The organism is Bradyrhizobium sp. U87765 SZCCT0048 (assembly GCF_018131225.1).
In the GTDB taxonomy this organism is placed as follows: Bacteria; Pseudomonadota; Alphaproteobacteria; order Rhizobiales; family Xanthobacteraceae; genus Bradyrhizobium_A.
Window position 1 is genome coordinate 675108 of sequence record NZ_JAFCMM010000005.1, and the last position, 55241, is coordinate 730348.

Below are 55241 nucleotides of genomic sequence, written 5' to 3' on the forward strand. Positions count from 1 at the left end.
CGCTTGATCTGCCGCAAACCCCGGCCATGATCCGCCGGATGGCGGGGTTTGAGCTGCGTCAAGGCTGCGGTCCCGCGGACCACTAGGCTTGCCGGGACCGGCATCGTCAGCCGGTGCGAATGGCGAGCGGGAGATCACGGCGATGAAGGCCCATCACATCATGACGCGGAAAGTCATTTCGGTGGCGCCGGACGCGACCACCGAGCACGCCGCGCGGCTGATGATCGAAAATCACATCAGCGGCCTGCCGGTCATCGACGCAGGCGGGCACCTCGTTGGGATCGTTACCGAGCGCGATTTCCTGCGCCGGCGCGAGATCGGCACGCAGGGGCGCCGGCCGCGCTGGCTGTCCTTCGTGCTCGACCCCGGCCGCGAGGCGGTGAACTATGTCCGCACCACCGGCCGGCGGGTCGAAGACGTCATGACGCCGGACGTGGTGTCGGTGGACGAGGACATGGCGCTCGAGGAGATCGTCGCATTGATGGAGCGCCGCCGCGTCAAGCGCGTGCCGGTGCTGCGTGCCGGCAAGGTGGTCGGCATCATCAGCCGCCAGAACTTCGTCCGCGCGGTGGCCAGCCTCGCGCGCGAGGTGCCAGATCCCACCGCCGACGACGAGCACATCCGCCGGCGCATCGTCGCGGCGATCGACAAGGGCGAGTGGGCGCCCATCGGCATCAGCGTGATGGTGTGCGACGGCGTCGTCGACCTCTACGGCGCCATTACCGACGAGAATGTCCGCCGCGCGATCGTGGTCGCGGCCGAAAACGTCTCCGGGGTGAAGGAGGTGCGCGACCACATGTACTGGGTCGACCCGATGTCGGGCCTCTGTCTGATCGAGCCGGATGCCATTGCGCCGCCGCAGGAGCCTGCGGCGCGTCGCACGTGACGGCGACCGGTCATCGGCCGCGTGCGCGAGCCCGCGTCGCGGACGGGCGCTCGCCGAACGCATTGCGGTAGTCGCGGGCGAAGTGCCCGAGATTGGAGAAGCCGCAGCGAAAGGCCGCGCCGCTTACCGATGTGCCTTCGATCAGCAGCATTTCGCGCGCCTTGCGCAGCCGCAGCGTCTTGACGAAAGCCATCGGCGAATAGCCGCGCGCTGTCTGGAAGGCGCGGAACAGCGTGCGTGCGGCGATCCCGGTGGCGGCGGCGAGATCGTCGATGCTCAGCGGGTGATCCCAGTTGGCCTCGATGTAGTCCTCCACGCGCAGCACCTGCGCGGCGCTCGCGCCCGGCGCTTCCTGCTGCAGCAGGTCGCTGAAGCGATGCCGGCCGGTGCACAGCAGGCCGACAATCAACGCCTGTTCGATTTCGGCGAGCGCCAGCGGCGGCAACTGCGCGCCGTCGCCGTCGAGCTGCCGCGCCAGGAACAGCATGAGATCGCGCAGCCCGTCGACTGCAGCGGCGCTGCTGAAGGCCGCGGCATCGAACTCGATGCCGCCATGGGGCGGCGCGCCGAGCAACGATGTCAGCTTGCGCGTCAGCGCGTTGCGGTCGATGCGCAGCACCAGGTGCTCGAAGTCCTCGCCGTACTCCAGCGTGGCCGGCCGGTCCGGCGAGGTGATGCAGTACTGGCGGGCATCGATGTCGACCGTGCGACCGCCGCTGGTGGTGCGGGCATGGCCGGTGAGACCGATCTGGACGCGGGCGAAGTCGGCGCCGTCGAACCGCACCTCCGCCGGCGCCGTGCAGGCGCTGAAGCCGATCGCGACGCTGCCGAGGCGCACGAAGTTGCCGCGGGTGCGCAACCGCGTGGGGTCATGCACCGTCAGCGAGCGGGCGCCATAGATGCTGACGAGCGCATGCCGGAACTCGTCGGGATCGGAGGTTCGCACGGTCGGGAAACGATGCAGTGGATCGCGGGGGACGGTCAGCATGGTCTTGCCTTCGATGGACATGCGTCGAATCAATCATAGTAAGGTTATCATATAAAGACAGCGCTTCTCCGGGCGGGCTGCCGGTTCCATCAACGCCTGGTCGCGGTGGCGCGGAACGCCACGACCAGCGGTTGTTCGAGTTTGCCCGCCATCTCTCCGAGCATGGCGTAGGCGCGCTCGCGCGCAACCGGAGGCTTGTAGCGGCGGCGTTCGATCAGTGCGGCGAACACGTCGGCGATGGTGATGATCCGCGTCAGGTCGGGGATCTGCGGCGCAGTGAGGCGATCGGGATAGCCGCTGCCGTCGAGGTATTCGTGATGATGCAGCACAGCCTCGGCGACGTCCGCCGGCAGATCGCGCGTGCCGCGGATGCAGTCGAACCCGATCGAGGGGTGCTGCTCGATGATGCGCCGCTCGTCGGCATCGAGCCGCCCGGCCTTGTCGAGGATGTCGAGGGAAATGCCGATCTTCCCGATGTCGTGCAGCGTGGCGGCGAGACCGAGATTGTGCAGGTCGCGGCCGGCGAGGCCGAGGCTGAGGCCAAAATCCACCGCCACGCCGGCCACGAGCAGGCAATGCTGGAACGTGCCTTCGTGGTGACGGCGGACCTCGTCGAGCCATGCGCCAAGGCCGTTGGCGGCGACACTGGCGATGATCGTGTCGGTCGCGGCGTCGGCCTGTTCGAGATCGAGCCGGCGGTGCGGCGCCGCCATCTGGTCGAACACCGCGCGCAGCGCCGCGGCGCAGCCGTCGACGGCCCGTGCCGCGGCGTGCATGCGCGGCAGGCGCGCCCGCAGGCTCTCGGCCGTCACCGGCCGAAACAGCACGTCGGTCGCGCCGAGGGCGCGCGCCTGTACCACGCGCGAGTGGTCGGTGCGGCTGAGAACGAACAGTCTGCACGGCGCGTCGTGGAGATGCGCCATCCGCTCCCGGAGCCAAGCGATGGTGGCAACGTCGCGCATGTCGGCGGCGACGATGATCGCGTCGCAATTCGGCGGCGGGGCATCGGCACCGGCGATCGCCAGCGCAACGATCTCGCCGTCGTCGCGCAATAGGGTGGAGAGCGCGTCGGCGCGTTCGACGGTGTCGGTCAGCAGGCAGATGCGACGGCGCGGGGTCGATGACGTGATCACGGTTAAAATCCTCCGCTGGAGAAGGCGTGTTTGATTCAAACTAGCGGCATTCCGTTGGCACTTTCTTCCGCGATCGCCGCGTAGACGCAGCTCGCCGACAAGCTTCTCTTAACGGCTGGGATGGCCGCGAAGCACGAAGGACGCGGATGACAATCGCCCTGCGATTCGTGCGTCTTCCAGCCGAAATGCGCCACGCGCGCTCAAAAGGCGACGTTGTCGTCAGGATGTGATCAATGGTGGCGGTTGGTGGACGTCGAAAGCGCTGCGGAAGAACAGCGTGATTAAGATTGTGGAAGCATTGCCGTGAGAGTTTGGCAGCGTTGATTCACTCAACCTCGTGCCATCGTCATGACGGGAATGTTCTGATGTTTCGCCGGCTTTCGGTCAGCCTTCGCATCTACTGCATCATCGGCCTCAGCTTCTGCTGCCTGATGGGCCTCGCGGTGATGCAGGCCAGTACTCTCTCCCGGGCGCTCAAGGAGCAGCGCCAGAGCGAACTGAGCCATCTGGCGCAACTCGCGCTCGGCTTCGCCCAGGAAGAGCACGACAAGGTGCGTCAGGGCCAAGCGACAGACGAGGCCGCGCGCGCCAGCGCCGCGGCGCGGATTGCGAAGCTGCGCTACGGCAAGGGCGACTATTTCTGGATCAACGATTTCGGACCGCGGATGATCATGCATCCGGAGAAGACCGAGCTCAACGGCAAGGACCTCGGCGGCATCAAGGATCCCAACGGCAAGCATCTCTTCGTCGCGTTCGTCGACGAGGTCAAGAAGAACGGCGCGGGCTTCGTCGATTACCAATGGCCGAAGCCGGGCAAGGATGCGCCGCAGCCCAAGCTGTCCTACGTCGTCGGCTTCCAGCCCTGGAACTGGATCATCGGCACCGGCGTCTATATCGACGACCTCGACGCGCAGGTGTGGCAGAGCATTCGCGAGGTGGCGATCGTCGCCGGCATCGTCATGGCGCTGCTCGGCGTGGTGACGATCCTGATCGCGCGCAAAATCTCCTCGGCGATGGTGTCGATGACGTCGGCGCTGACGCGTCTCGGCGAGGGCGATTTCGCCATCGCCCTGCCGGGACTGTCGCGCCGCGACGAACTCGGCGACATGGCGCGTTCGATCGACCAGTTCCGGCTGCGCGCCGCCGAGAAGGCGCGCGCCGAAGCCGTGCTGGAGGAGGAACGGCGGCAGGCGGCGGAGGAATTCAAGCGCCGGGCGTTGCAGGACATGGCTGATACCGTGGAGCGCGAGACCACCAATGCGGTGGCGCAGGTCTCCGCCGGCACCGAGCGCATGGCGGCGAACGCCGTCCACATGACCGGCACGGCGGTGCAGCTCGGCAAGAACAGCGCCAGCGTCGCGGCGGCCGCCGAGCAAGCCCTGGCGAACGCGCAGACGGTCGCCGCGGCGTCGTCGCAGCTCAGCGCCTCGATCGCCGAGATCGCCAGCCAGGTCAATTCATCGAAGGCGCTGACCGCGGAGGCGGTGTCGGCGTCGGAGCAGGCCCAGACGATTATCGGCCGACTGTCGCAGGCGGCGGACCGGGTCGGCACCGTGACCAAGCTGATCAGCGAGATCGCCAGCCAGACCAACCTGCTGGCGCTCAACGCCACCATCGAGGCGGCGCGCGCCGGCGAGGCCGGCCGCGGTTTTGCGGTCGTCGCCTCCGAGGTCAAGTCGCTGGCACAGCAGACGGCGAACGCCACCGGCGAAATCTCGCAGCAGATCGCCGAGATCCAGGACGCGACGCGGGAGTCGGTCGCCTCGATCACCGCCATCGGCAAGGCGATCGGTCATGTCGAGAGCGTCTCCTCGGCGATCGCATCCGCGATCGAGGAGCAGAATGCGGTCACCCGCGAGATCGCCCGCACGGTCGACGAGACCTCCGGCGCGGCACGCGAAGTCGCGAGCCAGATCGCGACGGTGTCCCAGGAAGCGGTCGAGACCGGGCGTCGCGCGTCGGACATCCAGAACGGCTCCACGGAAATTGCAGGCAAGGTCGACGACCTGCGCACCATCCTGGTGCGCGTGATCCGCACCTCGACCACGGACGTCGATCGCCGGACCGAGCCTCGCATCGCCATCGGGCATGCCGGGCGGGTGATCAGGGATGGTCGTGTCGTGCCGGTGCGGGTGCGCGAGTTGTCGGCCGCGGGAGCGACGCTCGAGGGACTGGCTGGCTGCCAGGTCGGTGCGTCGCTGATGCTGGAGATCGATCGCTTTGGCGGTCCGTTCGGGGCGAGCGTGGCGCGGATCGACGGCGGCGATACGTTTGTTCGTTTCTCGGCAGCGGATGCCGGCCGCGTGCGACACCTGCTGGCATCCGAACAGGCGGCCTGAGGCTGCGGCGCGCCGGGGACGCTGTCGCCGGCCTCAGCCGCAATTGTAGTGCGGACCGATCGGGGTGTAGGTCCAGCACGGGCCGAAGCCGCCGCCGTTCCAGCGGCCGCGGTAATAGCCGGGATAGCCGTACCAGCGATTGAAGGGATCGCGCTCGCGCGCCACGCGCCGCTCCCACTCGATCCGTTCCGGCGAGCGCACGCCGGGCAGGAAGCCGTAGCCCTGCCAGCGTGTCGTCTTGTGCCGCCTGTGCCGCGCGGCGGCGTCCGCCGTCGTCACCAGCAGGGCGGTCAGCGCCACGGCGCAGACGGCCAGGGCGATTCGTGGTCCGGTGCGGGAAAGCATGATGGAGGATCCGTTCATCGCAGCCTGTTGCGGCTGCTGAAGTCGATCATGTCGCGGCCGGACCTGGAGAAAGGCCCGTAGACGCCATAGGCGATTTCGCCGGCGGCAAGCACCAGCATCACCAGGGCGAGGGCGACGAAAAAGGAACGGTCTTCCATGCACGGCTCGTGACTGGACAGGCCTGCGCCTGCCATTCGGGTGCGCCGAACCTATCGTGCCCGTCGCCGCCGGGCAAATCCTTCGGAGCATCGCGGCAGCGGTGAAACGGCGCGGCGTCCTGCATGGTGGCGGGCAATGTCAGGACACGATCACGCATTCGTCAGTGGACGGCTGGCGCATCGGCGCTGCCACAGATTGCCGAAACTCGACCTGCGTCGGCCGCGCGGAGATCGAGTCGGGCTCGACGGCAAACCGACCGGAACGAGGCGCCGCGCGGCAAGGGCCGGCATGGCGGTGGGGCCATGGGGGGATGGGGGGAGGCCGCAGATTCTAGCTGGTGAGGCAGCCGGTTGCCGCTATCATCCGTTCAGCCGGCCGGGCGCGGCCGGAGGGAGACCGACCCATGACCTTCGCTTCCCTGGCTGAACTCGACAGGCGGATCGCCATCGTTCGCGACAACATCCGGCAACTGGTGGAGCAGGCCGCGGCCGTCTCCGGCGGCAACAACGAGGCGCTGGTCGCCGACCGCATCGCCCAGCAGACCGAGGAGCTCGAGCGCCTGACAAAGGCACGGGACGAGTTGCTGGCGCAGAAGCCGTGATCGCGCGCGCGCAGGTCTACCTCGCGGGCCCCGGGGTGTTCCGCCGCGATGTCGTCGAGTTCGCCGCCATGGTCAAGCAGGTCTGCCGCGCGCATGGCCTTTCGCCGCTGTGGCCGATGGACAACGAGATCGAGGCCGAGGCCGACAAGGCGCGCCAGGCCGACCATATCCGCCGCGCCAACGAGGACATGGTGCGCCGCGCCGACGCCGTGGTGGCGGAGATCTCGCCGTTTCGCGGCCCCAACATGGACCCGGGCACCGCCTACGAGATCGGCTTCGCGGTGGCGCTCGGCAAGCCGGTGTTCGCCTGGACTGCCGATCCGCGCACCTTGCTGGAGCGCACCGTCGACGGCGCGGCACAGGAGCATGCCGGCGTGGTCTATGACGGCGCGATGATGGCGATCGAGGATTTCGGCCTCGGCGAGAACCTGATGATCGCCACCGCCGTGCGTCACGTGTTCGCGTCGTTGCGTGAGGCGGTGGCGGCCTGCGCCGATCATCTCGGCGGCGTGCGGCGCTGAAGCCGACGATGTGGAGAGCGAGTCACCGCGCGAGGTCGTGCGCTGCCTGCCGCGGTTCGCCGCGCTGCGCCGTGCTCCAGCGCCAGGTCCGCCCGTAACGGGTGAGCGGCTCCTCGACCAGCCTGGTCATGCCCCAGCCGACGAGCACGCAGACCGGCAGCGCGGCGATGGTCACCGCCCACTGCGCCGGGGTGCCGAGGCCCGGCGTGGCGCCGAGCAGGAGGCCGTGCATCAGGCCGAGGATCGGCAGATGCGTCAGGTACAGGCAGTAGCCGTTGTTGCCGAAGAACTGCAGCGTCTTCGAGCGGAAGCGTGCGGCTTCCGGCGTGCCGAGCACGATGCACAGCAGGAAGGCGGCGCAGCCGGCGCCGATCAGCAGCGCGCCGAAGGTGTCGTAGACGCGGGTGTCGACGATGCGCAGCGCCAGCGCGGCGACGATCAGCACCAGCGGCGCGACGCGGATCGCCGGGACGAAGCGCGGCCAGTCGATCGTCCGGGTGGTGATGGCGATCGCCGCCAGCACGCCGCAGGCCAGGATGTCGGCGCGGCCCGGCAGCAGCACCAGCGCCGCCATCGGCGAGTGGCCGCCGAAGGCGATCGTCCCGCGCAGCACCAGCGCACCGAGCGTCGCGACGGTGAGGATGCGCACGATCCAGCGCCGCGGCGCGAACACGATCAGCGCCGGCACCAGCAGATAGAAGTGCTCCTCGACCGCGAGCGTCCAGGTCGGGGCCAGCCAGTGGGCGCCGATGCTGTCGGTCGCCACCATGAAGATGTTCTGCACGAACGTCAGGTAGCCCCACAGCGGGATCGCGTCCGACGCCTCGGTCCATGGATAGGGCAGCGCGCGGTACAGCAGCGTGACGGCGAGCAGGGTGAGAACGTAGGCGGGGACGATGCGGCAGGCGCGGCGGACATAGAACACGGCGAAGAAGTTGGCATGGGCGCGGCGCTCGAGGATCAGCTTGCCGATCAGGAAGCCGCTCAGCACGAAGAAGATGTCGACCGCCAGCCAGCCGACCATGATCGCGCGCAGGCCGTGCTCCACCTCGCCGAAATAGTGCGACAGGATCACCATGATGGTGGCGAGGCCGCGCAGGCCGTCGAGCGCGGGGATGCGGCGGGCCTCCGGATGCTCCGCCGCCACGGCCGTGGCGGGCGGTGTGGTGGTGCGGCCCGCGGGCAGGGCGGTCGCGATGTCGGTCATGGGAACGCTCTCCTGCCAGGAATCGGCCAGGGATCTTCTCGCCCCCTGAAAATTCAGCGGCGATGGTCTCACATTGCCCGTCAACAAATGGTTCGCGCGGGCGGAAGGCTGTTCGCGGAGAGGTATTTGGATGCTGCTTTGTCTGATGTGTCGCGGCCGGCGGGGCGCCGGGTGGCGTCCCCTGCCGGCGCCGCGGCAGGTGTCGGTCGGGGCTTTCGCGAGGCTGCCTGCGGCAATGTGCGGAAGGCCGCGGCCGGCGGCTGTTAGGGCCTATTTCACCAATTGCCGATAGCAGGGGTATTATTTTGCGGTGCTTCCCTGGCGCCGCGCGCCCCCAGTCGCCCAGGAAAGGTGCACGATGCTCGGCAATTTGCGGATCTCTTCCAAGCTCATGATCATGGTGTGCCTCGCGGTGCTCGGCATCGGCGCGGTGGCCGCGGTCGGACTGTCGACGCTCAAGAGCAATCTGCTGGAGGATCGCAAGGCCAAGCTGCAGGATCTCGTGCGCGTGACCCAGCAGGCGCTCGACTTCGACCGCGAGACGGCGAAGAAGGCGGGACTGTCCGAGGCGGAGATGCTGGAGCGCAGCAAGACGCTGCTGCGCAGCCTGCGGTTCGGCAAGGACAACGACTACTTTTACGCCCTCGACATGAGCGGCAACGTGGTCGCCCACCCCAATCCCAAGGTCGAGGGCAAGAACCTGATGAACACCCCCGATCCGGATGGCGTCTATTTCACCCGCGAACAGGTCGAGCTGGTGAGCAAGGGACCGGGATCGGGCTTCAGCACCTTCCGCTTCCCCAAGGTCGGTGCCACCGAGCCGCAGCCGAAGATCGTCTACGCCCTGGGCTACAAGCCCTATAACTGGTCGATGGGAGCCGGCATCTATCTCGACGACGTCAATGCCATCTTCTGGTCGCAGGTCGAATGGATCGGCGGCCTGTCCGTGGTGGCGCTGCTGCTGGTGGTCGGCATGTCCGTGCTGCTGGGACGCAGCATCGTCAATCCCATCACCGGCATGACCGCGGCGATGCGCAAGCTCGCCGGCGGCGACGCACAGACCACGATCCCGGCCCTCGAACGCGGCGACGAGGTCGGCGCGATGGCGCAGTCGGTGCAGGTGTTCAAGGACAACATGCAGGAGACCGCGCGGCTGCGCGCCGAGCAGGATGCGCTGAAGCAGAAGTCGGAAGACGAGAAGAGGCACTTCCTCGGCCGCCTCGCCGATGACTTCGAGACCGGCGTGCGCGCCTCGCTCGACACCCTCGGCCAGTCCGCCAGCGGCATGCGCTCGATGTCGCAGACGATGTCGGCGACCGCCGAGGAGGCGAGCCGTCAGGCGTCGACGGTGGCGACCGCCGCCGGTCAGGCGACGTCCAATGTCCAGACGGTCGCGGTCGCGACCGAGGAGCTGTCGTCGTCGGTCGGCGAGATCGGCCGCCAGGTGACGCAGTCGACCGAGATCGCCGCCAAGGCGGTGCAGGAAGCCAACCGCACCAACGCCACCGTGCAGGGGCTGTCGTCGGCGGCGCAGAAGATCGGCGACGTCGTCAAGCTGATCAGCGACATCGCCAGCCAGACCAACCTGCTGGCGCTCAACGCCACCATCGAGGCGGCACGAGCGGGCGAAGCCGGCCGCGGCTTCGCGGTCGTCGCCAACGAGGTGAAGTCGCTCGCGAGCCAGACCGCCAAGGCCACCGAGGAGATTTCCGCCCAGGTCGCCGCCATGCAGCAGGCCACCGGCGAGGCGGTCGCGGCGATCGGCAGCATCAGCGGCACCATCGCCTCCATCAACGAAATCGCCACCACCATCGCCTCGGCGGTGGAGGAACAGGGCGCCGCCACCCAGGAGATCGCCCGCAACGTGCAGCAGGCGGCCGAGGGCACCGGGCAGGTGTCGCAGACCATCGTCGGCGTCAACCAGGCGGCCGGCGAGACCGGCACGGCCGCCAATCAAGTGCTGCTGTCCGCCGAAGAACTCAGCCGTCAGTCGGCGGCGCTGCGCGCCGACGTCGATCGCTTCCTCGCCAACATCCGCGCGGCATGACCGGCGCCGGCTGAGTCGAGCCCGACGAGAGCGCATTTTGTCGCAGCGCCGCAACCGGCCTCCATCGCGGAGGAACGGTTGTGGCGCTGCCGCTTTTTCGGGGAGAGTGTGGCGCGGCTGCTTTTAAAATTCTTTTTTATTTTCAGACCATTGACGTTTGTAAGGTTCGCGTCATGGTTGTGTTTCCATTTGTTGCCAGCGAGTCACAGACAAATCGACGCGCCTGTGTAGTGTGCTGTTGCACTTCCCCCAGGAACCTTCACATGACGCATTACATCAAGACCTGCCTGCTGGCCGCAGCCGTTGTTGCCGGCGGCATCTGTTCGGCCAACGCCGCCGATCTCGCGGCGCGCACCTACACCAAGGCGCCGCCGGCGTATCAGTCCGTCTACGACTGGTCCGGCTTCTATATCGGCGCCGACGCCGGCTACGGCTGGGGCCGCGACCGCCACACCGACCTGATCCCCGGCGGCGGCTTCTGGACCGACGGCTCCAACGGCGGCACGCAGAGCATCAAGCCGAGCGGCGCGGTCTACGGCGGCCAGGTCGGCTACAACTGGCAGGTCTCGAACTGGGTGCTCGGCCTCGAGGCGCAGTTCAACGGCGCCAGCCTCAAGCGCACCGACGCCAGCATCTTCTTCCCGGCGACCGACAGCCTGCGCTCCAAGGTGGACTTCTACACCACCGTGACCGGCCGCATCGGTTACGCGGTGAACAACTGGCTGCCTTACGTCAAGGGCGGCTACGCCGGCGCGCAGCTCAAGACCGCCAACTTCGACACCCTCGGCAACAGCCTGACCCACAGCGACTGGCAGAGCGGTTTCGTGGTCGGCGCCGGCCTCGAATACGCCTTCGCCGGCAACTGGGTCGTCGGCGTCGAGTACAACTACATGGACTTCGGCAAGCAGACGTTCACGGCCAACGACGTGCCTGCGGCGCTCGCCACCACCGAGTCCTTCAAGGATCACCTGACCATCTCCACGGTCACCGGACGCCTCAGCTACAAGTTCGGTGGCCCGGTCGTCGCCCGCTACTGACGATCGCATCCCACGACCCACTCGAAAGCCCGGCCTTCGCGCCGGGCTTTTTCTTTTGTGGATCTGCGTTCCCATTCCGCGCGCGCGTGACGTTGCTCGACGTCGTGGTTGCGATGCGGCAGGCTGGTGCTGCGGTGTGTCGATGTCGCGGGACATGCGGCGTACGCGCGCACCGGCGTGGGCGTGGCGCGCTGTGGTTCGACAGCCCCGGGGCAAACGTCTATCCTCCATCGCAAGCAAGAACGGCCGGGCGATCATCGACCCGGTCCCATATGGAGGAGACGCAATGACCGGGTTCGCCTTGGATCGACGACGTTTGCTCTCTGGCGCAGCGACATCGCTCGCCGCCGCGGCCACGATGTCCGCGGACCAGTTGTTCGGCCTTGCAAAGGCGTTCGCGCAGAGCGCGCCATGGAAGCCGGAGAGCGGCGCCACCATCAACATGCTGCGCTGGAAACGCTTCGTCGAGGCGGAGGACGTCGCCTTCATGAAGATCGTCGACGCCTTCAGCAAGGCGACGGGCGTCAAGATCAACATCTCCAACGAGTCCTATGACGACATCCAGCCCAAGGCGTCGGTGGCGGCCAACACCGGGCAGGGGCTCGACATGGTGTGGGGGCTATACTCGCTGCCGTTTCTGTTTCCGGAGAAGTGCACCGACGTCACCGATGTCGCCGACTATCTCGGCAAGGCCTGCGGCGGCTGGGCGCCGTCCGGCGAGGCCTATGGCAAGATGGGCGACAAGTGGATCGGCATTCCGGTCGCCGCCACCGGCGGCCTCGTCAACTACCGCATCGCTGCCGTGGAGAAGGCCGGCTTCAGGGCGATCCCGAACGATCTCGTCGGCTTTCGCGAGCTGTGCCGCGCACTGCAGATGAACGGCACGCCCGCCGGGATGGCGATCGGCCACGCCTCGGGCGATGCCAATGGCTGGCTGCACTGGGCGTTGTGGGCCAATGGCGGCGCCACCGTCGACAAGGCCAACAGGATCGTCGTCAACTCGCCGGAGACGGCGAAGGCGCTGGAGTATGTGAAGTCGCTGTACGAGACGTTCATTCCCGGTACGTCATCGTGGAACGACAGCTCCAACAACAAGGCGTTCCTCGCCGGACAGCTCTATCTCACCACCAACGGCATCTCCATTTACGTCACCGCCAAGAAGGAGAACCCGGCGATGGCGGCGGACATCAACCACGCCCATCTGCCGGTCGGGCTCGACGGCAAGCGGCGCGAGCTGCATCTCGGCTTCCCGATCCTGATCTTCAACTTCACGAAGTACCCGCAGGCCTGCAAGGCGTTCACCGCCTTCCTGCTGGAGCCGGCGCAGTTCAATCCCTGGATCGAGGCGGCGCAGGGCTATCTGTCCCACTTCCTGCTCGGCTACGACAAGAACCCGATCTGGACCGCCGATCCCAAAACCACGCCCTACCGCGACGTCGCGCAGTCGGCCTCGACGCCGGCGGGCATCGGCACCATGAACGAGGCGGCCGCGGCCGCGATCGCCGACTTCATCGTCGTCGACATGTTCGCCAACTATTGCACCGGCGCGGAGGATACGAAAACGGCGATGGCCTCCGCCGAACGCAAGCTCAAGCGGATGTACCGCAGCTGAGCGTACCGGGCGCGGCGACTTGACGATGCACAAGCGGCTGGCCGGCGCCTCACGGCGCTGCGCCAGTTGGCGCTTGCCAAATGCCGGGCCGCACCCGATCATGCGCCGACGTGCCGCGTTCGGTTGTCATCGAACGGCCATCGCGGCGTGCTCCATCCGGGATCGTCCGTTCGTCACCAGCCGGCGACCGGCGCCGGTGGAGCGGGGATGCGCCGCCTCGGCGATGACTGGCCTGACGAAGATGACTGGCCTGACGAAGCGTGTGGCGCGGTGCCAACAATGAACGGTTTTGGGGAGAGACGGATCGTGGCAGGGCAGGGATTTTTCCCGGGATGGAAAGTTGTGGCCGGCTCAGGCGTCGGCATCGCGTTCGGTTCGGCGCCGTTCTTCGCCGCGGGCTTCCCCCTGCTGGCGGCGGCGATGGCCCAGAATTTCGGCTGGACCCAGCCACAGGTGGCGAAGGCCGCCACCATCTTCCTGCTGCTGCAGACCATCACCTATCCGATCTGCGGCTGGCCGCTCGATCGTTTCGGCTCGCGGCGCTTTGCGGTCGCAAGCATCCTCATGTTCGCAGCGGCGCTGCTGCTGCTGAGCCAGGTCGGCTCGCTGACACAGTTCTATCTCGCCTTCGCGCTGATCGGCCTCGTCAGCGCAGGCACCAACGTGCTGTCCTATGCCCGCGCGCTGGCGCTGTGGTTCAGCCGCAAGCGCGGCCTCGCGCTCGGCTTCGCCGCCAGCGCCCAGGCCGTCGGCGGCTTCCTCATTCCCATCGTCGGCCAGCAGATCATCGCCACGCACGGCTGGCCGGCGGCGCTGCTGGCGCTTGCGGCCGTCGAGATCGTGGTCTGCCTGCCGCTGGTGGCCTGGCTGGTCAAGGACAGTCCGGTGCCCTATGGCCTGCATCCCGACGGCGTCGCGCCGACGGCCCATGCCGGCGCCGCCGCGCCTGCCGCTGATGGTGATCCCGGCCTCACGGTCGGCGCCATCATTCGCACCACCACCTTCTGGAAGATGGCGGTTGCCTTCGCCCTCATCGGCATGTCGTTCTACGCCATCGCGCCGAATGTCGTTTACATCCTGACCAAGACCGCCGGCATGAGCCATGGGGAGATCGCCAGGATCCAGGCCGTGGTCGGCATCTCGGTGCTGTTCGGGCGCATCGGCTTCGGCCATCTGCTCGATCGCGTCCATGCACCGCTCATCGGCGTCATGACGGTGGTGATGTCGGCGTGCTGCGCGCTGGTCTACGCCACCCAGACATCGCCGGTCATCATCCTGCTCGCGGCGGTCATGTCCGGATTTGCGCTCGGCGGTGAAACCGACCTGTTGCCCTATCTCGCCAGCCGCTACTTCGGCACGCGCTCGGTGTCGCGTATCTTCGGCTGGTTCCTGTTTGCCTTCTTCCTCGGGGCGACGGCGGGTCCCATGGCGTTCGCCTGGGCCTCCGCAGCCTGCGACAGCGTCGTGATCCCGCTGGTGATCCTCGCCGCATTGCAGGTTGTTCCTGCGGCGCTGTTCCTGTCCCTCGGCCGCTATCCCGCGGCCGAGCCGGAGCCGGCGCTCGTGGTCGCGACCGCGGACAGCAAGGCGGCGTGACATCACCACAGGCCGTGCGGCCCTTGCGGCCGCCGGCCGTCCATGGCAATACGCCGGCCATGAACGACCGCATCACCGCTTGCGCGCCGCTGGCGCGCTTCACCTGGTGGCGCTCCGTCTAACGGAGCGGCACGTCGTCATGTCCTGATCCCCTCAGATCCTTTCGACCCTCGCCGCCGTGTTCGGGCAGGCGAGATCATGTCTCATGCGATGTTCGGCGCGGCGGCTTCCCAACAGGAGGCCTTCATGTCCATCGCACCGTCCACCATGTCATCCACCGCCGACGATACCCGGCCGGTCATCCTCACCGGCGATCGTCCGACGGGGCCGCTGCATCTCGGCCATCTCGCGGGCTCGCTGACCAATCGCGTCCGGCTGCAGGCAAGCCATCGCCAGTTCCTGCTTCTTGCCGATACCCAGGCCTTGACCGACAACGCGCGCGATCCCGCCAGGGTCAGCCGCAACGTGCTGGAGGTCGCGCTCGACTATCTCGCCGTCGGCATCGATCCGGCTGACAGCACCATCTGCCTGCAGTCGGGGCTGCCGGCGCTCGCCGAGCTGACGCTGCTCTACCTCAACTTCGTCACCGTGGCGCGGCTCGAGCGCAATCCCACCATCAAGGACGAGATCCAGGCGCGCGGCTTCGGCCGCGACATCCCGGCCGGCTTCCTGTGCTATCCGGTGGCGCAGGCCGCCGACATCACCGCGTTCAAGGCAAGCGTGGTGCCGGTCGGCGCCGATCAGGCGCCGTTGATCGAGCAGACCAACGAAATCGTGCGCCGGCTCAACCACCAGATCGGCCGGCCGTTGCTGGTCGAGGCCGCCGCGCTGATCCCCGATGTCGGCCGGCTGCCCGGCGTCGACGGCCAGGCGAAGATGAGCAAGTCGCAGGGCAACGCCATCGCGCTGTCGGCCTCGCCGGACGAGATCCGCGACGCGGTGCGTCGCATGTACACCGATCCCGGCCACCTGCGCGCCAGCGATCCCGGACAGGTCGAGGGCAATGTCGTGTTCACCTATCTCGACGCCTTCGACGACGATCGCGCCGGCGTCGACGAACTCAAGGCGCGCTATCGCCGTGGCGGGCTCGGCGATGTCGCGGTCAAGCGCCGGCTGGAGGATTTGCTGCAGGCGCGGCTCGCGCCGATCCGCGCGCGGCGCGCCGATCTCGCAGGCGATATGTCCTTCGTGCGCGAGGTGGTGCGCGAGGGAACGCGGATCGCTCGCGGCCGCACCCAGGCGACGCTCGACGGGCTGCGCGACGCGCTGGGGCTGCCGGCGCTGGCGTGAGCGTGCGAAAGGTCGCAGCGATGCGCGGGCCGGAACGTTGATCGCACGGCGTGGTTGACCCTGCACGGAGTAATCAACAGGAGGATCCGTCATGGCGAATGCAGTACGAGAAACCGGAACCCTGATCGGCAGCGACAAGGTCGAGGGAACCTCGGTCTATGGTCCGGACAACGACAAGATCGGAACGATCGAGCGCGTGATGATCGACAAGGCCAGCGGCAAGGTGTCCTACGCGGTGCTGTCGTTCGGCGGCTTTCTCGGCATCGGCAGTGATCACTATCCGCTGCCTTGGCCGTCGCTGAAATACGACACTGAACTCGGCGGTTATCGCACCATGATCCCCGTCGACAAGCTGGAAGGCGCGCCGCACTACGCGTCGGACGCGGACTGGAACTGGAACGACGAGGCGCGGGCGCGCAGCGTCAACGCCTATTACGGCGTCCCCCTGGTGTAGCGGCACTGTCCCCCCGCGTTACACCCCTGTCACCGGGCGCGATCGGCTCCGCGCCCGGTGACGGCTGTCATGACCGGCGAGGTCACGGCCTCTTTCCCTGAAACGGCCTCTTTCCCCTGAAGGCTCAGCCCTTGCCGTGAAACTTGTCCACCATCGCCTGGAACGTCCTGACATTGTCGGCGCCGGCATAGTCGGCAATGCGCTTGTAGGCGCCGTCCATCTTTGCACGGAACGGCGCGAGGTCCGGCCGCGTCACCTGCATGCCGGCGGCCTCCAGTTTCCTGATCTGGTCGGCCTCGGCGTCGGCGATCAGCTTGCGCATGAGGTCGCCGGCGCTTGTGCTCTCCTCGCGGAAGATGTCCTGCTGCTGCGGGCTCAGCTTCTTCCAGCTGTTGGCGCCGACGGTGTGGATCATGTTGTTGTAGACATGCTGGGTGAGCGCCAGATGCTTCTGCACTTCGTTGTACTTGTTGAAGAAGATCACGGCGACCGGGTTCTCCTCGCCGTCGACCACCTTCTGCGACAGCGCAAGATACAGCTCGGGGAAGGCGATCGCCTGCACGGTGGCGCCGAGGCCCTGCATCGCCGCCTGGATCTGCAGCTCCGGCGGCGTGCGGATCTTGAGGCCCTTCATGTCGTCGGGCGCGTTGATCGGCCGCACGCTGTTGGTGACGTTGCGAAAGCCATACTCCCAGTTGCGCAGCAGCACGAACCCCTGCTTCTCCGCCAGGGGCGCCAGCCACGCCATCGCCGGGCCGTCGAGGATCGGGAAGGCGTCGTCGCGACCATTGAAGATGAACGGCAGTTCGATGGCAGCGAACGCCTTGTCGTACTTGTCGAGCTGTCCCTGTGTCGGCAGGCCCATATCGATGGTGCCAAGCTTGATCTGCTGGGCTTGCTCCGGCGGACCGCCAAGCTGGTTGTTGGGAAAGATCGCGATGCGGATGGCGCCGTCGGTGCGCTTCTCGACATTGGCGGCGAACTGCTTGGCAGCGATGTTGGCCGGATGGTTCTCGTCGGCGAAGTGCGCAAAGCGCATGGTGACAGTGGCGGCGCGGAGCACCGCCGGGGCGGCGAGCGTGAAGCCCGCGGCGGCGCCGAGGGTCAGGACATGACGGCGATCGAGCGTAGGCATGGCGTTCTCCCTTGAAGCGTTGGTGTTTTAAGCGTTGTCGGTCGTGTCGTTGTCGAACGGCGGCCGCTAGAGCGTTTTCGAGCGAAGTGGGCACCGGTTCGCGTGAAGAAAACGCGTCAAAACAAAAAACTAGAGCGCGTTTGCGATTCCATCAAAAGCAAACGCGCTCTAGCCGTGGAAGCCGAACCAGGCCGGCAGGAACAGCGTAAACCAGGGCACGAAGGCGACGATCAGCAGGCCTGCGATCAGCACCACGAGATAGGGCAGCATGGCGCGCGATGCCGCCTCGATGTTGCAACGCATGACCGCGCAGCAGACATAGAATCCGACGCCGGCGAATGGCATGAAGCCGCCGATGCCCATGGCGATGATCAGGACCAGCGCGTAGTGAAGCTCGCTGATGCCGAGCTTGCCGGCGATCGGCAGCAGCAGCGGCGCGAGCACGTTGAGCGAGGGCAGGCCCTCCAGCAACACGCCGACCACGATCAGCAGCACCACCGAGCCCAGCATGAACACCGTGGTGCTGCCGCCGACCGATTGCAGCAGGGCAACGAGCCGCTGCGGCAGGTAAGCCACCGTCAGCGTCCACGAGAAGCTCGACGCCGCGGCGAAGATGAACAGCAGCACGCCGGTCAGCGCCGCGGTGTCGGCGACGATGCGCAGGAAGCGCCGCAGCGTCATCTCGCGATAGACCAGCGCCGACAGCGCGACGCCGTAGACGACGGCGAGGGCGGCGATCTCGGTCGGCGTCGCGATCCCCGCGAGAATGCCGATCAGCAGCGTACCCGGCATCAGCAGCGGCAGCACCGCATCAAGGCTGGCTCGGCCGATGGCGGCGGCGGGCGCGCGCGGCAGCCGCGGCGCGCCGGAGGCGCGGGCGCGCAGCCAGATCATCACCATCAGGCACAGCGCCATCACCGCCGCCGGCACGAGGCCGCCGACGAACATCGCGCCGACCGAGACGTTGGTGATCGAGCCGACGATCAGCATGGCGATGCTCGGCGGCACGGTCTCGCCCATCACCGCCGAGGCGGCGAGCACCGCGGCGCCCTCGGGCGCGCCATGGTGCTCGCGGAGCTGGTCGCGCATCACCGTGCCGACCGCGGCGACGTCGGCGGGCTTGGAGCCGGACAGGCCGGACACCGCATACATGCTGGCGACGGTGACCTGCAGCAGGCCGCCCTGCATGTGGCCGACGAGGAGGCGGATGAAGCGCACCAGGCGTTCGCTGATGCCGCCGCGCTCCATCACGAGGCCGGTGAGGATGAAGAACGGCACCGCCAGCAGGATGAAGTTGCCGGTGCCGTTGACCATGGTCTGCGGCAGCACCACCATGGTCGCGGTGCCGGTGCCCCACAGGTAGGTCGCCGTCGCCAGCAGCAGCACGAAGCCGACGGGAACGCCGGCGAGAATGGCGGCGAAGAACAGCGCCAGCGCCACCATGATGGCGGCGTCGTCGCCAAGCAGTGGCAGCCAGACGTCGCGCGTCAGCGCTGCCAGCGCCAGCACGCCGAGGAAGGCGGCGCCGACCCACAGCGCCAGCGCGCCGTGGTCGCGGCGCAGGTTGAGGAGCGCATGCAGCGCCAGCAGCGCCATGCCGAGCGGCAGCGGTGCGCCGATCAGCGCCGCCGGCCATTGCAGGATCGGCGTCAGCTCGCTCCAGCTCGACGCCAGGAATTCGATCGAGGCGATGCCGGTGAGGCCGCACACGAACAGCACGACGATGTCGGCGAGCGCGAGCAGCACGCGGCTGCCGGCCGGCGGCAGATGGTCGAGCACGACGCGCACACTGGCATGGTCGTGGCGGCGGTAGGCAACCGCGCCGCCGACGAAGGCGAGCACCGACAGCGCGAAACGCGCGAGTTCGTCCGCCCACAGGAAAGAATGATGGAAACCGGCGCGGGCTACGACATTGGCGAGCACCAGCGCGAGTTCGCCGAGCAGCGCCGCGACCACCAGTGCCTCGGCGGCGGTGTCGATGGCGCGGATCGCGGCCGGTGCGCGCGGCGGCGCCGTGGCATCGGTCGGATGGGAAGTAACGAGATCGTCGGCGCGGTCAGCGTGCGACACGGCGCGACAAACCGTTCGAGCGGTCAGGGTCTCGCGTCCGGTCCGTCATTGCGCAACCTCCCGTTAGCGGCGGGTCGATGGTCGCCCGCGCGGCTTGCTGGCTTTGGCCGTCGTTTTGGCAGTCGTCTTTGCAGTGCTCTTTGCAGTGCTCTTGGCTGTCGTCCTGGTTGTCGTCCTGGCCCTGATGGCCGTGCCGTTCCCGTCGGCGCCGCTGCGGTCGCGGCGGCCGGCCTGGAACAGGTCGGGATTGAGCTCGCGCGTCGCGGCGATGTCGGCGAGCAGGCCGTCGAGATGATCGTCAATCGCGGCGACCGCGCCGTCGGGATCGCGGGCGTCGATCGCGGCCATGATCACCTCGTGCTCGGCGATGGCGCGGGCCATGCGGCCGGGCTGTGGCAGGGTGAGACGGCGGTAGCGGTCGACATGGACCTTGACCTGCTGGATCAGCGTCCAGATGCCGGGATAGCCGGCGACCTCGGCGATGGTGGCGTGGAACAGCTCGTCGGCGCGGTGGAAGGCGTCGCGGTCGTCAGCGGCGTCGGCCTCGCGCTGGCGCTGCAGGATTGCTTGGAGCGCCAGCACCTGGCTCGGCGTCGCCTGCGCCGCGGCGAGGCGCGTCGTGGTGCCTTCGAGCGCGCGGCGCACCACGATGGCCTCGGGCAGTTCGGCGACGGGAATGCGCGAGACGAAGATGCCGGATTGCGGATAGATTTCGAGCAGGCCCTCGTCCGCGAGCTTGAGGACGGCTTCCCGCACCGGCGTGCGGCTGCAGCCATAGGCCCGCGCGATCTCGTTTTCGGACACGGCGGTGTCGGGCAGGCGCTGCAGCGACACCAGTTGCTGGCGAAGGTCGGCATAGATCGCCGCCGACAGGCCGCCGCGCCGGCTGCGCGGTTTCGCCGGACCGGCATGGCTGCCGTCGACGAGCAAGGGCACGGGCTTGACGGGCTGCGCGCCGCCGCGCCGCGCCGGTGCGGCGGCCGGTTTGGCCTTGGGGAGCGCCGCCTTGCGGGCCGCGCGAGGGGAGGCAGCTGGCCGTTTCATGATTAGTATATTAGTATAAGAATAATAGCGCCCGGCCAACCGGAAACGCCGGCCGTCCCCCGCATCCTCGCGCCGCCGTCGCCGGCAATGCCGCGTCAGGCATGAAAAGGCTGAAGCCATGACCGACTATCGCAAGCTGTTCGATCTTTCGGGCAAGACGGCCGTGGTGCTGGGTGCGGCGTCGGGCATCGGCAAGGCATCGGCCGAGGCGCTCGCCGGGCTCGGCGCGCGGGTGCTGTGCGCCGACCGCAGCCGGGACGGCGCCGAGACCACCGCGGCCGCGATCCGCGCCGCCGGTGGCGATGCATCGTCCGCGGCGTGCGATGCCGCCGATCGCGCCAGCGTCATGGCGCTGAAGGATGCGGCGCTGGCGCAGTTCGCCGCCGTCGACATCGCGGTGACGACGCCCGGCCTCAACATCCGCAAGACCCTCCTCGACTATACCGAGGACGATCTCGACCGCGTGCTGAACCTCAATGTCAAAGGCACGGTGTACTTCTTCCAGGCGTTCGGCGCGGCGATGACGGCGCAGCGGCGCGGCAGCCTGATCGCGTGCTCGTCGGTGCGCGCCGTGACCATCGAGCCGGGGCTTGCGGTCTACGGCGCCAGCAAGGCGGCGATCGGCCTGCTGGTGAAGGGATTTGCGTCGGAGGTCGGTCCGTTCGGCGTACGCGTCAATGCGGTGGCGCCGAGCATTGTCGAGACGGCGCTGACCGCGCCGTTCCAGCAGCGCCCGGACATCCACAAGCTCTATGCGGCGCACACGGTGTTCAATCGCTGGAGCGATGCCGGCGAGGTCGCGACGGCGGTGGCGTATCTGGCGTCGGATGCGGCGAGCTACGTCAGCGGCAGCACGCTGTTCGTGGACGGAGGCTGGACCGGCGTCGACGGCCCGCCAACGGGGCTCACCGCGCTCGCGCGGCCGGCCTGAGCGGCATGGTGAAGGTGAAGCGGGTCTCCGCGGCGGTCGAGGCGACATCGATGCGTCCGCCATGGGCGCGGGCGATCTCCGAGGCGATGTAGAGCCCGAGGCCAAGACCCGGCTTCTGGCCCTCGGCGCTGCCGCGGGTGAATGGCAGAAACAGGCGGGGCCGCGCATGCGGCGGGATCGGCGGGCCGCCATTGGCGACGGACAGGGTCAGTGCGGTGTCGGAGGCCGTGGCGGCGACCTCGACCGGCGCGGCCGGATCGCCATAATTCAGGGCGTTGCCGAGCAGGTTCGACAGCAACTGCGCGATGCGGCCGGGATCGACCTCGATCGGGTGCGGCAGCGCGATGTCGGCTGCGATGACACGCTCGGGATGCGCGGTGCGCAGTTCGGCCAGCACCTGGTCCAGCACCGGCTCGAGCTGTGTCGGCCGGCGCGCCAGCACGAGGCCGCCGCCGAGCCGGCTGCGGGCCATGTCCATGACATCGTCGATCAGGTCGGACATGCGCTCGATGCAGTTTTCCATCATCCCGAACACGTTGGCGTCGGGGCGCTTGCGCAGCAGCTGCAGGCCGGCGGCGAGCGAGGCCAGCGGGTTGCGCAGGTCGTGGCCGAGCACGGCGACGAATTGCTCGCGCAGCTCGGAGAGTCGACGCTCGTCCGTCAGTCGCGCCTCGGTGGACGTGACGCGGACATGGGCATCGATGTGGAAGGCGATCATCTCGGCAAACAGCTTGAACATGCCGGCGACCGCCGGCGTGGTGACCTGCGCCGGGCGCGGGTCGATGGCGCACAGCGTGCCGAACATGGTGCCGTCGGCGAGCACGATCGGCGCCGAGACATAGCTCTGAAAGCCGTACATCGCCGGAGCCGGATGGGCGTGATAGACGCTGTCGCGCGCGACCTCGTCGATCATCACCGGCGCGAGGCGCAGGCGCACTTCGCGGCAGATGGTGGTTTCGATCCGGAGTTCGTCGCCGGCGTGCATGCCGAAGGCGATCTGGTCACGCACCGCGCAGCATACCCAGCGGGTATCGGTGACGCGGGCGACGGCAGCAAAGCCCATGCCGGTGGTGTTGCAGATGACGTCGAGGATGCCGGGAATCGTGGGCATCCGACTGATGGTGTCGATGTCGGTCTGAAAGTCCTGCGCCGCCGGATGTGGGCGGCTATCCTGGCCGAGCGCCGCTGGTTCGAAGACTTGCCGGCCTTCGAAGGCTTGTCGGTCCAGGATATTCTGGTCCAGGACCTGATCCAAAACGTGCCGGTTCAACGCAGTTCCCCTCATTCCTGCAAGTTTGGCGGCCCGGGCGAGACGGGCCCGGACCGCTGCAACATGTCATGACCGATACTGCAACGCGTGCAGGCGCACCCGCCTGCTCAGTGATAACGTTGACGCAGATAGGCAAGGCCCTGGACGACGAGCCTGTTGGCGTCGTCCTGGCCACTCCAGAACAGCTTGTCGACGTACTTGGTCACCTCGTCGCGGCGTTCCTCGGCCTCGGTGGCGCTGTACAGCATCCCGTAGGTGTCGACGATGCGGGCGACGGCGGTTTCGACAACGTGATCCATTCCAGAAGTCCCTCCGGTTACATCGTCGTCAACGCGCGACCGGCGCACTGGTTCCGATGTTCCCGGAGAGATCGGTCGGCGATGCGCCATGGAACGATTCGCCATGGAACATGGCGCGAACGGATTGTTGCGCCTCGGCGGCGGTCAGGTCTTTCGGTAGGACACGCCCATGCCGGCGCGCACGTCGCTCTGGATGCCATAGGGCGCGATCGGATAGCGCAGGCCGTTGTTGGCGAGCGCGGTCATGCCGGCGATCGCCTTGTGCAGATGCGCCGGCGACAGGGCCATTAGCATCTCCTCATCCGGCACGCCGCCGTAGCGGCGCTCGGCATAGCACGGCAGCGACAGGCTGGGCTCGCCGGTGGCGAGCGCGCGGCCCCACGAATCCGCGCACGCCGTCTCGCCGACCACGCCCCATTCGAACTTCTTGTAGCCGGCATACTGCAGGCCGTTGATCAGGATGATCATCTGGCCGGGCGTGGCGTAGACGAGGCAGATGTCCGGCGGATCGAGCCGGCCGCTGGCGAGCGGGCTGACCACCAGCGCTTCATAACGACCATGCGGCACGACGCACAGCGCCTCCTGACGGGCGCGGGCATCCTCGGCGGTGGCGTGCCAGACGCCGACATAGGGCGCGCCGGACAGCCAGGCGTCGTCCTGGGGGCCAAGGCCGATCACCGCGCGGCACTGCGCGCCGACGAGATCATCGGCGGTGATGCCAACGGTCCACCCGAGGCGCGCGGCCATGCTGACGATCTGGTCGGTGGTATGAACGGCGTTCGGGCGGCGCAGCTTGGGGATCGCCGCCATGTCGTCGGCGCTGGCGAACAGCTTCATGCCGATCACCGTGGTTTTGAGCCGTAGCAGCGCATTGAGCTCGGCGATCATCGCCGGATAGTCGAACGTCGTTTGGTCGAGGCTCTGGTGCGGCATTGGCGTCGTCTCCCCGTGGCCGCATGCTGCTGGCCTTGATGCGAGGGTAGGGAGCGACCGCCACAGGGTCAAGCACAGGCCATTGTTCGTGCCGACGCTCGTCGCCCGCATGCCATCTGCCGAAAAATAGCACGTGCAAATGCCGCGCGCGTGACGACAATGCGTGGCCCTCGCTGGAGATCTCCCGTGACTGTCATGACTCTGCTCGCCTTCGCGCTCGTCGCCTTCATCGGTATCGTCACGCCCGGGCCGACGGTGCTGCTCGCGCTCAGCAACGGCTCGCGCTTCGGCGTGCGTCGCGCGGCCCCCGGCATGGCCGGCGCGATGCTGTCGGACATCGTCCTGACCTGCGCGGTGGCGCTCGGGCTCGGCGCGCTGCTCGCCGCCTCCGAGACGCTGTTCGCGATCGTGAAGTGGATCGGGGTGGGTTATCTCGCCTTCCTCGGGGTCGGGCTGTTGCGCTCGAAGGGCGCGTTCGACGCCGCTGCGGCCGGCGCCGCCGACGACACCGGCACGTCGCGCGCGATCTTTCTCAAGAGCTTTCTGGTCGCGGTGACCAATCCCAAGGGCTACCTGTTCTTCACTGCGTTCCTGCCGCAGTTCATCACGCCGGACCTGCCGCAGGCGCCGCAATACGCGATGCTGGCGGCGGTGTTCACGACCATCGATTGTGTGGTGATGTTCGGCTACGCGCTGCTCGGCGCCAAGGCCGTGCAGGTGCTCAGGCGCTCGGGCGCGCTGTGGCTCGACCGCATCTGCGGCGGCGCGCTGCTGATGCTCGCCGGCACGCTGGCGCTGTATCGTCGTGCGGCGAACTAATCTTCGATCAGCCGCCCGACAGGCCGGTCATCCGGAAGCAGGCTTCCACCGCCCGCGCCATCAGCGCCTGCCGCGGCACGGCCTTGCGGCCGGCGGTGAGCAGCGCGTCGTCGACCATGGCGTGGACGCCGCTGAACAGGAACACCGCCGTGGTGCGGGGATCGTCGATCTTCCATGCGTTCGCCTTGGCGCCCGCGGCGAGCAGGCCGCCGAGATGGTCGATCACGATGTTGTCGACCAGGCCGCGGCGGCTCGGCTGCCGCGCTTCGTGAAACAGCATGTCGTGCAGCCGCACCGTGTCGAGATAGCTCGCGACGCTGCTCTTGGCCCAGGCGGCAAGGCGGCCTTCCCAGTCGTCGGGGTTTAGCTTGCCGAGCGTGCGGTTGATGGCGGCGAGATGGTCGTGGGCAAAGCGCTCGCCGAGGGCAAGCAGCACCTCGTCCTTGGAAGCGAAGTAGAGATAGAAGGTGCCCTTGGCGACGCCGGCGCGGGCGGTGATGTGCTCGACGCTGGTGGTGGCGACGCCATGGGCGAGGAACAGCTCCTGCGCCGCGGTCATCAGCTGATCGAGGCGTTCTTCCGCCGGGCGGGTGCGCGGCGCGGCCTTGGCGCCGCCTCTGGAGGCGGGCTTGCGTGCCGGCGTGCGGCGCGGTTGCGCCTGTGCGCTCATTGCAGCTTCTCCACATGACGCAGCGAGGGAAACAGCTTCATCCAGATCAAGGCGATGGCAATGGTGCCGAGGCCGCCAATGACCGCTGCCGGCACCGCGCCGAGAAGGCCTGCGACCATGCCGCTCTCGAAGTCGCCGAGCTGGTTGGAGGCGTTGATGAACAGGAAGTTGACCGCGCCGACGCGGCCGCGCATGGCGTCGGGGGTCGCGAGCTGCACCAGCGAGAAGCGGATCACGACGCTGACGGTGTCGGCCGCGCCCATGGCGACCAGCGCGGCGAGGGACAGCCACAGCCACTGCGACAGTGCGAACACGACGGTGGCGGCGCCGAACGCGATCACCGCCTGGAACATGCGCATGCCGACGCGGCGCGTGAGCGGGGTGCGCGCCAGCACCAGCGTCATCGCCAGCGCGCCGACGGCGGGCGCGGCGCGCAGCACGCCAAGGCCCCATGGCCCGGTGTGGAGGATGTCGCGGGCATAGATCGGCAGCAGCGCGGCGGCGCCGCCGAGCAGCACGGCGAACAGGTCGAGCGAGATGGTGCCGAGGATGGTCGGGTTGCTGCGAACGAAGCGCACGCCCTCGAACAGGGCGCCGGGCGTCGGCTGCTGGCTGCGGTCCACGATCGGGCCAGTGACACGGATGGAGCCGGTGAGCAGCGCCGCCGCCAGCCAGAACCCGGCCATCAGCGCATAGGGCGCCGCCGGCGACACGGCATAGGAGAGGCCGCCGAGCGCCGGGCCGGTGATGGTCGCGAACTGGCTGCCGGCGGTCCACACCGCGGTGGCCTCCTGGATGCGGCCGGGGGGCGCGGTCGCCGGCAGCAGCGCTGCGGCGACCGGGCTTTCGAACGCGCTTGCGGTGCCGAACACGGCGAGGGCGCAGAAGATCATCGGCACCGACAGCCAGCCGCCGAAGCTCGCCACCGCCAGTACCACCGCGGTCAGGCCCTCGGCGCTCTGGCAGATCTGCATGACGCGGCGCCGCTCGTAGCGGTCGGCGGCCTGGCCGGCGACGAACACCAGCAGCGCGGTGGGCAGGAACTGGGTCAGGCCCGCGAGGCCGAGATAGAAGGCGCTGCCGGTGATCTCATAGAGCTGCCATCCGACCGCGACAGAGGTGATCTGGCCGGCGAAGCGCGACAGCGTGCGGGTGGCGAAGAACGACAGGAACGGCGGATGGCGCAGCAGCGCGCCGGAATGGATGGTCGCGGCTTCGGACGGCGCCGGGGAGGGGTCGGACGGCATGACGGCGAGGCACTCCAGTTGCGCGGTTGCGTAGGCCGGCCATGGCCGACAGCTGCGACCCGTTGTCGCTGTCTCTGACTGACCGTCGGTCAGTTGTCAACCGGACGCCGGCTTTCACCATGCGAAGGTGACGGGCCTCACGCATTGGTGATGGCGGGCCGGGAGAGACCGAGGTCGGACGTGGGAGAGGCTGCCCTGGTGGTGCGGCTCGGGTGACTCAAGAGCAGCTTGCGTCGCTGCATGATTGGGCTGTTCGGGCCCGTGCATGGCCATGCTGCGCCGCCATCGTGCTGCGCAATGAGGCGAGGCGTTCTGCAATTCGCATGCCCGCGGGATGCGGCTGACGACTGACCGTGCGTCAGTCACGGTCGCACGATGTGCCGGTGTCGCCTGTGCATCACGTTGCGGCATGGATGTCGCGGGGCCTTGGCAAGCCATGGTCGCCACCTAGGTCGAGAGAGAGCGCATGTGATCTCCGCTCGGTGGGGGTGGTGATGGAAGACCTTCTGATGGAGTTGATTGCCCAGATCCTGGGGGGACTGCTCGAGGGGCTCATCGAAGGGGTTGGCCCGGTGTTCGTCGACGCCGTGGCGAAGGTCTTCGACTGGTGCTGGCGGTCGGTGCTGTGGCTCGGCGGCGCCGTGATGCCTGGCATCGCGCTCGAAGACCGCCTGCTGCGGCTCGGCGGCAACGGGATGGTCGCGCTCATCATCTATGCGCTGTTCTGGCGATAGGGGCGGGCCGTGGAGGTGCTCGAACTGTCGCTCGCGATTCTCGGCCGCTTGATCGGCTGGTCACTGTCGCGCTTCCGCGCATGGATCGACCGCCTGCCGGATCGCGATCCGGCAGAGCTGCCGCTGATGCAGCGGTTCGGCAGGCTCGTGCTTGCCGCGACGGCACTGGTGGCTGTCGTCGCGCCGCTCGCTTGGGTGCTATGGGGGTAGAGGCGTCCGGCGCAAGGCGGCGCCGGACTTCGGCGATCACGTGGCGATCAATATTTGACCTCGGCGCGATAGGTCACATAACGTGTCGGCGTGATCTTGCCGTCGCCGTGATAGCCGACGAGATCGGTCTTGCCGTCGTAGTCGACGTCATGGAACGAGATGTCCCAGCGGCCGTCACGCTTGCGCGACTCCACGCGGATGTCCGGCTTGTCGTCATGATTGGTGTCGATCAGCGCCAGCACGGGCAGGTTCTGGTCGTCGGGGACGATGATCGAGAAGTCGGCCTTGCCGTCGCAATCGGTGTCGTACTGTTCGAGACGCGCGGTGTTCTTGCGTTCGCGGCCCTCGTACATCTTGACGATCTGGCAGTTGGCCGGCCGCGTCGCCTTTGCCAGTGCGGGCGCGGGTGTGCCGCTCTCGGCGAGGAAGCGCTGCACGTCGATGATCGACACGGCGTAGTTGAGATTCTCGCCCTTGGTATTCTGGAATGAATTGACGCCGAGCAGCTTGCCGTCGTCGGTCAGCAGCGGGCCGCCGGAATTGCCCGGGCTGATCGGGGTCTGCGTCTGGATGACATTGGCCTTGTGAGCGACGCCGTTCTTCTCGGTCTGCCACTCGTAGTCCCTGCGGTACTGGCTGATGATGCCCTTGGTATAGGTCCAGATCTGGCCGATGGGGTGGCCGATGGCATGGACGTCGGCGCCGACCTGGATATCGCTCTCGCTTGCGAACGCGATCGGGCGCAGGTCCGACGGCCCGTCCGAGAACTGCAGCAGCGCCAGATCCATGACCGGATCGCCCTTGACCACAGTGGCCATCCGCAGGTCGTTCTTGCCGGGCTGCTCGCCCTCGACCTTGGGCTTGAAAATGATGCCGACGCGCTGGGCGCCCTTGATGACATGGAAGTTGGTCAGCACCTGGTTGTTGCCGATGAAGCTGCCGGACCCGATGGCGTTGTCGGTGATGATCAGGGCGACCTGCGGCGAGACCGTGCGGTAGAGTTCGGCGTCGTGCTTGCCGCGCAGCTTCAGCCCCGTGCGATCGCCGGTCGGCTCCGACAGCGCCCGCTTCAATGTGCCCGCGCTGAGGCCACCGCGGTCGGGGACGTCGAGCGTGACGTTCTGGTTGAGCGAGGCCGGGCTACCGGTAGGCGCGGGCATGGTTTTGTCGATATAGTCGTCGGCGTGTCCCGGCGCGGGCAGGCCGACCACCAGCGCGAGCGCCAATGCTGCGGCACTGGCACCGAGGCGTACGGTTCGCTGAGCGGTATTGGGGTCGGTCGATTTTGTTTGAGATGTTGTGCAATCAATTCGTCGCAATGCAGCAAATGCCATGGTCAGTCTTCCCCCTTTGAAGTCGCGACGCCTCTTTCCCATCATCGCGGGCTTCATCTTCGGCTTTATTGTGATCGGTACCGCGATGCCGGGCAAGGCCCGGGCGCAGGGTGCACAGCCGCCTGCCAATAACCCCTCTCCGGTTACCGCCGCGATCCAGATGCGTGCGGCACCCATCGCGCAGCGATTTCATCAGGGTGAGGTGCGTCGAGCGGCGAAGGAATGGCGGCAACTGGTCGACGATACACCGGACAAGGCGGCGAAGGCGTACCTGCTGCGCGAGCTCGTGCAGATCTGCCTCGCGACCTACGACACTGATTGTGTGTTCAGGGCATTCAACGAAGCGATGGGATACATCACGGCGGACGCGAACCTGAAGCCGTTGATCCCGGATTTCCTCGCTTCGCACCTGGCGATGGACGTCTGGCGAAACGATGGCAGTACCATCGAGCAGATCCTCAAGATCCATCCCCTGTCCGCGTTCGATGCTCGCACCCATCCGGTCGCGACCGCGCTGACAGATCTTGCGGTCGGCACCTACTATTGGAGATTGGGGGATCAGAATGCCGTCGACGCGACGGCATATGGAGCGATCCTTGCCTTGCTGCATGCGAATGTGGCCAACGGTTACGATGTCAGCCGTGTCCTCGTCGAGATGATCGCCAGCTCGATGAATCAGCAGGACATTGCCGGCGCGATGGCGCTCGCGCGTGTTGCCGAGCCTTACCTGGCGAAGCATCTCAATCCATCGGGCGTGGATTGGGCCAGCTATATCGACCTGGTCGCGCGGCTGATCGCATTGGGAAATCGGAATGCGGCCGCCCCCCTTCTGGCTGATGCGCGCAGGTTGAATGCGCGCCTGGATATCGACAACGACATGAGGGAGAACCGTGTCGCTATCGAAAGCAATCTTCAGTTCATGATCGCTCTGTTCCACAGCAGCGGCAATCACGCCTTTGAGATTCATGCGGCTCACCCGCTGCTGGCGCAAAAGGCGGATATCCTGCGGCGCGGCAGGATCGTCACCGTCCAGGAATTCTACTTCGCGCTCGAGGACGCCCTGACCGAGGTCTTGAAAAAGAAGGGCGGCGAGCAGGTTTGGGCGCCGTTCTTCCGAGAGCTTCCTCAGCATTGGAAACTGGGCGCGTCTGAACAGAGGGACTTTGCTTCCTATCTGACATTTGCCCATGGCATGATGGTCATGGGCCGCTCCCTTGCCGAAGCCGCATCTCTGTATCAGCAGGCCGCGCGGGAGCGCATCGATAACTTCGAGTCCAGCCTGACGGCGAGGACCGAAGGGTTTCAAATGCCATCGCCGATGGATGTCTTCATCGTCGGTGCTGCTCTCTCGACACTCGATGTCAACGCAGCACAGAATCGGGGCGACCTGATCCTGCGCGGGGGCGAAATGCTGTTGCGCTCGCCGCGCCATACGCTCAGCGATCTCGCGGTCCTGTTGGGCTCGCAACCGACGGAGCAGGGGCGCTTGTCGGCACGCGCATATCATGTGCAACGTCAACAGAAGCGGGATTGGGAGTTGCGGCAGATCGAGGCGCTGTTGAATGGGCGTCCGCGTGACCTTGCCGCCATCACGGCCGAATACCGTCAGCGTGCAGCAGGCATTCGGAAGCTGCGCGATGATTTCAAAGCGCAGCCGAACCACGACCAGGTCCTCGGCTACCCCTCTGTGAAGCAGATTCAGGCGGAGTTGGGGGACAACGAGGTGTTCGTCTCCTACGCTCCCTCTCTCAATGGGTATATGCGCCTTTGCATATCCAAGACGGGAAGCGTCGATGTTGCGGGCCAGGTCGATGGTCGACAGCTCGCGACCGACATCAAGCTACTGCAGCTTGCTCTGACCGCGGACGATGCTCCGGACGAGACGCAGGACGCGCAATTTCCGGCGGCCGCGGCTGTGCGACTTCAGCGTAACCTGTTTGCCGGGCTGGAGCGATGCATGAAGCGCGGGGCGCACGTTAATGTCGTGATGGGCCCTGAGATGTCCGGCATCCCCCTCGCAGCCCTGCTGATGGAAGAGCCTCCGGCGCGCGCCGAGGGCGGCTATGATCTCACGGCCGCCAAATGGCTCGGCAAGTCCTACAGTTTCTCTGTCGTGATCTCCGCGCGCCATTTCCTTGGCCTCAAGCGGCTTGCCGGACACCAGCCGGCGCCGCGGCCCTATCTCGGCGTCGGCGATCCCGATCTCGCGCCGGCGGCGAAGGTCGCGCTGGCCGGGGCGGACGCACGCCTCACCCTGCGCGCCAGCGGTTCGCCGGGACGGCTGCAGGATCTGCCGGCGCTGCCGGAAACGGCGGAGGAGCTGAATGTCGCTCGCGAGCTGTTCGGCGCCGCCCCGACGGACGTGCTGACCGGACGCGACGCGACCGAGAAGGCGTTCGTCGGCAAGGATCCGGGCGCCTACGACATCATCCATTTCGCCACCCATGGCCTTCTCAAGGGCGAAGTCGACGGCCTGTCGGAGCCGGCGCTGGTGCTGAGCCCGGTGGATGCGAAGGACATCGCCAATGACGGCCTGCTGTCTGCCTCAGACATCTCGCGCCTGTCGCTGAACGCGCGCCTCGTGGTGCTGTCGGCCTGCAACACCGCCAAGATCGACACCAGCAATGCCAGCCTCGGGGTGACGGACCTGCAGGCGGCGTTCGCGGTCGCCGGCACGCCGACCATGGTCGCGGCGCTGTGGCCGGTGGAGACGGGAACGGCGCGCGACCTGATGACAGGCTTCTTCCAGGCGTGGCAGCGCCAGCCGGTCAAGAGCGCGTCGCGGGCGCTGGCGCAGGCGACGCGGAGCTATCTCGACCATGCCGATCGCGCCCACCAGCATCCGCGGTTCTGGGCAACGTTCGTGGTGATGGGCTATGGCGATGCGCTGATGCCGGCTTCCCGGCCGGCCGGTGTGCGCTAGGCGCGGAGGCGGTCAACTCCGGCGGCTGCCTTTGCCCTTGTTGTTGCCGTTGTCATTGCCTTTGCGCGGCGGCGCGGCGCTGGCGCGCACGACAAGGCGGGTTTCGATCTCGTTGACCCGCAGCACCGGGCGGTCGAGCACGCGGCCTAAAAGATATTCGCCGGAGATGATGCCGATGCGGTCGGCCGGCACCGACAGGGTGGTCAACGGCGGATCGAGGAAGGCGGCGAAGTCGAGGTCGTTGAAGCCGGTGATGGAGATATCCGCGGGCACACTGAGGCCGCTGGCGCGCGCCTCGATGATGGCGCCGAACGCGAGCTGGTCGTTGCCGCAGATCACCGCGGTCGGCCGGGTGGGGGCGGCGAGCAGCGCCTTCATCGCCAGGCGCCCTTCGAGAATGCGGTAGGGCCGCTCGATCATCCACTCCGTCGGCAGCCGCAGGCCCCGCGCTTCCAGCGCCTGGCGCACGCCGGCGACGCGGCCGGAGGCACGGTCGTTGTGGCGCATGCGTCCGGCGATGACGCCGATGTCGACATGGCCGAGATCGAGCAGGTAGTCGGCGAGCTGGCGTCCCGCCGCGACATTGTCGAAGCCGACGCAGGGGTGATGATCGCTCAGCGTCCAGGTCTCGATGAACGGCACGTCCTGCTGCGCCAGCATCGGGATGAGATCGGGGTGATGCTCGCCGCCGACCAGCAGAAGGCCGTCGATGCCGCGCGACATCAGCAGCGATGCCTCGCGCAGCTCGGCGGCGGGATCGTAGTCCGAGCTCGCGACGATCAGCGTATAGCCTTCGGCATCGAGCCAGCGCTGCAGCGCGCCGATCGCCACCGCAAAGCCTGCGTTCTCGATCGACGGCACCACCGCGCCGATGGTGCGGGTGCGCCGCGACGACAGCGCCCGCGCCGCGCCGTTCGGCACGTAGTTGAGCTCGCGGCAGGCGCGCTGCACCCGCTCCATCGCCTCGGCGGCGACGGTCGCGGTGCCGTTCAGCACCCGCGACACGGTGGCGGTGGAGACCCCGGCATGCGCCGCCACGTCCGCGAGGCTGACGCCGGCTGTGGACGCATTCGGAAAGCGCTTTCTTTTCGTGGGTTTGGCCGTCTCCACCCGAAGCTCCCGTAAAAATTCGTTCATTTCATCTATTGACAGTCTTCGGGGACAGCAATAGGGAGGAGTTATGTAAGCGCTTACATTTTGCGCCATCAACACGCGATCAACAGAGGAAATCGCCCCATGTCGAGGATTGCATCCGTCGAGGCCCGAACCGTCCGCGTGCCGCTGGAGCGCGCCACCGCCTTCGCGCGGCGGCAGGTCACCCAGCGCGAGTACGCCCTGGTGCGCATCCGCACCACCGACGGGGTCGAGGGCATCGGCCATTGCTATGGCGGCCATGCCGCCGCGGCCCTCGTCAGCGACGCCGTGCGACAGCTGCTGCGGCCGCTGCTGCTCGGCCAGGACAGCCACGACACCGAGATCCTGTGGCAGGAAATGTACCAGGAGGCGCTGCTGCACGGCCGCACCGGCGCCGTGATGCGCGCCATCAGCATCGTCGACACCGCGCTGTGGGACTGCAACGCCCGCGCCGCGCGCCTGCCGCTCTACAAGTATCTCGGCGCCTCCGCGCGCGGCACCGTGCCGGCCTATGCCAGCGGCGGCTACTACCTCGCAGGGAAGACGCCGGAAAAGCTCGGCGAGGAACTCGCCGGCTATGTCGCGCTCGGCTTCGACGCGGTGAAGATGAAGGTCGGCCGCCTGTCGCCGAAAGAGGAGGAGGCGCGCATCGCCGCCGCGCGCAAGGCGATCGGCCCGGACGTGCTGCTGATGCTGGATGCCAACAATGCCTGGTCGGATGTGCCGACGGCGCTGCGCTACATGGAGCGCTACCAGGATTACGATCCCTACTGGATCGAGGAGCCGTTCAGCCCGGACCAGATCGACACCCATGCCGACCTCGCCGGGCGCATCCGCGTGCCGGTCGCGACCGGCGAGATCGAGGCCGGGCGCTGGCGCTTCAAGGAACTGCTGGAGAAGAAGGCGGCGCTGATCCTGCAGACCGACGCGCTGGTGTGCGGCGGCATCAGCGAATTCCGCAAGATCGCGGCGCTCGCTGATGGCTATGGCGCCACCATGTGCCCGCACTGGTTCCATGACGTTCACGTCCATCTCGTGGCGTCGTCGCCGAACGCGCGGTACGTCGAGTTCTTCGCCGACGACCAGGTCCTCAACTTCCGCCGCCTGATCGATCGCCAGCTCGAGATCTCCGGCAACGGCCTCAAGCTGCCGCAGGGCGAGGGGCTGGGCTACCGCTTCGACGAGGCGGCGATCGCGCGTTGCGACGCCGACGCCTGGTCCTGACGGCTGGATCGGGGAGGCTGCCATGGACCTCGGACTGAACGGCAAGGTGGCGCTGGTGCTCGGCGCCGGCGGCGGGCTCGGCCGCGCGATCGCGGTGGCGCTCGCCCGCGAGGGTGCCCGCGTCGCGCTCGCAGATATCAATGCCGCAGCGCTGCGCGACACCGCCGACGAGATCGCGTTGCTGCCGCGCAGCGTCGGCGATCCGGCGATGCGGGCGATGGCGCTGCCATTCGACCTTGCCGATCTCGCCGGGCTCGACCGTCAGGTCGAGCGTGTCGAACATCAGCTCGGCGGCGTCGACATTCTCGTCAACAACAGCGGCGGTCCGCCGCCGGGGCAGGCCAGCGGCCAGGACTCGGCAGCATGGCAGCGCGCCTTCGAGGCGATGGTGCTGCCGCTGCTGGCGCTGACCGATCGCGTGCTGCCGGGCATGCGCAGCCGTGGCTTTGGCCGCATCATCACCAGCACGTCGTCCGGCGTCGTCGCGCCGATCCCGAACCTTGCGTTCTCCAACGCGCTGCGGGCGACGCTGCTCGGCTGGTCGAAGACGCTGGCGGCCGAAGTCGCCGCCGACGGCGTCACCGCCAACATCGTCGTGCCCGGCCGCATCGCCACCGGTCGCGTCCGTTTCCTGGATCAGGAGAAGGCACGCCGCCAGAGCCGCACGGTCGACGCGGTTGTCGACGAGAGCACCGCGTCCATTCCGCTCAAGCGCTACGGCCGTCCGGAGGAATACGCCGACACGGTCGCCTACCTCGCGAGCACGCGCGCGTCCTACATCACCGGCGCGGTGATCCGCGTCGACGGCGGCCTGCTCGCCAACATCTGATCCACCGTCGCTTCCCTCCATCCCAGAGAGCCAATCGTGTCCGACGATCACAAACTGTTCGAGCTGTTCAAGACTCTGTCTACCGCGACCCTCACCACGGTGCTGCTCAAGAAGGGACTGCGCAATGTCTGGATGCGCGGGCCGCAGCGCCTGCGCGCCGACGACACGCAGCGGTATGTCGGCCGCGCCTTCACGCTGCGTTTCGTGCCGGCGCGCGAGGATCTGGCGACGCCGGAATCCTGGAGTTCGCCGCGCTCGACCCGCGCCGCCATCGAGGACATGCCGGCGGGCTGCATTGCGGTGGTCGATGCCATGGGCGTCACCGACGCCGGCATCTTCGGCGACATTCTCTGCGCGCGGATGCGCAAGCGCGGCGTCACCGCGCTCGTGACCGATGGCGTGATGCGCGATGTCGCCGGGGTGCTCGGCACGCAGCTGCCTGTGTATGGCCGCGGCGTCGCCGCGCCCCCGTCGGTCGCGGGGCTGACCTTCGTCGGCTGGCAGGAGCCGATCGGCTGCGGCGGTGTCGCGGTGTTCCCTGATGACCTGATCGTCGCCGACCAGGACGGCGCGGTGGTGGTGCCGAAAAGCCTCGTCGATGTCGTGGCGGCGGAAGCGCCGGCGCAGGAGCGGCTGGAGCAATGGATCATGGACGAGGTCAATGCCGGCGCGGTGCTGCCGGGCCTCTATCCGCCGAACGCGGAAGCGAAAGCCCGCTTCGAGGCGAGCCTGAAGACGACGCGCTGATGCGCACGACGCCGCCGGTTTCGGCGGCTCCAACCCTGCGGACGGCGCGCCCGCGCGCCATCCGCCAAGGTGGCCGGCTGAGCCGCCGTTCAACACCAGACGTCATCACAACAACCGGCGGACATCCGATCCGCCACGACGGGAGGGACGACCATGACGGACGAGGTCGAGCGCACGACCATCCGCACCGCATTCCTGCGGCTGATGCCGCTGCTGCTGCTGTGCTACTTCCTCGCCTACATCGACCGCATCAACATCGGCTTCGCGGCGCTGACCATGAACCGTGACCTTGGCCTGTCGGCCTATGTCTATGGCGTCGGCGCCGGGCTGTTCTTCTGGGGCTACTTCTTCTTCGAGGTGCCGAGCAACCTCATTCTCGAGAAGGTCGGCGCGCGGCGCTGGATCTCGCGCATCATGATCACCTGGGGCCTGGTGTCCGCCGCCATGGTGTTCGTCACCGGCCCCAAGAGCTTTCTGGCGATGCGCTTCCTGCTCGGGGCGGCGGAGGCCGGCTTCTTCCCCGGCATCATCCTCTATCTCACCTACTGGTTCCCCGCCGCCTATCGCGGCCGCATCATCGCGGTGTTCTCCGTCGCCATTCCCGCTTCGCTCGGCATTGGCGCGCCGCTGTCGACCGCGATCATGGAATTGCATGGCATCGCCGGGCTACATGGCTGGCAGTGGCTGTTCCTGCTGGAAGGATTGCCGACGGTGATCGTCGGGCTAATCGTGCTGGCGCTGCTGCCGGACCGGCCGCGAGATGCGCGCTGGCTGTCGGCCGAGCAGAAGGCATGGCTGCAGGGCACGCTCGACCGCGAGAGCCGCGCCGCACAGGCCGCGCATGGCCTGACGTTGTGGAAGATCTTCCTTGATCCGCGGGTGCTGGGCCTTGCGCTGATCTATTTCGCCAACACCACCGCCAATCTCGGGCTGGCCTTCTTCCTGCCGCAGATCATCAAGGGCATGGGCCTGTCGAACGTGCAGACGGGCTTGCTGACCTCGATCCCCTACATCATGGGCACGATCGGCATCCTCGTGTGGGGCTACGTCTCCGACCGCACCAACGAACGCCGTATCAGCCTGTGCCTTGCGCTGGTGGTGTCGGCGGCAGGGTTGGCGGGGGCGGCCTATCTCGGCAGCTCGACGGCGGCGATTGCGGCGATGGCGGTCGCCGCGATCGGCATCTACGGCACCAAGGCGCCGTTCTGGCCGCTGCCGTCGACCTTCCTCACCGGCAGCGCCGCGGCGGGCGGCATCGCACTGATCAACTCGATCGGCAATCTCGGTGGCTTCGCCGGGCCCTCGATCGTCGGCTGGGTCAAGGACGCGACCGGCAGTTTCGAGGCCGGGCTCTATGCGCTCGCGGCCATCGCGCTGCTCGCCGCTGGCGCGGCGCTGCTGATCGTGCGGCCGCCGCCACGTTCGCGTGAGCCAGTCGGCGAAACCCTTGGCCGGACGGTCTAGCTCGGCGATCATCAGGGGCGGTCCGCCTTCTGCCGGCGGACCGCCGAACGATCGGATGCAACAACGATCACGTCTCAGGGGAGAATGTCCATGCTGTCTCGCCGTACATGTCTGGCGATGGCCGGAGCGATCGGAACCGGGCTCGCCGCGCGCAAGGGATCGGCGCAGCCCGCCGCGGCGCCGACCGTACGCACGCCGGTGGCCTTCGACGTGCCACCAAATGGCTGCGACTGCCACGTCCACGTCTTTCCCGATCCCGCAAAATTTCCGTTCTGGAGCGGGCGGGTCTACACCCCGCCCGTGGCGACGCCCGATGACCTGCTGGCGCTGCAGACCGCGTTGCGCATGCAGCGCGTGGTGATCGTGACGCCGAGCGTCTACGGCACCGATAACGCCGCGACGCTGCACGGCATCGCGATGCTCGGGTTGCAGCGCGCCCGCGGTGTCGCGGTGATCGGCGCCGCGACGTCCGTGGCCGATCTCGATGCGCTCGACAAGGGCGGCATCCGCGGCATTCGCGTCAATCTCGAGACCGGTGGCGTCACCGATCCCGCCGCGGCCACGCGCATCTTCAACGACGCGGTCGCGCGCATCCGCGATCGGCCCTGGCACATGCAGGTCTATGCACGCATCTCCGTCATCGCCGCGCTGAAAGAGACGCTGGCGGCGGCGCCGATGCCGCTGGTGTTCGATCACTTCGCCGGCGCCCAGGCTGCTCTCGGCGTCGACCAGCCGGGCTTCGCCGCCGTGCTCGATCTGGTGCGCGCCGGCAAGGCCTATGTGAAGATCTCGGGCGCCTATCGCGCGTCGGAGCGCGCGCCGGACTATCCCGATGTCGCGCCGCTGGCGCGGGCGTTGATCACAGCCAATCCGGAGCGCATCGTCTGGGGCAGTGACTGGCCGCATCCCGACAGCGTGATCGTGCAGGGGCGCAAGGCGACCGATCTCGCGCCCGCGCTGCCGATCGACGACGGCCGGGTGCTGAACCTGCTCGCCGACTGGGCGCCCGACGCAGCGATCAGGCACAGGATCCTGGTTGACAATCCGGCGCGGCTCTACGGCTTCGGCTGATGGCCGCAGAGCCCCGCGTCGCCACTGGCATCGTGGCGGCTGTATGGCGGCGGGAACAGCGGGAACGGGGCGTGGCCGCGGCGGTTGAAGAGCCGCTGCCATCGCCGCCGTCAAGATGCCCACCTTTTGCGCTTGCCTCGACAAGGCCGCGCGACGAGCATCGAGATGGCGGTGCGCGGTCGTTGTTTTCCGGGGGCGCAGGATCGTAGCGATCTCGCGGGTGGCATCAATTCCCTGCAGGAAGGTCCTCGACCCATGCACAGTCAGACGCGTCTCAGCATCCTGTCGCTCGTCGCGCTGGCGTTCGGCGGTCTCGCCCCCGCCGGCGCCGACGACTATCGCGGCACGGCCGCCCAGCAGCTCGCCTGTACGCCCGACGTCTTTCGGTTCTGCAGCAGCGACATCCCCGATGCCGACCGCATTGTGCTGTGCCTGCGCCGGAACATGCCGCAGCTCAGCACGGCCTGCCACACTGTGTTCGACGCCAACGCCAGCATGACCACGGCCGACAAGCCGCCGGCACCGGCGCAACTGCGGCCGCCGTCCCCCAGGGGGCATGCCGCGCCGCCGCCGGCCGGGGTGGCGCCCGCGCGCCCGCCCGTTGCCGCTCCGCCGCCGTCCGACGATGACTGATCAGTCGCGCAACGCGGCCACCGGGAGCCTGCGTCGCGAGGAACCGGCGCCGGTGTTTGCGCATTGATGGCGTCACGGCCGGTGGTCGCGCCACAGGCGGCGTACAACCGGCGATCAACAATGGAAGGACGAAGGCGATGCGCACGTTTATCGGCATGATTCTCGGCTGTCTGCTCACCATTGCGGTCGTCTACATCCACGACACCATGGCGACATCGACGGTCGCGAACGGCGGAGCCATCGCGACGCAAGCGCGAATCGTGAACTGGGACGTGGCGTCGAGCGAATGGAACCGGATGACGGACCGCATCCGCACAGCCTGGGCGCGGCTGACCGCGGACGTCGGCTGAGGCCCGTCGCGTGAGCGCTGTGCGGACCGGCGAGGAGCCGCCGATCGACGATGTGATCGAACGGGTGCTGACGACCTATGGCTTCATGCGCTCGCTCACCCCGGTCGAACGCGCGAGGGCGCGCGAGCGCACCGGCGCCTATCTCGCCATGCTGCATGCGGCCGGACACACCGACGCCCGGCGGCTGGCCGTGTTCGGCCTCGCCTATCTCAAGACCATGCATGACAGGCCGGACCCGCGCTTCACCGGGTGCTGACCGCCGGCTGGCCCTGCGGCCGGCGAACTGACGCATGGATCGGCTTGCCTCGATCGGCTAGAAGCCGGCGATGGACAGCCCTTCGTCGGACCGTGTTTCTCACAAGATCCTGTCGCCGCCGGCGATCGAGACCGCGCGCCTGCGCCTCGCCGCGCTGACGGCCGAGGACGCGCCGGCGCTCCAGCGCCTGACCGACGATCCGGCCATCACCGCCATGGTGCACTTCCTCGCGAGCCGGTTCACGCTGGCCGATGCGCTGGCGCTGATCGGCCGCTTCAGCACCGGCCGTGATCGCCTCATGGGGGTGTTCGGCCGCGCGGCGGATCTCGAAGACGGCCTGATCGGCGCCGTCGGCGTCCATCTCCATGGCGATGAGGCGATCGAGATCGGTTACTGGATCGCGCGCGCCATGCATGGACGCGGCGTTGCGGCCGAGGCGGCGCGAGGCGTTCTCGGCTGGCTGGCGGCGGACTGGCCGGAGCGGCAGGTGATCGCCGAATGCCGCCGCGAGAACATCGCCTCCTGGCGGCTGCTTGAAAAGCTGGGTTTTCGGCCGACCGGGGCCGCGGGAGCGCGGCCCGGCCGGCAGCTTCTGGTGTATAGGCCCGACGGGTCCGTCGGGACGCGCTAGGCACGGAAGATCGTCAGGCCCAGCAACAGCAGGACGATGAAGATCGCTGCGAACACATAGAACAGGAAGCGGGCGATATCGGCCGAGACCACCGACACGCCGGTGAAGCCGAGCAGGCCGGCGATGATGGATACGACAAGGAAGATCAGCGCCCATTTCAACAGCGACATGGCGTGAGGCTCCGGTGACAGTGACAGATGGCCCATCAACCCGGCCGCGCCGGACTTGTTCCGATGGTGGAACACGAACCCCGTTCCCGCATGGCAGCCGCCCGGCCGCCGGGGGACGTCGGGCGCCCGGCGGTGGCTGTTGATTATGCCCGCCGCATCACCTAGACAATGACCCGGGGGCTCGTCATGAAATTCGACACCGTGTGGGCGGCAGTTTTGACCGGCATTGCGATTGCGGCCGGCGTGTTGATTGTCGGCTACTTGCTGGTGCAGGTTCTGCTTCCGGCACCCGACTATCATGACCCGCTGTCCCGACGGAAGGAATCGTGCCTGTTCTGCGCTGGCTCCGAGCTGCGCGAGCATCGCGCTTTCGGGCATGATGCCGTCGATCCGGTTCAGCCCGGCGATACGGGGGAACCGGCGCTGATCAGCGAGCGCGGCCTCAGGATTCGTCTCGCCGGCCTGCTGTCGCCGGCGGCCTGACCGGTTCGTTCATTTTCGTTTTGGACGAGGGGCGGCCGGATGACGGACCATCTCGTACGTCTGCTCGCATGTTCGCCGCATGTCGCCGGGCGATGAAATGATCGCTGAGCGCTCTGTTCGGTCACGTCATCATCGTCAAGTGACTGCCGGGATGTCACATCGGCTGCGCCCGGCAAATTTTGCCGGTTCCGGTCGCAGAAAAATGCGGCAGCGGCATTTTACAACATGTTCATACCTCTGGCGTACTGAATCCGGCCATGATGCAGATCATCACCCGGTTTCTTGCGGACGAGCGCGGTGCGACGGCGATCGAGTACGGCTTGATCGCGGCTGGGATCTCGCTGGCGATCATCACCGTCGTCAATGCGCTCGGCACCAACATTGGCGCCAAGTTCTCGTCGATCAGGACGAATCTCGGCGGCAGCTGATCGGTCGCCGCCCCTGCGCAGACGAAGGCCCATGGCGCGGCATTGTGGCGCCACGCGGGACTTGACCACAGCGCCTGCCACGCAGCTTGACCCGTAACGCCAAATCACTGATGGTCGGCATGGTCGCAAGAGGTTTGGTTCTTGTGACGTGAATTCCGGCGATGCTTCGTGCGAACCCGCTTCCCTCTATGGGCGGCGGGTTTTTTATTGGCCGCGCTGCAAACCGCGCCGCCTCCGTCGCCGGCAAGAGGATATTCGACGCTGCCCCACATGACAGGTCGCCCCACGCTCTACACCGCCGACGTCGCGAGGCGCATCTGCGCTGAGCTGTGCACCGGCCGCACGCTGCGCGACGTCTGCCGCGATGCCGGCATGCCGACTGAGAGCACGGTGCGGGGCTGGGTGCAGAACGACCGCAGCGGCTTTGCGGCGCGCTATCGCAGCGCCCGCGAAGTCGGCTATCACGCCATGGCCGACGAGATTTTGGAGATCGCCGACGACAGCCGCAACGACTGGATCGCGCGCCGCCGGGCCAATGGCGAGGGCGAGCCGATGGTCGACCACGAGCACGTGTCGCGGGCGCGGCTGCGGGTGGAAACGCGGCGCTGGCTGCTGTCGAAGGCGCTGCCCAAGATCTACGGCGATCGCCTCGATCTCAAGGCGACCCACGAGGCCGGCGACGACCTCGCGGCGCTGATGAAGGCAATCGATGGCCGAACGCGCGGTCTTCCTTAAGGCGCTCGACCAGTTCTCCGACCGGCGCTGGCGGCTGAACAACCTCTACGTCATCACCGACAAGGAGGGGCGGCGGATCGGCTTCCGGATGAACGCGGCGCAGGAAGCGCTGTTCGACGGCATGCACAACCAGAACGTGATCCTGAAAGCGCGCCAGCGCGGCTTCACCACCTTCATCCAGCTGTTCATGCTCGATGCCTGTGTGTTCAATTCCGACGTCCGCGCCGGCACCATCGCCCATACGCTGTCGGACGCCCAGGTGATCTTCCGCGACAAGGTGCGCTTTCCCTATGACAACCTGCCCGACGGCATCAAGGCGAAGGTCCCGGTGGTGAACGACAACGCCAGCGAACTGCTGCTCGGCAACAATTCCGGCATCCGCGTCTCGACCTCGCTGCGCTCGGGCACGCTGCAGTACCTGCACGTCTCCGAATACGGCAAGATCTGCGCCAAGTATCCGGACAAGGCGCGCGAGGTGCGCTCCGGCGCGCTCAACACCGTGGACAAGAACCAGCTGGTGTTCATCGAGAGCACGGCGGAGGGCCAGGACGGCCACTTCTTCGAGCTGTGCCAGGCGGCGCGCACCCGCGCCAACACCGGCGCGGCGCTGACTGCGATGGACTTCCGCTTTCACTTCTCGCCGTGGTGGGAAGATGCCGCCTACACGCTGCCCGCCGCGAGTGTCGAGATCACGCCGGCCTATGCCAAATATTTCGACGACCTGCAGGCTGTTGGCGTTGCGCTGACGCTCGACCAGAAGGCGTGGTACGTCAAGAAGGCGGAGCAGCAGCAGGGTGACATGAAGCGCGAGTTTCCCTCGACGCCCGACGAGGCGTTCGAGGCCGCGATCGAGGGCGCCTATTATTCCGAGCAGTTGGCGCGGCTCGAACTCGACGGCCGCCTGACGCGTATTCCCGTCGATCCGGCCTATCCCGTGAACACGTCCTGGGACCTCGGCTTCAACGACGCCAACACCATCTGGTTCAACCAGGTGGTGGGTCTGGAGGTGCGCTGGATCGGCTATTATGAGGCGAGCGGCTACGGCCTCGATCACTATGTCGGCGAACTGCACAAGTGGCGCGAGCAGCACGGTGTCACCTTCGGAGACCACTACTTTCCGCACGACGTCACCAACAACGAGCTGTCCAATGGCCGCAGCCGCTTCGACACCCTGATCGGCCTCGGTGTCACGCCGATCGCGGTGCCGCGGGTGCACAACATCAACGACGGCATCAACGCTGTGCGGCGCCTGCTGGCAAAGTCGGTCATCGACCCTGTGCGCTGCAACCGCGGGCTGAAGTCTTTACGCAACTACCGCAAGGAATGGGACGAGGAGCGCGCCGTGTTCCGCGACAAGCCCCTGCACAACTGGGCCTCCCACGGCGCCGACGCCTTCCGCACCTTCGCGCAAGGCTTCGTTGAAGCCTCCACCGTCACGCCGCGTGGCCGCTACCAGAGCCGCAAGAGCGCGGGCGGGTCGTGGGAATCGGCGTGAGCTGCACGACGACCGTGGTCGCCGCATAGATTTTGTTTCACATCCTTGACGAAGCCGGTCGCTCCCAACGCGCTGCCTGTGCGCCGGGCGGTCGACGCATGCCACGAGGCCGCATGACTGACCAACACGACGATCACGCGGTGGATGGCGAAGCGCTGTTCCGCCGGCTGCGCGGCTGGTTTCTCGAAGACTGGGAGCAGCAGTCCGACTGGCGCAAGGCGGCGCGGGAGGATTTTGCGTTCACCTCGGGCGACCAGCTGTCCGAGGAGGACAAGGCCAAGCTGCGCGAGATGAACCGGCCGATCATTGTCATGAACCGGATCGAGCCGATCATCGACAGCGTGTCCGGCTCGGAGGTGTCGAACCGGCAGGAGGTGCGGTTCATCCCGCGCAGCCAGGGCGACGTCCAGGTCAACGAGGTGTTGACCGCCGCGGCGCAGTGGTTTCGCGACCAGTGCGATGCCGAGGACGAGGAATCCGACGCCTTCCGCGACACCGTGATCTGCGGCATGGGTTGGACCGAGACGCGCCTCGACTACGAGGAGGAGCCCGAGGGCAAGCCGGTGATCGAGCGTATCGATCCGTTGGAGATCGTATGGGATTCGACGGCGCGCAAGCGCAACCTCGTCGACATGCGCCGGGTGTTTCATATCCGCCGCGACATCCCGATCGAGGATGCGCGGGCGCTCTGTCCGGGTGAGCATTTCGAGGACGGCGACTACAACGCCGCCTGGGTCGACCGTGGCAACGAGAAGGAGCCGCACGAGGTCGACAACAGATACTACGACAAGGACGACACCAATAACGGCGCGCCGTCGGACAGGACCGTCACCATGGTGCGGGCGCAGTGGTGGGAACGGGTGCCGGTGTGGCTGGTGGCCGATCCGGCCAATCCCGACAACATCCTGACGCTCGAGAAAGAACAGTTCGACGAGCTGAACAAGCGGATCGAGATCGCCGGCGGCCGCATCACCTCCACCCAGGCGACGCGTAAGATTTACAAGCAGGCGTTCCTCGGCCGCATCCTGCTCGAGATCGGGCCGGCGCCGTGCAAGGATCACTTCTCGTTCAAGGCGATCACCGGCAAGCGCGACCGCAACAAGAACACGTTCTATGGCCTCGTGCGCGCGATGAAGGACCCGCAGCGCTGGGCCAACAAGTGGATGTCGCAGACCATGCACATCATGAACACCACGGCCAAAGGCGGCATCCTGGCCGAGCGCGGATTCTTCGAGAACGATGCGGACGCGGAAGCGACCTGGGCGCGGCAGGACGCCATCACCTGGGCCAAGCAGGGTGCGCTGTCCGGCGGCAACGCCCGCTATGCGCCCAAGCCGCAGTCGCAGTTTCCGAGCGCGACCTGGCAACTGATGGAGTTCGCGATCTCCGCGATCCGCGACACCTCCGGCGTCAATGTCGAGATCCTCGGCATGCAGAACAGCGCCAGCCAGGCCGCGAGCCTCGACCTGCAGCGCAAGCAGTCGTCGATGACCATCCTGCAGCCGCTGTTCGACAGCCTGCGGCGCTATCGCAAGGAGCAGGGCCGGCTGCTGCTGTACCTGATCGAGAATTATCTCTCCGACGGCCGCCTGATCCGCATCGTCGGGCAGGAGCAGGAACAGTACGTCCCCCTGATCCGTCAGCCCGGCAATGCCACCTACGACGTCATCGTCGACGAGGCGCCGAGCTCGCCGAACCAGAAGGAAGCGACCTGGGCGATGCTGCAGCAGATCCTGCCCGTGGTCGGCAAGATGCTGCCGCCGGCGACGTGGCTGGCGCTGCTGAAATACTCGCCGCTGCCGACGTCGGCACAGAAGGACATCTCCGACAGCGTCACCCAGCAACAGCAACAGCAGCAACAGCAACAACAGCAGCCAAGTCCCGAGCAGCTCAAGGCCCAGGCCGAGCTGCAACTGCAGCAGCAGAAGGCCCAGGCCGAGATCGCCAACCACAAGGCGCTGACCGACGCGAAGATCGACGGCATGCAGCGCGAGGCGGCGGCGAAGCAGCAGATCGAGTTGCGCAAGGCTGCGGTCGACAGCCTGCAGGCCATGGGCGAGGCGGCAATCGGCCCGGATGGCCTGCCGATGCCGCCGCAGCCGGACGCCGGAACGCTGCTGATGTCGCTGATGACCGAATTCCAACAGGGCATGCAGGCGATCGCCGCGGCGATGACGGCACCGAAACAGATCATCCGCGATCAGAACGGCGATCCGATCGGTGTCGCGCCGATGCAGATGGGTGGGGCGGGGCAAGCGGGCGCAGCTGCACAGCCGGGCCCGGCTATGCCGGGCGGTCTCGGCAATCAGGGGGGCGCTTCCGCGCAGCCGGGTGCACCCATGCAATAGAACGCTGATTTGTGGCGGTAGTTGCCACATCGGTTCAATGTGAAGCGGAATTTCTCAATAGCTTCGAGGTGATCAAGATGCGACTGATGTTTGGTATGCTCAACAGACCTGACGACCTCATCGAGATGGCGCCTGATGTTCGCGATCGAATGGCGCCGGATTTCGATGACCTTAATGCTGGCGTCGCAGCTTACGGCCACCCATCACGGCAGGGCTTGCGAGGTGGCGTCTCCGTTGCGCCTTTCGGCGTCGTTCCTGTCCGCGACGTGATCCAGAACGCCAGTCCTGAGCGAAGTTGGTATCGAGATGGGCCGCGCTACGGGAACTGGTGCGGTGGACAGTGGAGTGGTGGAGTGATTTCTCCGCCTGGCAGCGCGATGGGGGCAGCCGAGCCGATCGACAGCATGGACGAAATCTGTCGTGCGCATGACTTTTGCTATGAGCGGGCCGGTACATCCAGTGATGGGATGAGGGCCTGTGATCGGAAACTTATACGCGATTTGGAAGAGCTTCCTACCTTTCATGGTGATTGGCCGCGTTCACCGCCGGGTTCAGCTATTGGTGCTGAACTCTATCGCCGAGGTATGGCGGGAGCATTCCGAATAAAGGACGGCCTAGTTCCGGATGTAAATATGATGCCCGCAGGCGATCCTCTGGCTGGACTCAGACGTTAGGAGCTGACCCGTGGCGGCCTACAACAAGTTCAATTCCTTCGTGTCCGACATGGCCACCAAGGTGCACAACCTCAACAGCGACACGCTGAAAATCCTGCTCACAAACATGCCCCCGGTCGCTACGAACACGGTGAAGGCGAATATCACCGAGATCGCCGCCGGCAACGGCTACACGGCGGGCGGGACGCAGGCGGTGTTCGTGTCCGGCGGTAACACATCGGGTACCTATAAGCTCGTCTTGTCGCCGGTTGTGTTCACCGCCTCGGGCGGCAGCTTCGCGGCGTTCGAATATGCGGTGCTGTACAACGCGACCGCGGCGAGCGGCAACCTGATTGCCTGGTGGGACTACGGCACCTCCATCACCTTGACCAATGGCAACAGCTTCACCGTGTCGCTCGACCAGACCAACGGCGTGTTCACGCTGGCGTAAGGAAGCAGTGTCCACATTTTCAGTGTCGTCACCGGGCTTGCCCCGGTGATCCAGCTTGGACAGCTCGTGTTGTCCTGCGAGGAAGCTGGTTTGCCGGATCAAGTCCGGCAATGACGCTGCGGATGTGGCTTGCACCGAGAATCGGCGGCTCAGACTTTCAGGAAGCACCATGGCCACAAAAGCTATTCCCGACACCCTGACCCTTCTCAAGCAGCAGTTCACGACGCTGTGCCAGCAACGCGACGCGGCGCTCGTGCAGTCGGCGCCGCTGCGGGCGCAGCGTGATGCGGCGGTCGCAGAGGCCGAGGCTGCGCTCGCGGCGACGCTTCAGCCGATCGACCAGCAGATCGCGGCGATCGAGGCGCCGCTGGTCGACGTGCTGCAGCAGATCGCCCAGATCGCCAACGCGCTCAACGGGCAGACGGCCTGATGCCGGCCAGCGGCTTCATCGACGCCTGTGGCTTCAATCCGGCGTCTGGCGGCACGGGGTCGTTCGTCGTCGCGGCGGCGATCACCGGCTACCAGACGCCGGCCAGCGCCGGCGCGACGAACGGGACGATCTATGCCTATCGGGCGCAGAGCCTCGACATGTCCCAGTGGGAGATCGGGTTCGGCACCTACAGCAGCGCGACGCCGACACTGGCGCGCACCACGGTGACCGCCAATTCCTCGGGCGGTACGTCCGCGATCAACTTCAGCGCAGCGCCGAGCGTTTTTGTCACCGCGCTCTCGGTGGACCTCGTCAACCTGGCTGCGACCGGCTGCGGTTATGTCAACAAGTTCCGCAATGCCACGATGGATGTCTGGCAGCGAGGGACCTCGCTGTCGACGGGCGGCGGCTACACGGCTGATGGTTGGATCGTATCGCCGACCGGAGCCGCGGTTACCGCCTCGCAGGTCGCCGGCAGGTTGCTGAGTGCCTATGCCCTCAGGGTGACCGGTGCAGCCAGCGTCACGGATGTGCTGGTCTATCAGCGCATCGAGAGCGTTGTCGCGGCGCCGCTGTCGGGGCAGACGGTGACGGTTCAGGCTCAGATCTACAACAACACGGGCACAACGATCACGCCGACGCTGACCGTGACCCATCCGGCGAGCGCCGACGCGTGGGGCGGCAGCCAGATCACGGACGTCAATGCGGCCAACCTGCAGGCCTGTCCGAATGGCGCCTGGACGCGCGTCGCCTACACATTTGTGGCCAGCACCGCGACGGTCAACGGCATTCAGGTGATCTTTGATTTCGGCAATAACCTGTCTTCGAACAGTAAATTTGTGCAGCTGGCCGAGCTCGATACCCGCGTGACCCCGTTCGCGCCGGTCGGCCTCAACGCCGTGCCGCCGCCGCCGGAGCTGCGGCCGGTGACACACGAACTGCAATTCTGCCAGCGCTATTTCCAGAAGAGTTATTCCCAGAGCGTTGCTCCCGGCGCCAACCTCGGAAACGGCGGCGGTACGGTCTACAACGTCGCCGCACCGACCAACTATGTCGGCGGGGCGGTGCGATACCAGACGGTGATGCGAACTGCCGCACAGATGACGGCATACGACAATGCCGGAACGCCCAACAAGATCAGCTACCTCGTGACAACGACCGGCTCCTGGAGCGGTGGCGGTGCATTGACTCAGGTGATCCAGTTCGACAGCGGCTTCAGCTGGCTGTGGGGCCCGGTAAACAACACCGGCAACGTTTCCTTCGATTGGGTTGCGAGCGCGGAGCTTTGACGCATGCTTGGCTTTGACGCCATCGGCCTGCGGCCGATCGCCAGCGGACCGCGTGCCGCGGGCTCGAGCTACACGCTGGTCGGCCTGGCCGGCGCCTATGCGCTGACGGGGGGTGCGGCGCGGTTCAGCGAAGCGCTCACGGCGGCGGCTGGCGGTTATGCGCTGTCGGGCGTCGCGATGACGTTCAAGCACACGCTGACGGCCTCGGCCGGCAGCTACGGGCTTGCCGGCGCGGCCACGGTGTTCGGAACGGCTCTGCAGGTGACGCCGGGCGTCTACAGCCACTCGGGCGTCGCCATTGCGTTCGGTGACAAGATGGTGTCGGCCGGCGGGGCCTATGCCGTGGCCGGCGTCGCGACCACGTTCCGGCCGTCGCTGGCGCCGGTGCCGGGCGTCTATGTGGTGACTGGCGTGGCTGCGACGTTCGCGGCGCGCTGGCTCGCCGGCGCGGGCAGCTACGGCGTTGCCGGCACGCCGGTGGCGCAGGGTGTCACCCATGCTGCGGCTGCCGGCGCCTTCGCGCTGACCGGCTATGGCATGGCCGTGCGGATCAACATGCCGACGCCGGGAACCTCCTACGCCTGGTCGTTCGGCAACAACACGCTGATCCGCAGCGGCGACAATTTCGAGCTGGTTTACGGCGGCGTCGGGCACTTCCTCGAGGAGCTGGAAGAGCAGCGGCGGCTGGCGCGGATCAGCCGGCCGACACCGGCGCCGATCGTGCGGCCGATGCAGACCGCGTTTGCGCCGATGGGACCGACGCCGGCGTCGCAGGTCGCAAGCCCACTGGCCGGGGCCAGCCCGGCCAGGGCGTCGGGAATCGACCTGCAGGCCATCGCTGCGCGGCGACAGGCGACAGCGGCGCAGCAGGCCGCGGTCGCTGCGCAGCAGGCAACTGCCGTGCGGCGCCGGCGCACCGTCGAGATCCTGCTTCTCGCATCGTAATTGCCGGGAGCACCCGGCCATCGCGCGCAGGCGGACCTGCGCATCTGCGGCGGCAGCTCCGCCAGGACATCATGCCATGACCGATACCGATCTCGGGGCGCAGCTCTCCCCGGACGAGCAGAGCTATTTCGACACCAGCGGCCAGACCGATATTCCGGCTGATACCGGCGCGGCGCCAGCTGCCGCGGACGATAGTGGCCAGCCACAGCAGGATGGCGCGGGCGAGCCGCAGCAGGAGCGCGTGGTGCCGCTCGCGGCGCTGCATGAGGAGCGCGGCCGCCGCCGCGATCTCGATCGCCAGAACCGCGACCTGCAGCAGCAGGTCGCCGAGCTCCGCGGCAAGTTCTCGATCATCGACCGTCTCGCCTCGCAGCCGCAGCAGCGCGAACCGACGGTGGAAGACGACATCTTCGGCGTGGTGCGCAACACCAGTTCCGCCGTCAGCGATATTCGCCGCCGTCTCGACGCCGCCGACCAGGAGAAGCAGGAGGTCGCCTGGCGCGACGATCTGGTGCGCGCCTACCAGATCGACGCGGCGCAGTTCGAGAGCCGCACGCCGGATTTCAAGGCCGCGTACAATCATCTGCTGCAGAGCCGCGCCCAGGAGCTGGTCGCGCTCGGCTACGACGATCCGCAGGCGGTGCATCAGGCCCTGCTGGCGGACGAGTTCGCGGTGGCGCAGATGGCGCTGCAGAGCCGGCGCAGCCCGGCGGAGGTGATCTACAATCTCGCGCGCCAGCGCGGCTACAGCAAGGGCGCGGGCTCCGCGCAGGGGCGCCTCGACACCATCGCGCGCGGCCAGGCGGCGGGCAAGAGTTTTGCCGGCGCCGGCGGTGGCGGGGCCGACAGCGAGATGAGCGCGGAAGCGCTGCTGCGCATGCCGATGGACGAGTTCGAGGCGTGGTGCGCCAAGAACCCGGCGCGGGCGAAGCGCATCATGGGCGGGTGAGGGCGCGCCGACCTCAGAGGCCGGACGTTCCGATCAGCGACACCGGCCGGCGCCACACGCCGACCGCCTTGTCGACTTTCGGATCGCCCTGGAAGACGAACTCCTCGACCTTGACGATGATCGCGGGCTGGTCGGGCTTCACCGCATCGACCACCTTCTGCAGCACGTCGAGGTCCATGTCACAGCGCACGGTGACGAGCTTGTAGTCATAGAGCTCCGCCGTGCCGAGCAGCTTCAACGCGTTGTAGACGTCGACGATGCGCGACACGGGAACGTGCACGAGATAGTTCGCCATGACCAGCCTCCCGCAGCGATCTTGGACGAGTTTGCCGCGCTTGCCAATGTCGGCGGCGCAGGGCGTCCATGCGGCCGCGCCGTCAGGCGGCGTCCGCCGGGATCCGGCAGTTGATGGTGCAGCGCAGGCCGGTCGACAGGAACTGCAGTTCGGCGCCGCCGTCATAGGCGCGCAGCGCCGATGTCAGCAACTGGGTGCCGAAGCCGCTGCGCGCTGGCGGATGCACGGGTGGGCCCTCGGTCTCGTCCCAGGCGATGCGCAGGCGATCGCCATCGAGGCGCCACGACACGTTGAGCAGGCCGCTGCTCGCGGCGAACGAGCCGTATTTCGCGGCGTTGGTCGCGAGTTCATGGAAGATGAGGGCGAGGCTGACCGCGAGCTTGGCGGGCAGCAGGATCGGATCGCCGTTGAGGGTGTAGCGGACATGACCGTAGGGCTCGAGCTCGGACACCAGCAGGTCGCGCAGCGGCGAGCCACGGGCATCGGCGCGCGCGATCAGGCTGTCGGCGGCGGACAGGGCGCGGATACGGCCGTCGATCCGCTCCCACGCTTCGGGGTATTCGAGCAGGGCCTGGCGGGCGACCGCATGGATGGTGGAGGCCTTGTTGCGCAGCCGGTGCTGCAGCTCCTCCACCACCAGCTTGCGGTAGCCTTCCTCTGCCACCTGGCGGTCGGTGACGGCGCGGTGGCGCGCGGCGATGGCGCGGTAATGCTGGATGCCCCAGATGAACATGGCGCAGGTGGCGAGATAGATGCCCGCCAGCGCGAGCTTGGCGCCGCCGGCCGGCGCCGGCCCGAAATGCAGCGCGTAGCCGAACACGGCGCCGGCCAGCGCGGTGGCCGCGCCGACGCGCACCCCGCCGAGCATGGTGACCATCACGACGGCGGGAACATAGGGCGTGAAGGGAAGGTCCGGCCGCAGCAGCGACAGGCCGAAGCGCAACGCCGTGCCGGCCGCCAGGCATGCCGCGGCGAAGCCGAAGGTCAGCGTCTTCGCCGGTTCCCTGACGCCGCGCCAGCCGTTCAGGAACTCGTCGGTCCAGGTCATCCGCGCGTCGCCTCGGCCAGCAGCAGGGGCGGACAAGCCTACCGTGCGGGCCGCGGCATTGTCCATTGCGGGAGGGGACGAAACAGCGGCCGGGCGTGGCCTCGCCGTGCGAGCGGGCTGGCCGCCGACGTCCAAAACCGCGCCGAAACAAGCCCTTTTGGCGGGCAGCCCTGTGGACAGCGGGGATAGTAACTCCTGGTCAACGAACGGCCTTCATTTGCATGGGGTGTTGTTAGCGCGGGAGAAACCACCATGCAGAAATTCAGCTTTGAACTGACCGACCTGACGTCCTTCGATCGGCCCGCCGGCGAGTTCTGGCTGAAGCCGAATGGCGCCATGCGCCGCGGACGGGCCCTGGCGGCCCGGCTGTCCAAGGGCATGCCGCCGGCGATGCTGGCGGGTCTGTGCATCTGCGCCTTCGATCCCGCCGGCAACCTCGCCGCCGTGGTGCCGCTGGCGACGGTGCACTGACCGCAGGTTCTGACGCGACGACATGTCGGAGCGCGGCTCGTGGGGATGCCGCGCTGTGACGAACCCAAGGCTCTTGCCTCGGCGACTCGGGCTCTTGCCTCGGCGACGACTTGATCCGGCCGGACGGCTGCGCCACCATCATGTCGTGGCGTGGCGCTTTGTTGCGTGCCGTCGCCGGATGGGAAGTTGGAATGTATCCGCTGTTGGGGTTTGCAGCAGTCCTTTTGTGGATGATCGCGATCATTCAGATGGCGCTCGCCTTCTGGCAGGTCGAACCCGTCATTCCGTCACTCTTCAAAAACGGCGATCGGACCAACGGTTTTGCCGTCGACGTTTACATCTGGAATCGGCAAATCCCTGACCTGGCGCGGCGACGCTACGTGCGGACCTTCGTCTGCTTTCTGCTCGGCGCGGTGCTGCTCGCGATCGGCTCGTTCGCTGCGGGGCATCTGCGTGATGTAGGTCTTGCAGCGGCTGCAAGCCTTGGCTTTGGCTATGCGACATGGAAGCGCTGGAGGCAATACCGCGATTTCCATCGCGACGGCGACGTGCCTCGCTCCTAAGACTGAAGCGGATCTGGAATTCATCAGCCCGCCGACCGGCTCGCCTGGCACGCGTCGGTGGATCGGGGCAGATCATCGATCTTCCGTGAATTGACGAACGTCCGTCCCGTCGGCAAGCGCCGCTCGGACCGGGCGCTGCATCTGCCGAAAGGCTTCTTCGACGGGCGGTCGTTAAGCGCCTTCGCCCGCCACCGGGGCGTCAAAACGCGGTGATGCGCCGCGCGCAGGCGAGATGCGTGCACATCCAGCACCCCTCACCAATCCATCAATTCGGAGACCTGCCGTCATGGCATCGACCAGCTATGGAGTGAACGACTCACTCTCCAACAAGCTGTGGGCGAAGAAGCTCGCAGCGGAAGCCCTGAAGGAAACCTATTTCGGCAAATTCATGGGCACCGGGTCGGACAACATGATCCACCTGAAGAACGAGACCTCGACCAATGCCGGCGACACCGTCACCTTCGGCCTGCGCATGCAGCTCACGGGCGACGGCGTCACGGAATCTCAGACCCTGCAGGGCAACGAGGAATCGCTGACCACCTACTCCGACAAGGTGATCATCAACGAGCTGGCGCATGCGGTGCGTGTTCGCAACAAGAACACCATCGACGCCCAGCGCGTGCCCTTCAACCTGCGCGACGAGGCCAAGCTCGGCCTCAAGGACTGGTTCTCGAACCGCTTCGACACCGCGATGTTCAACCATCTCGCCGGCAACACGCTGGTGACGGACATGCGCTATATCGGCAACAACACCGTGGCCGCGCCGACCCGCATCTTCCGCGGCGGCGGGGCGACCGACGACGCGACGATCAATGGCGACAACACCAAGACCTTCAACCTCGCCATCATCGATGCCTGTGTGGAACGGGCCTACACCGCGACGCCGCTGATCCGGCCGATCAAGGTGCAGGGCGAGAACAAGTTCCTGATGTTCCTGCACGACTACCAGATCACGGACCTGCGCACCAATACCAACGCGGGCCAGTGGCTGGACATCCAGAAGGCGGCCCTGGCCGGCGGCGCGGGCTCCAAGAGCCCGATCTACACGGGGGCGCTCGGCGAGTACAACGGCGTGATCCTGCACCGCTCCAACCGCATCCCCATGGGCATCTCGAACGCGGGCGCGCAGCAGACCTCGACGCGCCGCGCAGTCTTCGCCGGCGCCCAGGCCGGCGCGCTCGCCTTCGGCAAGGAGTTCTCCGAGGGCGTGCACTACAAGTGGGTGGAGGAGCTGTTCGACTACGAGCGCGAGCTCGGCGTGTCGTCGCAGGCCATCTGGGGCGTCAAGAAGACGGTGTTCAACGGCACCGACTTCGGCACCATCGTCGCCACCACCTACGCCGTGGCGCACTGACGGCCCTGATGCGGGCCGCATCGTCGGCCCGCGTCGGCCTCCCGCAACTGTCCCAACATCGCGAAAGGATCTTCGCATGACGACCGGAACGCCTGGCTCGGCGGCGCGCCAGAACAACACCCAGCAGGTGCACTACCTGCGCTTTGCCGTGAACTACAACGATCCCAACATCGCCAACGGCGTCGGCAAGCAGTGGCTGCCCAGAGGCGCGATCATCACCTCGACTTCGGTGTATGTCGCCACGCCCTTCAATGCTGCCACCACCAACGTGCTGACGGTCGGCACCACGGCCGGCGGCAGCAACCTCGTGGCGGCGGCCGATGTCGACGAGACCACGCAGGCGATCACCAACGGCGTCAAGCCGACTGGCACCGCGCTCGGCCCGCTGGCGGCGGACACGCAGGTGTTCGTCACCTTCGCCCAGACCGGCGCCGCGGCGACCGCGGGCGCCGCCGTGGTGATCATCCACTACATCCCGAACAACGATCTGTGATGGATCCAGCCCTGTTCCTGATGCACTTCGGCGCGGCGGCTCTCGAGCCGCCCGCCATCCTGCCCCCAGTGAAGGCGATGACCGATGACAACGCTGCTCGACCTGCAGACCCGGATCGCGACCGACCTGACGCGCACGGACCTGACCAGCCAGATCGCCAGCGCGGTCGCCGACGCCATCGCGTTCTACGGCCGGCAGCGGTTCTGGTTCAACGTGACGCGGAGCCAGACGTTTCAGACCGTCGTCGGCCAGCAGGCGTACACCGCAAGCGACCTCGCCGCGATCCCGAACATCGTCAAGATTGACGCGCTGTTCATTCCGCAGGGCCAGAGCATCTATCCGCTCGACCGTTACGAGCCGGCGGATTTCGAGGTGGTCGCGGGCGGCATGAGCGGCGGCGGCAAGCCGCGCGCCTTCACCTATATCGACCAGTCCATCCTGCTGTGGCCGGTGCCATCAGCCGTCTAC

58 protein-coding genes (1 of these 58 only partly in view) are annotated in these 55241 nt (G+C 67.2%); 40 read left to right on the top strand and 18 right to left on the bottom strand.

The window, feature by feature from the left end; genetic code table 11:
- Positions 1–142: 142 nt before the first annotated feature.
- The gene (locus JQ639_RS29780; RefSeq protein WP_211963157.1) at positions 143–886 is read left to right on the top strand and encodes a CBS domain-containing protein; all 744 of its coding nucleotides are present in this window, start codon (positions 143–145) and stop codon (positions 884–886) included.
- 10 nt (positions 887–896) lie between these two features.
- Here JQ639_RS29780 and JQ639_RS29785 read toward each other — a convergent pair whose 3' ends face one another.
- On the bottom strand, positions 897–1895 hold the full coding sequence (locus JQ639_RS29785) for an AraC-like ligand-binding domain-containing protein (protein WP_211963159.1): 999 nt from the start codon (positions 1893–1895) through the stop codon (positions 897–899).
- Between the two features lie 68 nt (positions 1896–1963).
- Positions 1964–3007, bottom strand: a complete 1044-nt coding sequence (locus tag JQ639_RS35735) for an HD-GYP domain-containing protein (RefSeq protein ID WP_211963161.1) — start codon at positions 3005–3007, stop codon at positions 1964–1966.
- 365 nt (positions 3008–3372) lie between these two features.
- Between JQ639_RS35735 and JQ639_RS29795 the strand changes: the two genes are divergently transcribed.
- Positions 3373–5346, top strand: coding sequence for a methyl-accepting chemotaxis protein (locus JQ639_RS29795; protein ID WP_249122851.1), 1974 nt, complete (start codon positions 3373–3375; stop codon positions 5344–5346).
- 33 nt (positions 5347–5379) lie between these two features.
- Here the strand turns inward: JQ639_RS29795 and JQ639_RS29800 are convergent, their stop codons facing one another.
- Together JQ639_RS29800 and JQ639_RS29805 are read right to left on the bottom strand one after the other, a co-directional pair.
- The gene (locus JQ639_RS29800; protein ID WP_249122852.1) at positions 5380–5691 is read right to left on the bottom strand and encodes a hypothetical protein; all 312 of its coding nucleotides are present in this window, start codon (positions 5689–5691) and stop codon (positions 5380–5382) included.
- A gap of 14 nt (positions 5692–5705) precedes the next feature.
- Complete coding sequence (locus JQ639_RS29805) at positions 5706–5849, bottom strand: hypothetical protein (RefSeq protein WP_211963163.1); 144 nt, start codon at positions 5847–5849, stop codon at positions 5706–5708.
- 404 nt (positions 5850–6253) lie between these two features.
- Here JQ639_RS29805 and JQ639_RS29810 point away from each other — a divergent pair, with 404 nt between their 5' ends.
- Positions 6254–6451, top strand: a complete 198-nt coding sequence (locus JQ639_RS29810; protein ID WP_211963164.1) for a hypothetical protein — start codon at positions 6254–6256, stop codon at positions 6449–6451.
- The gene (locus JQ639_RS29815; RefSeq protein WP_211963166.1) at positions 6448–6972 is read left to right on the top strand and encodes a nucleoside 2-deoxyribosyltransferase; all 525 of its coding nucleotides are present in this window, start codon (positions 6448–6450) and stop codon (positions 6970–6972) included. The genes JQ639_RS29810 and JQ639_RS29815 overlap by 4 nt, the downstream gene beginning before the upstream one ends.
- 22 nt (positions 6973–6994) lie before the next feature.
- Here JQ639_RS29815 and JQ639_RS29820 read toward each other — a convergent pair whose 3' ends face one another.
- Positions 6995–8179, bottom strand: a complete 1185-nt coding sequence (locus JQ639_RS29820; protein ID WP_211963168.1) for an acyltransferase family protein — start codon at positions 8177–8179, stop codon at positions 6995–6997.
- Positions 8180–8537: 358 nt separating this feature from the next.
- Here JQ639_RS29820 and JQ639_RS29825 point away from each other — a divergent pair, with 358 nt between their 5' ends.
- From JQ639_RS29825 to JQ639_RS29850, 6 genes are all read left to right on the top strand, one after another.
- Positions 8538–10226 carry a methyl-accepting chemotaxis protein gene (locus JQ639_RS29825; RefSeq protein ID WP_211963176.1) on the top strand — a complete coding sequence of 563 codons (1689 nt, stop codon included), beginning with the start codon at positions 8538–8540 and terminating at the stop codon, positions 10224–10226.
- Positions 10227–10489: 263 nt separating this feature from the next.
- Positions 10490–11263, top strand: coding sequence for an outer membrane protein (locus JQ639_RS29830; protein WP_211963178.1), 774 nt, complete (start codon positions 10490–10492; stop codon positions 11261–11263).
- A gap of 286 nt (positions 11264–11549) precedes the next feature.
- Complete coding sequence (locus tag JQ639_RS29835; RefSeq protein WP_211963180.1) at positions 11550–12875, top strand: ABC transporter substrate-binding protein; 1326 nt, start codon at positions 11550–11552, stop codon at positions 12873–12875.
- 342 nt (positions 12876–13217) lie between these two features.
- On the top strand, positions 13218–14471 hold the full coding sequence (locus tag JQ639_RS29840) for an MFS transporter (protein ID WP_211963182.1): 1254 nt from the start codon (positions 13218–13220) through the stop codon (positions 14469–14471).
- 246 nt (positions 14472–14717) lie between these two features.
- On the top strand, positions 14718–15761 hold the full coding sequence (trpS, locus tag JQ639_RS29845) for a tryptophan--tRNA ligase (RefSeq protein WP_249122853.1): 1044 nt from the start codon (positions 14718–14720) through the stop codon (positions 15759–15761).
- 91 nt (positions 15762–15852) lie between these two features.
- On the top strand, positions 15853–16215 hold the full coding sequence (locus tag JQ639_RS29850; RefSeq protein WP_211963184.1) for a PRC-barrel domain-containing protein: 363 nt from the start codon (positions 15853–15855) through the stop codon (positions 16213–16215).
- A gap of 124 nt (positions 16216–16339) precedes the next feature.
- On the opposite strand, the gene JQ639_RS29855 is transcribed toward JQ639_RS29850, so the two are convergent.
- The 3 genes from JQ639_RS29855 to JQ639_RS29865 form a co-directional block, all read right to left on the bottom strand.
- The gene (locus tag JQ639_RS29855) at positions 16340–17350 is read right to left on the bottom strand and encodes a TRAP transporter substrate-binding protein (RefSeq protein WP_211963186.1); all 1011 of its coding nucleotides are present in this window, start codon (positions 17348–17350) and stop codon (positions 16340–16342) included.
- 168 nt (positions 17351–17518) lie between these two features.
- Positions 17519–19420, bottom strand: coding sequence for a TRAP transporter large permease (locus tag JQ639_RS29860; RefSeq protein ID WP_211963188.1), 1902 nt, complete (start codon positions 19418–19420; stop codon positions 17519–17521).
- 63 nt (positions 19421–19483) lie between these two features.
- Positions 19484–20464 carry a GntR family transcriptional regulator gene (locus JQ639_RS29865; protein ID WP_211963190.1) on the bottom strand — a complete coding sequence of 327 codons (981 nt, stop codon included), beginning with the start codon at positions 20462–20464 and terminating at the stop codon, positions 19484–19486.
- A gap of 118 nt (positions 20465–20582) precedes the next feature.
- On the opposite strand from JQ639_RS29865, the gene JQ639_RS29870 reads away from it, so the two are divergent.
- Entirely contained in the window at positions 20583–21395 is an 813-nt protein-coding gene (locus JQ639_RS29870) for an SDR family NAD(P)-dependent oxidoreductase (protein ID WP_211963191.1), read from the top strand.
- Here JQ639_RS29870 and JQ639_RS29875 read toward each other — a convergent pair.
- From JQ639_RS29875 to JQ639_RS29885, 3 genes are all read right to left on the bottom strand, one after another.
- Complete coding sequence (locus tag JQ639_RS29875; RefSeq protein ID WP_211963197.1) at positions 21370–22506, bottom strand: GAF domain-containing sensor histidine kinase; 1137 nt, start codon at positions 22504–22506, stop codon at positions 21370–21372. The two genes, JQ639_RS29870 and JQ639_RS29875, sit on opposite strands and share 26 nt — an antisense overlap.
- Before the next feature lie 266 nt (positions 22507–22772).
- Positions 22773–22964 carry a hypothetical protein gene (locus JQ639_RS29880; RefSeq protein WP_211963198.1) on the bottom strand — a complete coding sequence of 64 codons (192 nt, stop codon included), beginning with the start codon at positions 22962–22964 and terminating at the stop codon, positions 22773–22775.
- Positions 22965–23108: 144 nt separating this feature from the next.
- Positions 23109–23897, bottom strand: coding sequence for a DUF169 domain-containing protein (locus JQ639_RS29885; protein ID WP_211963200.1), 789 nt, complete (start codon positions 23895–23897; stop codon positions 23109–23111).
- A 195-nt stretch (positions 23898–24092) separates the two neighbouring features.
- On the opposite strand from JQ639_RS29885, the gene JQ639_RS29890 reads away from it, so the two are divergent.
- Positions 24093–24716, top strand: coding sequence for a LysE family translocator (locus JQ639_RS29890; RefSeq protein WP_371745021.1), 624 nt, complete (start codon positions 24093–24095; stop codon positions 24714–24716).
- 7 nt (positions 24717–24723) lie between these two features.
- Here JQ639_RS29890 and JQ639_RS29895 read toward each other — a convergent pair whose 3' ends face one another.
- Entirely contained in the window at positions 24724–25386 is a 663-nt protein-coding gene (locus JQ639_RS29895) for a TetR/AcrR family transcriptional regulator (protein WP_211963205.1), read from the bottom strand.
- Positions 25383–26633, bottom strand: coding sequence for an MFS transporter (locus tag JQ639_RS29900; protein WP_211963207.1), 1251 nt, complete (start codon positions 26631–26633; stop codon positions 25383–25385). Before JQ639_RS29900 ends, JQ639_RS29895 begins: the two co-directional genes overlap by 4 nt.
- 494 nt (positions 26634–27127) lie before the next feature.
- On the opposite strand from JQ639_RS29900, the gene JQ639_RS29905 reads away from it, so the two are divergent.
- Together JQ639_RS29905 and JQ639_RS29910 are read left to right on the top strand one after the other, a co-directional pair.
- On the top strand, positions 27128–27367 hold the full coding sequence (locus tag JQ639_RS29905) for a hypothetical protein (protein WP_211963209.1): 240 nt from the start codon (positions 27128–27130) through the stop codon (positions 27365–27367).
- A gap of 9 nt (positions 27368–27376) precedes the next feature.
- Positions 27377–27577, top strand: coding sequence for a hypothetical protein (locus JQ639_RS29910; protein WP_211963211.1), 201 nt, complete (start codon positions 27377–27379; stop codon positions 27575–27577).
- A 47-nt stretch (positions 27578–27624) separates the two neighbouring features.
- Here JQ639_RS29910 and JQ639_RS29915 read toward each other — a convergent pair whose 3' ends face one another.
- On the bottom strand, positions 27625–28803 hold the full coding sequence (locus tag JQ639_RS29915; protein ID WP_211963214.1) for a S1C family serine protease: 1179 nt from the start codon (positions 28801–28803) through the stop codon (positions 27625–27627).
- A 106-nt stretch (positions 28804–28909) separates the two neighbouring features.
- On the opposite strand from JQ639_RS29915, the gene JQ639_RS29920 reads away from it, so the two are divergent.
- Positions 28910–31834: a CHAT domain-containing protein gene (locus JQ639_RS29920; protein ID WP_211963216.1), complete on the top strand. Its 2925-nt coding sequence runs from the start codon at positions 28910–28912 to the stop codon at positions 31832–31834.
- Positions 31835–31846: 12 nt separating this feature from the next.
- On the opposite strand, the gene JQ639_RS29925 is transcribed toward JQ639_RS29920, so the two are convergent.
- Positions 31847–33040, bottom strand: a complete 1194-nt coding sequence (locus tag JQ639_RS29925; protein WP_349644656.1) for a LacI family DNA-binding transcriptional regulator — start codon at positions 33038–33040, stop codon at positions 31847–31849.
- 30 nt (positions 33041–33070) lie between these two features.
- Here JQ639_RS29925 and JQ639_RS29930 point away from each other — a divergent pair, with 30 nt between their 5' ends.
- From JQ639_RS29930 to JQ639_RS29970, 9 genes are all read left to right on the top strand, one after another.
- Complete coding sequence (locus JQ639_RS29930) at positions 33071–34192, top strand: mandelate racemase/muconate lactonizing enzyme family protein (RefSeq protein ID WP_211963221.1); 1122 nt, start codon at positions 33071–33073, stop codon at positions 34190–34192.
- Between the two features lie 22 nt (positions 34193–34214).
- Entirely contained in the window at positions 34215–35021 is an 807-nt protein-coding gene (locus tag JQ639_RS29935; protein WP_211963223.1) for an SDR family oxidoreductase, read from the top strand.
- Between the two features lie 36 nt (positions 35022–35057).
- The gene (locus tag JQ639_RS29940; RefSeq protein WP_211963225.1) at positions 35058–35768 is read left to right on the top strand and encodes a ribonuclease activity regulator RraA; all 711 of its coding nucleotides are present in this window, start codon (positions 35058–35060) and stop codon (positions 35766–35768) included.
- A gap of 153 nt (positions 35769–35921) precedes the next feature.
- Positions 35922–37232, top strand: coding sequence for an MFS transporter (locus JQ639_RS29945; RefSeq protein ID WP_211963227.1), 1311 nt, complete (start codon positions 35922–35924; stop codon positions 37230–37232).
- Positions 37233–37322: 90 nt separating this feature from the next.
- On the top strand, positions 37323–38303 hold the full coding sequence (locus tag JQ639_RS29950) for an amidohydrolase family protein (protein WP_211963229.1): 981 nt from the start codon (positions 37323–37325) through the stop codon (positions 38301–38303).
- A gap of 255 nt (positions 38304–38558) precedes the next feature.
- A complete protein-coding gene (locus tag JQ639_RS29955) occupies positions 38559–38936 on the top strand; it encodes a cysteine rich repeat-containing protein (protein WP_211963231.1) in 378 nt (125 codons plus the stop codon).
- Positions 38937–38992: 56 nt separating this feature from the next.
- A complete protein-coding gene (locus JQ639_RS29960; protein WP_249122855.1) occupies positions 38993–39286 on the top strand; it encodes a hypothetical protein in 294 nt (97 codons plus the stop codon).
- Positions 39287–39296: 10 nt separating this feature from the next.
- Positions 39297–39542 (top strand): hypothetical protein, encoded by a 246-nt coding sequence (locus tag JQ639_RS29965; protein WP_211965132.1) that lies wholly within the window; start codon positions 39297–39299, stop codon positions 39540–39542.
- A gap of 70 nt (positions 39543–39612) precedes the next feature.
- Complete coding sequence (locus tag JQ639_RS29970) at positions 39613–40173, top strand: GNAT family N-acetyltransferase (protein ID WP_211963233.1); 561 nt, start codon at positions 39613–39615, stop codon at positions 40171–40173.
- Here the strand turns inward: JQ639_RS29970 and JQ639_RS29975 are convergent.
- Positions 40170–40343: a DUF1328 domain-containing protein gene (locus JQ639_RS29975; RefSeq protein WP_211963235.1), complete on the bottom strand. Its 174-nt coding sequence runs from the start codon at positions 40341–40343 to the stop codon at positions 40170–40172. The two genes, JQ639_RS29970 and JQ639_RS29975, sit on opposite strands and share 4 nt — an antisense overlap.
- Positions 40344–40511: 168 nt before the next feature.
- Between JQ639_RS29975 and JQ639_RS29980 the strand changes: the two genes are divergently transcribed.
- From JQ639_RS29980 to JQ639_RS30030, 11 genes are all read left to right on the top strand, one after another.
- On the top strand, positions 40512–40826 hold the full coding sequence (locus tag JQ639_RS29980; RefSeq protein ID WP_211963237.1) for a hypothetical protein: 315 nt from the start codon (positions 40512–40514) through the stop codon (positions 40824–40826).
- 257 nt (positions 40827–41083) lie between these two features.
- On the top strand, positions 41084–41254 hold the full coding sequence (locus JQ639_RS29985) for a Flp family type IVb pilin (protein ID WP_211963243.1): 171 nt from the start codon (positions 41084–41086) through the stop codon (positions 41252–41254).
- Between the two features lie 270 nt (positions 41255–41524).
- Positions 41525–41989, top strand: coding sequence for a terminase small subunit-like protein (locus JQ639_RS29990; protein ID WP_211963244.1), 465 nt, complete (start codon positions 41525–41527; stop codon positions 41987–41989).
- On the top strand, positions 41964–43484 hold the full coding sequence (locus JQ639_RS29995) for a terminase large subunit (RefSeq protein ID WP_211963245.1): 1521 nt from the start codon (positions 41964–41966) through the stop codon (positions 43482–43484). Before JQ639_RS29990 ends, JQ639_RS29995 begins: the two co-directional genes overlap by 26 nt.
- A 113-nt stretch (positions 43485–43597) precedes the next feature.
- Complete coding sequence (locus tag JQ639_RS30000; protein ID WP_211963246.1) at positions 43598–45832, top strand: portal protein; 2235 nt, start codon at positions 43598–43600, stop codon at positions 45830–45832.
- An 11-nt stretch (positions 45833–45843) separates the two neighbouring features.
- Positions 45844–46506, top strand: a complete 663-nt coding sequence (locus tag JQ639_RS30005; RefSeq protein ID WP_211963247.1) for a phospholipase A2 family protein — start codon at positions 45844–45846, stop codon at positions 46504–46506.
- A gap of 10 nt (positions 46507–46516) precedes the next feature.
- On the top strand, positions 46517–46936 hold the full coding sequence (locus JQ639_RS30010; RefSeq protein ID WP_211963248.1) for a hypothetical protein: 420 nt from the start codon (positions 46517–46519) through the stop codon (positions 46934–46936).
- A gap of 169 nt (positions 46937–47105) precedes the next feature.
- On the top strand, positions 47106–47366 hold the full coding sequence (locus JQ639_RS30015) for a hypothetical protein (RefSeq protein ID WP_211963249.1): 261 nt from the start codon (positions 47106–47108) through the stop codon (positions 47364–47366).
- Positions 47366–48655 carry a hypothetical protein gene (locus JQ639_RS30020; RefSeq protein ID WP_211963250.1) on the top strand — a complete coding sequence of 430 codons (1290 nt, stop codon included), beginning with the start codon at positions 47366–47368 and terminating at the stop codon, positions 48653–48655. The genes JQ639_RS30015 and JQ639_RS30020 overlap by 1 nt, the downstream gene beginning before the upstream one ends.
- A 3-nt stretch (positions 48656–48658) precedes the next feature.
- Positions 48659–49600 (top strand): hypothetical protein, encoded by a 942-nt coding sequence (locus tag JQ639_RS30025; RefSeq protein WP_211963251.1) that lies wholly within the window; start codon positions 48659–48661, stop codon positions 49598–49600.
- Between the two features lie 76 nt (positions 49601–49676).
- Positions 49677–50549 carry a hypothetical protein gene (locus JQ639_RS30030; protein ID WP_211963253.1) on the top strand — a complete coding sequence of 291 codons (873 nt, stop codon included), beginning with the start codon at positions 49677–49679 and terminating at the stop codon, positions 50547–50549.
- 13 nt (positions 50550–50562) lie between these two features.
- Here the strand turns inward: JQ639_RS30030 and JQ639_RS30035 are convergent, their stop codons facing one another.
- Both JQ639_RS30035 and JQ639_RS30040 read right to left on the bottom strand, forming a co-directional pair.
- The gene (locus JQ639_RS30035) at positions 50563–50844 is read right to left on the bottom strand and encodes a hypothetical protein (protein WP_211963255.1); all 282 of its coding nucleotides are present in this window, start codon (positions 50842–50844) and stop codon (positions 50563–50565) included.
- Between the two features lie 82 nt (positions 50845–50926).
- Positions 50927–51892 (bottom strand): sensor histidine kinase, encoded by a 966-nt coding sequence (locus JQ639_RS30040; RefSeq protein WP_211963257.1) that lies wholly within the window; start codon positions 51890–51892, stop codon positions 50927–50929.
- Positions 51893–52144: 252 nt separating this feature from the next.
- Between JQ639_RS30040 and JQ639_RS30045 the strand changes: the two genes are divergently transcribed.
- From JQ639_RS30045 to JQ639_RS30065, 5 genes are all read left to right on the top strand, one after another.
- The gene (locus JQ639_RS30045; protein ID WP_211963259.1) at positions 52145–52363 is read left to right on the top strand and encodes a hypothetical protein; all 219 of its coding nucleotides are present in this window, start codon (positions 52145–52147) and stop codon (positions 52361–52363) included.
- Positions 52364–52473: 110 nt separating this feature from the next.
- Positions 52474–52926 carry a hypothetical protein gene (locus tag JQ639_RS30050; protein ID WP_211963261.1) on the top strand — a complete coding sequence of 151 codons (453 nt, stop codon included), beginning with the start codon at positions 52474–52476 and terminating at the stop codon, positions 52924–52926.
- 286 nt (positions 52927–53212) lie between these two features.
- Positions 53213–54280, top strand: a complete 1068-nt coding sequence (locus tag JQ639_RS30055; RefSeq protein WP_211963263.1) for a N4-gp56 family major capsid protein — start codon at positions 53213–53215, stop codon at positions 54278–54280.
- A gap of 76 nt (positions 54281–54356) precedes the next feature.
- Positions 54357–54773: a hypothetical protein gene (locus tag JQ639_RS30060; protein WP_211963265.1), complete on the top strand. Its 417-nt coding sequence runs from the start codon at positions 54357–54359 to the stop codon at positions 54771–54773.
- An 84-nt stretch (positions 54774–54857) separates the two neighbouring features.
- Positions 54858–55241, top strand: the 5' portion of a protein-coding gene (locus JQ639_RS30065; protein WP_211963267.1) for a phage adaptor protein. 246 nt of this gene lie beyond the right edge of the window; 384 of the gene's 630 nt are visible here — the first part of the coding sequence; the start codon lies at positions 54858–54860; the stop codon falls past the right edge of the window.

What these genes read in the sequence shown, in the direction of transcription:
- JQ639_RS30030 (WP_211963253.1), top strand. Translation starts at nt 49,677, where the DNA reads ATGACCGATACCGATCTCGGGGCGCAGCTCTCCCCGGACGAGCAGAGC.
- JQ639_RS29810 (WP_211963164.1), top strand. Translation starts at nt 6,254, where the DNA reads ATGACCTTCGCTTCCCTGGCTGAACTCGACAGGCGGATCGCCATCGTT.
- JQ639_RS29820 (WP_211963168.1), bottom strand. Translation starts at nt 8,179, where the DNA reads ATGACCGACATCGCGACCGCCCTGCCCGCGGGCCGCACCACCACACCG.
- JQ639_RS29870 (WP_211963191.1), top strand. Translation starts at nt 20,583, where the DNA reads ATGACCGACTATCGCAAGCTGTTCGATCTTTCGGGCAAGACGGCCGTG.
- JQ639_RS30045 (WP_211963259.1), top strand. Translation starts at nt 52,145, where the DNA reads ATGCAGAAATTCAGCTTTGAACTGACCGACCTGACGTCCTTCGATCGG.
- JQ639_RS29925 (WP_349644656.1), bottom strand. Translation starts at nt 33,040, where the DNA reads ATGGCGCAAAATGTAAGCGCTTACATAACTCCTCCCTATTGCTGTCCC.
- JQ639_RS29795 (WP_249122851.1), top strand. Translation starts at nt 3,373, where the DNA reads ATGTTTCGCCGGCTTTCGGTCAGCCTTCGCATCTACTGCATCATCGGC.
- JQ639_RS29785 (WP_211963159.1), bottom strand. Translation starts at nt 1,895, where the DNA reads ATGTCCATCGAAGGCAAGACCATGCTGACCGTCCCCCGCGATCCACTG.
- JQ639_RS29805 (WP_211963163.1), bottom strand. Translation starts at nt 5,849, where the DNA reads ATGGAAGACCGTTCCTTTTTCGTCGCCCTCGCCCTGGTGATGCTGGTG.
- JQ639_RS29890 (WP_371745021.1), top strand. Translation starts at nt 24,093, where the DNA reads ATGACTCTGCTCGCCTTCGCGCTCGTCGCCTTCATCGGTATCGTCACG.
- JQ639_RS29945 (WP_211963227.1), top strand. Translation starts at nt 35,922, where the DNA reads ATGACGGACGAGGTCGAGCGCACGACCATCCGCACCGCATTCCTGCGG.
- JQ639_RS29850 (WP_211963184.1), top strand. Translation starts at nt 15,853, where the DNA reads ATGGCGAATGCAGTACGAGAAACCGGAACCCTGATCGGCAGCGACAAG.
- JQ639_RS29980 (WP_211963237.1), top strand. Translation starts at nt 40,512, where the DNA reads ATGACCCGGGGGCTCGTCATGAAATTCGACACCGTGTGGGCGGCAGTT.
- JQ639_RS30025 (WP_211963251.1), top strand. Translation starts at nt 48,659, where the DNA reads ATGCTTGGCTTTGACGCCATCGGCCTGCGGCCGATCGCCAGCGGACCG.
- JQ639_RS30035 (WP_211963255.1), bottom strand. Translation starts at nt 50,844, where the DNA reads ATGGCGAACTATCTCGTGCACGTTCCCGTGTCGCGCATCGTCGACGTC.
- JQ639_RS29930 (WP_211963221.1), top strand. Translation starts at nt 33,071, where the DNA reads ATGTCGAGGATTGCATCCGTCGAGGCCCGAACCGTCCGCGTGCCGCTG.
- JQ639_RS29825 (WP_211963176.1), top strand. Translation starts at nt 8,538, where the DNA reads ATGCTCGGCAATTTGCGGATCTCTTCCAAGCTCATGATCATGGTGTGC.
- JQ639_RS30055 (WP_211963263.1), top strand. Translation starts at nt 53,213, where the DNA reads ATGGCATCGACCAGCTATGGAGTGAACGACTCACTCTCCAACAAGCTG.
- JQ639_RS29920 (WP_211963216.1), top strand. Translation starts at nt 28,910, where the DNA reads ATGGTCAGTCTTCCCCCTTTGAAGTCGCGACGCCTCTTTCCCATCATC.
- JQ639_RS30040 (WP_211963257.1), bottom strand. Translation starts at nt 51,892, where the DNA reads ATGACCTGGACCGACGAGTTCCTGAACGGCTGGCGCGGCGTCAGGGAA.
- JQ639_RS29985 (WP_211963243.1), top strand. Translation starts at nt 41,084, where the DNA reads ATGATGCAGATCATCACCCGGTTTCTTGCGGACGAGCGCGGTGCGACG.
- JQ639_RS30015 (WP_211963249.1), top strand. Translation starts at nt 47,106, where the DNA reads ATGGCCACAAAAGCTATTCCCGACACCCTGACCCTTCTCAAGCAGCAG.
- JQ639_RS29975 (WP_211963235.1), bottom strand. Translation starts at nt 40,343, where the DNA reads ATGTCGCTGTTGAAATGGGCGCTGATCTTCCTTGTCGTATCCATCATC.
- JQ639_RS29855 (WP_211963186.1), bottom strand. Translation starts at nt 17,350, where the DNA reads ATGCCTACGCTCGATCGCCGTCATGTCCTGACCCTCGGCGCCGCCGCG.
- JQ639_RS29780 (WP_211963157.1), top strand. Translation starts at nt 143, where the DNA reads ATGAAGGCCCATCACATCATGACGCGGAAAGTCATTTCGGTGGCGCCG.
- JQ639_RS29990 (WP_211963244.1), top strand. Translation starts at nt 41,525, where the DNA reads ATGACAGGTCGCCCCACGCTCTACACCGCCGACGTCGCGAGGCGCATC.
- JQ639_RS29880 (WP_211963198.1), bottom strand. Translation starts at nt 22,964, where the DNA reads ATGGATCACGTTGTCGAAACCGCCGTCGCCCGCATCGTCGACACCTAC.
- JQ639_RS30020 (WP_211963250.1), top strand. Translation starts at nt 47,366, where the DNA reads ATGCCGGCCAGCGGCTTCATCGACGCCTGTGGCTTCAATCCGGCGTCT.
- JQ639_RS30000 (WP_211963246.1), top strand. Translation starts at nt 43,598, where the DNA reads ATGACTGACCAACACGACGATCACGCGGTGGATGGCGAAGCGCTGTTC.
- JQ639_RS29800 (WP_249122852.1), bottom strand. Translation starts at nt 5,691, where the DNA reads ATGCTTTCCCGCACCGGACCACGAATCGCCCTGGCCGTCTGCGCCGTG.
- JQ639_RS29995 (WP_211963245.1), top strand. Translation starts at nt 41,964, where the DNA reads ATGGCCGAACGCGCGGTCTTCCTTAAGGCGCTCGACCAGTTCTCCGAC.
- JQ639_RS29905 (WP_211963209.1), top strand. Translation starts at nt 27,128, where the DNA reads ATGGAAGACCTTCTGATGGAGTTGATTGCCCAGATCCTGGGGGGACTG.
- JQ639_RS29900 (WP_211963207.1), bottom strand. Translation starts at nt 26,633, where the DNA reads ATGCCGTCCGACCCCTCCCCGGCGCCGTCCGAAGCCGCGACCATCCAT.
- JQ639_RS29935 (WP_211963223.1), top strand. Translation starts at nt 34,215, where the DNA reads ATGGACCTCGGACTGAACGGCAAGGTGGCGCTGGTGCTCGGCGCCGGC.
- trpS (WP_249122853.1), top strand. Translation starts at nt 14,718, where the DNA reads ATGTCCATCGCACCGTCCACCATGTCATCCACCGCCGACGATACCCGG.
- JQ639_RS29970 (WP_211963233.1), top strand. Translation starts at nt 39,613, where the DNA reads ATGGACAGCCCTTCGTCGGACCGTGTTTCTCACAAGATCCTGTCGCCG.
- JQ639_RS29955 (WP_211963231.1), top strand. Translation starts at nt 38,559, where the DNA reads ATGCACAGTCAGACGCGTCTCAGCATCCTGTCGCTCGTCGCGCTGGCG.
- JQ639_RS29885 (WP_211963200.1), bottom strand. Translation starts at nt 23,897, where the DNA reads ATGCCGCACCAGAGCCTCGACCAAACGACGTTCGACTATCCGGCGATG.
- JQ639_RS30060 (WP_211963265.1), top strand. Translation starts at nt 54,357, where the DNA reads ATGACGACCGGAACGCCTGGCTCGGCGGCGCGCCAGAACAACACCCAG.
- JQ639_RS29950 (WP_211963229.1), top strand. Translation starts at nt 37,323, where the DNA reads ATGCTGTCTCGCCGTACATGTCTGGCGATGGCCGGAGCGATCGGAACC.
- JQ639_RS29895 (WP_211963205.1), bottom strand. Translation starts at nt 25,386, where the DNA reads ATGAGCGCACAGGCGCAACCGCGCCGCACGCCGGCACGCAAGCCCGCC.
- JQ639_RS29830 (WP_211963178.1), top strand. Translation starts at nt 10,490, where the DNA reads ATGACGCATTACATCAAGACCTGCCTGCTGGCCGCAGCCGTTGTTGCC.
- JQ639_RS29875 (WP_211963197.1), bottom strand. Translation starts at nt 22,506, where the DNA reads ATGCCCACGATTCCCGGCATCCTCGACGTCATCTGCAACACCACCGGC.
- JQ639_RS29835 (WP_211963180.1), top strand. Translation starts at nt 11,550, where the DNA reads ATGACCGGGTTCGCCTTGGATCGACGACGTTTGCTCTCTGGCGCAGCG.
- JQ639_RS29865 (WP_211963190.1), bottom strand. Translation starts at nt 20,464, where the DNA reads ATGAAACGGCCAGCTGCCTCCCCTCGCGCGGCCCGCAAGGCGGCGCTC.